This is a genomic window from Nocardioides sp. NPDC057767 (assembly GCF_042798275.1).
Classification (GTDB): Bacteria; Actinomycetota; Actinomycetes; order Propionibacteriales; family Nocardioidaceae; genus Nocardioides.
On the sequence record NZ_JBHVKJ010000018.1, the window covers coordinates 1 to 52,955 of the forward strand.

General features: G+C 68.9%; 62 protein-coding genes (1 of these 62 running past the window's edge). 21 read left to right on the forward strand and 41 right to left on the reverse strand.

All coding sequences use genetic code 11. The features are described 5' to 3' along the window. Nucleotides 1-826 precede the first annotated feature (826 nt). Nucleotides 827-1,195 (reverse strand): VOC family protein, encoded by a 369-nt coding sequence (locus ACFVDI_RS11210; RefSeq protein ID WP_378904369.1) that lies wholly within the window; start codon nucleotides 1,193-1,195, stop codon nucleotides 827-829. An 83-nt stretch (nucleotides 1,196-1,278) separates the two neighbouring features. Here ACFVDI_RS11210 and ACFVDI_RS11215 point away from each other — a divergent pair, with 83 nt between their 5' ends. Beyond that, complete coding sequence (locus tag ACFVDI_RS11215) at nucleotides 1,279-1,812, forward strand: TetR-like C-terminal domain-containing protein (RefSeq protein ID WP_378904372.1); 534 nt, start codon at nucleotides 1,279-1,281, stop codon at nucleotides 1,810-1,812. 19 nt (nucleotides 1,813-1,831) lie between these two features. Here the strand turns inward: ACFVDI_RS11215 and ACFVDI_RS11220 are convergent, their stop codons facing one another. After that, on the reverse strand, nucleotides 1,832-2,209 hold the full coding sequence (locus ACFVDI_RS11220; RefSeq protein WP_378904375.1) for a winged helix-turn-helix transcriptional regulator: 378 nt from the start codon (nucleotides 2,207-2,209) through the stop codon (nucleotides 1,832-1,834). A gap of 89 nt (nucleotides 2,210-2,298) precedes the next feature. Here ACFVDI_RS11220 and ACFVDI_RS11225 point away from each other — a divergent pair, with 89 nt between their 5' ends. Further along, nucleotides 2,299-3,144 (forward strand): NAD(P)H-binding protein, encoded by an 846-nt coding sequence (locus tag ACFVDI_RS11225; RefSeq protein ID WP_378904378.1) that lies wholly within the window; start codon nucleotides 2,299-2,301, stop codon nucleotides 3,142-3,144. A gap of 2 nt (nucleotides 3,145-3,146) precedes the next feature. Here the strand turns inward: ACFVDI_RS11225 and ACFVDI_RS11230 are convergent, their stop codons facing one another. Further along, nucleotides 3,147-3,638, reverse strand: coding sequence for a GNAT family N-acetyltransferase (locus tag ACFVDI_RS11230; protein ID WP_378904381.1), 492 nt, complete (start codon nucleotides 3,636-3,638; stop codon nucleotides 3,147-3,149). A gap of 122 nt (nucleotides 3,639-3,760) precedes the next feature. Here ACFVDI_RS11230 and ACFVDI_RS11235 point away from each other — a divergent pair, with 122 nt between their 5' ends. Both ACFVDI_RS11235 and ACFVDI_RS11240 read left to right on the forward strand, forming a co-directional pair. Continuing rightward, complete coding sequence (locus tag ACFVDI_RS11235) at nucleotides 3,761-5,338, forward strand: flavin monoamine oxidase family protein (protein ID WP_378904384.1); 1,578 nt, start codon at nucleotides 3,761-3,763, stop codon at nucleotides 5,336-5,338. Beyond that, on the forward strand, nucleotides 5,338-5,994 hold the full coding sequence (locus ACFVDI_RS11240) for a Rid family hydrolase (protein ID WP_378904387.1): 657 nt from the start codon (nucleotides 5,338-5,340) through the stop codon (nucleotides 5,992-5,994). Before ACFVDI_RS11235 ends, ACFVDI_RS11240 begins: the two co-directional genes overlap by 1 nt. Nucleotides 5,995-6,066: 72 nt before the next feature. Here ACFVDI_RS11240 and ACFVDI_RS11245 read toward each other — a convergent pair whose 3' ends face one another. Next, nucleotides 6,067-6,285, reverse strand: coding sequence for a hypothetical protein (locus tag ACFVDI_RS11245; protein ID WP_040754833.1), 219 nt, complete (start codon nucleotides 6,283-6,285; stop codon nucleotides 6,067-6,069). 76 nt (nucleotides 6,286-6,361) lie between these two features. Beyond that, complete coding sequence (locus ACFVDI_RS11250; RefSeq protein WP_378904391.1) at nucleotides 6,362-7,774, reverse strand: flavin-containing monooxygenase; 1,413 nt, start codon at nucleotides 7,772-7,774, stop codon at nucleotides 6,362-6,364. A gap of 146 nt (nucleotides 7,775-7,920) precedes the next feature. On the opposite strand from ACFVDI_RS11250, the gene ACFVDI_RS11255 reads away from it, so the two are divergent. Further along, a complete protein-coding gene (locus ACFVDI_RS11255) occupies nucleotides 7,921-8,124 on the forward strand; it encodes a bacterioferritin-associated ferredoxin (protein ID WP_378884407.1) in 204 nt (67 codons plus the stop codon). 84 nt (nucleotides 8,125-8,208) lie between these two features. After that, nucleotides 8,209-8,697, forward strand: a complete 489-nt coding sequence (bfr, locus tag ACFVDI_RS11260) for a bacterioferritin (RefSeq protein ID WP_378904394.1) — start codon at nucleotides 8,209-8,211, stop codon at nucleotides 8,695-8,697. Between the two features lie 35 nt (nucleotides 8,698-8,732). Here bfr and ACFVDI_RS11265 read toward each other — a convergent pair whose 3' ends face one another. The 4 genes from ACFVDI_RS11265 to ACFVDI_RS11280 all read right to left on the reverse strand — a co-directional run bounded on the left by ACFVDI_RS11265 (nucleotide 8,733) and on the right by ACFVDI_RS11280 (nucleotide 12,225). Continuing rightward, nucleotides 8,733-9,119: a VOC family protein gene (locus ACFVDI_RS11265; protein ID WP_378904397.1), complete on the reverse strand. Its 387-nt coding sequence runs from the start codon at nucleotides 9,117-9,119 to the stop codon at nucleotides 8,733-8,735. 10 nt (nucleotides 9,120-9,129) lie between these two features. After that, nucleotides 9,130-9,720, reverse strand: a complete 591-nt coding sequence (locus ACFVDI_RS11270) for a hypothetical protein (RefSeq protein ID WP_378904400.1) — start codon at nucleotides 9,718-9,720, stop codon at nucleotides 9,130-9,132. 121 nt (nucleotides 9,721-9,841) lie between these two features. Next, the gene (glpK, locus tag ACFVDI_RS11275; RefSeq protein ID WP_378904403.1) at nucleotides 9,842-11,359 is read right to left on the reverse strand and encodes a glycerol kinase GlpK; all 1,518 of its coding nucleotides are present in this window, start codon (nucleotides 11,357-11,359) and stop codon (nucleotides 9,842-9,844) included. 50 nt (nucleotides 11,360-11,409) lie between these two features. Next, a complete protein-coding gene (locus ACFVDI_RS11280; RefSeq protein ID WP_378904406.1) occupies nucleotides 11,410-12,225 on the reverse strand; it encodes an MIP/aquaporin family protein in 816 nt (271 codons plus the stop codon). Nucleotides 12,226-12,405: 180 nt separating this feature from the next. On the opposite strand from ACFVDI_RS11280, the gene ACFVDI_RS11285 reads away from it, so the two are divergent. Together ACFVDI_RS11285 and glpK (ACFVDI_RS11290) are read left to right on the forward strand one after the other, a co-directional pair. Then, nucleotides 12,406-13,176 carry an IclR family transcriptional regulator gene (locus ACFVDI_RS11285; RefSeq protein WP_378904409.1) on the forward strand — a complete coding sequence of 257 codons (771 nt, stop codon included), beginning with the start codon at nucleotides 12,406-12,408 and terminating at the stop codon, nucleotides 13,174-13,176. Nucleotides 13,177-13,291: 115 nt separating this feature from the next. Further along, nucleotides 13,292-14,794 carry a glycerol kinase GlpK gene (glpK, locus tag ACFVDI_RS11290; RefSeq protein ID WP_378904412.1) on the forward strand — a complete coding sequence of 501 codons (1,503 nt, stop codon included), beginning with the start codon at nucleotides 13,292-13,294 and terminating at the stop codon, nucleotides 14,792-14,794. Nucleotides 14,795-14,807: 13 nt separating this feature from the next. Here glpK (ACFVDI_RS11290) and ACFVDI_RS11295 read toward each other — a convergent pair whose 3' ends face one another. Genes ACFVDI_RS11295 through ACFVDI_RS11305 form a run of 3 tightly spaced genes read right to left on the reverse strand, consistent with a single transcriptional unit; the run spans nucleotide 14,808 to nucleotide 16,723 of the window. Further along, a complete protein-coding gene (locus ACFVDI_RS11295) occupies nucleotides 14,808-15,134 on the reverse strand; it encodes an ArsR/SmtB family transcription factor (protein WP_378904415.1) in 327 nt (108 codons plus the stop codon). Continuing rightward, nucleotides 15,131-15,610 (reverse strand): ATPase, encoded by a 480-nt coding sequence (locus tag ACFVDI_RS11300; RefSeq protein ID WP_378904418.1) that lies wholly within the window; start codon nucleotides 15,608-15,610, stop codon nucleotides 15,131-15,133. The genes ACFVDI_RS11295 and ACFVDI_RS11300 overlap by 4 nt, the downstream gene beginning before the upstream one ends. A 30-nt stretch (nucleotides 15,611-15,640) precedes the next feature. Then, nucleotides 15,641-16,723, reverse strand: coding sequence for a TDT family transporter (locus ACFVDI_RS11305; RefSeq protein WP_378904421.1), 1,083 nt, complete (start codon nucleotides 16,721-16,723; stop codon nucleotides 15,641-15,643). Nucleotides 16,724-16,799: 76 nt separating this feature from the next. Here ACFVDI_RS11305 and ACFVDI_RS11310 point away from each other — a divergent pair, with 76 nt between their 5' ends. Continuing rightward, the gene (locus ACFVDI_RS11310) at nucleotides 16,800-17,687 is read left to right on the forward strand and encodes a LysR family transcriptional regulator (RefSeq protein ID WP_378904424.1); all 888 of its coding nucleotides are present in this window, start codon (nucleotides 16,800-16,802) and stop codon (nucleotides 17,685-17,687) included. Nucleotides 17,688-17,721: 34 nt separating this feature from the next. On the opposite strand, the gene ACFVDI_RS11315 is transcribed toward ACFVDI_RS11310, so the two are convergent. The 4 genes from ACFVDI_RS11315 to ACFVDI_RS11330 all read right to left on the reverse strand — a co-directional run bounded on the left by ACFVDI_RS11315 (nucleotide 17,722) and on the right by ACFVDI_RS11330 (nucleotide 20,637). Continuing rightward, complete coding sequence (locus tag ACFVDI_RS11315) at nucleotides 17,722-18,495, reverse strand: MerR family transcriptional regulator (RefSeq protein WP_378904427.1); 774 nt, start codon at nucleotides 18,493-18,495, stop codon at nucleotides 17,722-17,724. A 39-nt stretch (nucleotides 18,496-18,534) separates the two neighbouring features. Beyond that, on the reverse strand, nucleotides 18,535-19,299 hold the full coding sequence (locus ACFVDI_RS11320) for an ABC transporter permease (protein WP_378904431.1): 765 nt from the start codon (nucleotides 19,297-19,299) through the stop codon (nucleotides 18,535-18,537). Then, a complete protein-coding gene (locus ACFVDI_RS11325) occupies nucleotides 19,299-20,087 on the reverse strand; it encodes an ABC transporter ATP-binding protein (RefSeq protein ID WP_378904434.1) in 789 nt (262 codons plus the stop codon). Before ACFVDI_RS11325 ends, ACFVDI_RS11320 begins: the two co-directional genes overlap by 1 nt. A gap of 76 nt (nucleotides 20,088-20,163) precedes the next feature. Beyond that, nucleotides 20,164-20,637: an agglutinin cell wall attachment protein gene (locus ACFVDI_RS11330; protein ID WP_378904437.1), complete on the reverse strand. Its 474-nt coding sequence runs from the start codon at nucleotides 20,635-20,637 to the stop codon at nucleotides 20,164-20,166. Between the two features lie 154 nt (nucleotides 20,638-20,791). Between ACFVDI_RS11330 and ACFVDI_RS11335 the strand changes: the two genes are divergently transcribed. Continuing rightward, a complete protein-coding gene (locus tag ACFVDI_RS11335; RefSeq protein WP_378904440.1) occupies nucleotides 20,792-21,247 on the forward strand; it encodes a MerR family transcriptional regulator in 456 nt (151 codons plus the stop codon). A gap of 24 nt (nucleotides 21,248-21,271) precedes the next feature. Then, entirely contained in the window at nucleotides 21,272-22,324 is a 1,053-nt protein-coding gene (locus tag ACFVDI_RS11340) for an NAD(P)-dependent alcohol dehydrogenase (RefSeq protein ID WP_378904623.1), read from the forward strand. A gap of 5 nt (nucleotides 22,325-22,329) precedes the next feature. Here ACFVDI_RS11340 and ACFVDI_RS11345 read toward each other — a convergent pair whose 3' ends face one another. Next, a complete protein-coding gene (locus tag ACFVDI_RS11345) occupies nucleotides 22,330-23,106 on the reverse strand; it encodes a pentapeptide repeat-containing protein (protein ID WP_378904443.1) in 777 nt (258 codons plus the stop codon). Between the two features lie 43 nt (nucleotides 23,107-23,149). Beyond that, entirely contained in the window at nucleotides 23,150-23,635 is a 486-nt protein-coding gene (locus ACFVDI_RS11350; protein ID WP_378904446.1) for an ArsI/CadI family heavy metal resistance metalloenzyme, read from the reverse strand. A 120-nt stretch (nucleotides 23,636-23,755) separates the two neighbouring features. On the opposite strand from ACFVDI_RS11350, the gene ACFVDI_RS11355 reads away from it, so the two are divergent. Further along, entirely contained in the window at nucleotides 23,756-24,124 is a 369-nt protein-coding gene (locus ACFVDI_RS11355) for a pyridoxamine 5'-phosphate oxidase (RefSeq protein WP_378904449.1), read from the forward strand. Between the two features lie 21 nt (nucleotides 24,125-24,145). Beyond that, entirely contained in the window at nucleotides 24,146-25,054 is a 909-nt protein-coding gene (locus tag ACFVDI_RS11360; protein ID WP_378904452.1) for an NAD(P)H-binding protein, read from the forward strand. 13 nt (nucleotides 25,055-25,067) lie between these two features. On the opposite strand, the gene ACFVDI_RS11365 is transcribed toward ACFVDI_RS11360, so the two are convergent. Genes ACFVDI_RS11365 through ACFVDI_RS11410 form a run of 10 tightly spaced genes read right to left on the reverse strand, consistent with a single transcriptional unit; the run spans nucleotide 25,068 to nucleotide 33,453 of the window. Beyond that, nucleotides 25,068-25,772: a CPBP family intramembrane glutamic endopeptidase gene (locus ACFVDI_RS11365; RefSeq protein WP_378904455.1), complete on the reverse strand. Its 705-nt coding sequence runs from the start codon at nucleotides 25,770-25,772 to the stop codon at nucleotides 25,068-25,070. Nucleotides 25,773-25,828: 56 nt separating this feature from the next. Then, nucleotides 25,829-26,806 (reverse strand): cyclase family protein, encoded by a 978-nt coding sequence (locus tag ACFVDI_RS11370; RefSeq protein WP_378904458.1) that lies wholly within the window; start codon nucleotides 26,804-26,806, stop codon nucleotides 25,829-25,831. Next, nucleotides 26,803-27,051 carry a hypothetical protein gene (locus ACFVDI_RS11375; RefSeq protein ID WP_378904461.1) on the reverse strand — a complete coding sequence of 83 codons (249 nt, stop codon included), beginning with the start codon at nucleotides 27,049-27,051 and terminating at the stop codon, nucleotides 26,803-26,805. Before ACFVDI_RS11375 ends, ACFVDI_RS11370 begins: the two co-directional genes overlap by 4 nt. A gap of 16 nt (nucleotides 27,052-27,067) precedes the next feature. Continuing rightward, on the reverse strand, nucleotides 27,068-28,411 hold the full coding sequence (locus tag ACFVDI_RS11380) for a TRAP transporter large permease subunit (RefSeq protein ID WP_378904464.1): 1,344 nt from the start codon (nucleotides 28,409-28,411) through the stop codon (nucleotides 27,068-27,070). Then, the gene (locus tag ACFVDI_RS11385; RefSeq protein ID WP_378904467.1) at nucleotides 28,408-29,229 is read right to left on the reverse strand and encodes an NAD(P)-binding domain-containing protein; all 822 of its coding nucleotides are present in this window, start codon (nucleotides 29,227-29,229) and stop codon (nucleotides 28,408-28,410) included. Before ACFVDI_RS11385 ends, ACFVDI_RS11380 begins: the two co-directional genes overlap by 4 nt. A gap of 42 nt (nucleotides 29,230-29,271) precedes the next feature. Continuing rightward, nucleotides 29,272-29,673 (reverse strand): universal stress protein, encoded by a 402-nt coding sequence (locus ACFVDI_RS11390; RefSeq protein ID WP_378904470.1) that lies wholly within the window; start codon nucleotides 29,671-29,673, stop codon nucleotides 29,272-29,274. Further along, a complete protein-coding gene (locus ACFVDI_RS11395; RefSeq protein WP_378904473.1) occupies nucleotides 29,670-30,353 on the reverse strand; it encodes a methyltransferase in 684 nt (227 codons plus the stop codon). Before ACFVDI_RS11395 ends, ACFVDI_RS11390 begins: the two co-directional genes overlap by 4 nt. Then, nucleotides 30,353-31,348 (reverse strand): Bug family tripartite tricarboxylate transporter substrate binding protein, encoded by a 996-nt coding sequence (locus tag ACFVDI_RS11400; protein WP_378904476.1) that lies wholly within the window; start codon nucleotides 31,346-31,348, stop codon nucleotides 30,353-30,355. Before ACFVDI_RS11400 ends, ACFVDI_RS11395 begins: the two co-directional genes overlap by 1 nt. A 34-nt stretch (nucleotides 31,349-31,382) precedes the next feature. Next, nucleotides 31,383-32,888, reverse strand: coding sequence for a tripartite tricarboxylate transporter permease (locus ACFVDI_RS11405; RefSeq protein ID WP_378904479.1), 1,506 nt, complete (start codon nucleotides 32,886-32,888; stop codon nucleotides 31,383-31,385). Between the two features lie 4 nt (nucleotides 32,889-32,892). Next, on the reverse strand, nucleotides 32,893-33,453 hold the full coding sequence (locus tag ACFVDI_RS11410) for a tripartite tricarboxylate transporter TctB family protein (protein WP_378904482.1): 561 nt from the start codon (nucleotides 33,451-33,453) through the stop codon (nucleotides 32,893-32,895). Nucleotides 33,454-33,578: 125 nt separating this feature from the next. Here ACFVDI_RS11410 and ACFVDI_RS11415 point away from each other — a divergent pair, with 125 nt between their 5' ends. From ACFVDI_RS11415 to ACFVDI_RS11425, 3 genes are read left to right on the forward strand one after another with little or no spacing between them, the layout of a single operon-like run. Then, nucleotides 33,579-34,337 (forward strand): IclR family transcriptional regulator, encoded by a 759-nt coding sequence (locus ACFVDI_RS11415; protein WP_378904485.1) that lies wholly within the window; start codon nucleotides 33,579-33,581, stop codon nucleotides 34,335-34,337. A gap of 15 nt (nucleotides 34,338-34,352) precedes the next feature. After that, entirely contained in the window at nucleotides 34,353-35,018 is a 666-nt protein-coding gene (locus ACFVDI_RS11420; RefSeq protein ID WP_378904488.1) for a class I SAM-dependent methyltransferase, read from the forward strand. An 8-nt stretch (nucleotides 35,019-35,026) separates the two neighbouring features. Beyond that, nucleotides 35,027-35,908 carry a RimK family alpha-L-glutamate ligase gene (locus tag ACFVDI_RS11425; RefSeq protein WP_378904491.1) on the forward strand — a complete coding sequence of 294 codons (882 nt, stop codon included), beginning with the start codon at nucleotides 35,027-35,029 and terminating at the stop codon, nucleotides 35,906-35,908. Here ACFVDI_RS11425 and ACFVDI_RS11430 read toward each other — a convergent pair. The 4 genes from ACFVDI_RS11430 to ACFVDI_RS11445 are packed head-to-tail and all read right to left on the reverse strand — an operon-like array spanning nucleotide 35,905 to nucleotide 40,412. Beyond that, complete coding sequence (locus tag ACFVDI_RS11430; RefSeq protein ID WP_378904494.1) at nucleotides 35,905-37,437, reverse strand: flavin-containing monooxygenase; 1,533 nt, start codon at nucleotides 37,435-37,437, stop codon at nucleotides 35,905-35,907. The genes ACFVDI_RS11425 and ACFVDI_RS11430 overlap by 4 nt on opposite strands. Then, a complete protein-coding gene (locus tag ACFVDI_RS11435) occupies nucleotides 37,434-38,243 on the reverse strand; it encodes an alpha/beta fold hydrolase (protein WP_378904497.1) in 810 nt (269 codons plus the stop codon). Before ACFVDI_RS11435 ends, ACFVDI_RS11430 begins: the two co-directional genes overlap by 4 nt. A gap of 1 nt (nucleotide 38,244) precedes the next feature. After that, the gene (locus ACFVDI_RS11440) at nucleotides 38,245-39,222 is read right to left on the reverse strand and encodes a diiron oxygenase (RefSeq protein ID WP_378904500.1); all 978 of its coding nucleotides are present in this window, start codon (nucleotides 39,220-39,222) and stop codon (nucleotides 38,245-38,247) included. Nucleotides 39,223-39,254: 32 nt separating this feature from the next. Beyond that, nucleotides 39,255-40,412 carry an acyl-CoA dehydrogenase family protein gene (locus tag ACFVDI_RS11445; protein WP_378904503.1) on the reverse strand — a complete coding sequence of 386 codons (1,158 nt, stop codon included), beginning with the start codon at nucleotides 40,410-40,412 and terminating at the stop codon, nucleotides 39,255-39,257. A 103-nt stretch (nucleotides 40,413-40,515) separates the two neighbouring features. On the opposite strand from ACFVDI_RS11445, the gene ACFVDI_RS11450 reads away from it, so the two are divergent. From ACFVDI_RS11450 to ACFVDI_RS11460, 3 genes are all read left to right on the forward strand, one after another. Beyond that, nucleotides 40,516-41,193 (forward strand): TetR/AcrR family transcriptional regulator, encoded by a 678-nt coding sequence (locus ACFVDI_RS11450; protein WP_378904506.1) that lies wholly within the window; start codon nucleotides 40,516-40,518, stop codon nucleotides 41,191-41,193. 74 nt (nucleotides 41,194-41,267) lie between these two features. Next, nucleotides 41,268-41,705, forward strand: a complete 438-nt coding sequence (locus tag ACFVDI_RS11455) for an iron chaperone (protein WP_378904509.1) — start codon at nucleotides 41,268-41,270, stop codon at nucleotides 41,703-41,705. 215 nt (nucleotides 41,706-41,920) lie between these two features. Next, entirely contained in the window at nucleotides 41,921-44,947 is a 3,027-nt protein-coding gene (locus tag ACFVDI_RS11460; RefSeq protein WP_378904512.1) for a family 16 glycoside hydrolase, read from the forward strand. Nucleotides 44,948-44,986: 39 nt separating this feature from the next. Here the strand turns inward: ACFVDI_RS11460 and ACFVDI_RS11465 are convergent, their stop codons facing one another. Then, a complete protein-coding gene (locus tag ACFVDI_RS11465) occupies nucleotides 44,987-45,451 on the reverse strand; it encodes a DUF3592 domain-containing protein (protein WP_378904515.1) in 465 nt (154 codons plus the stop codon). Between the two features lie 45 nt (nucleotides 45,452-45,496). Beyond that, nucleotides 45,497-46,927, reverse strand: coding sequence for a replicative DNA helicase (gene dnaB / locus ACFVDI_RS11470; protein WP_008355432.1), 1,431 nt, complete (start codon nucleotides 46,925-46,927; stop codon nucleotides 45,497-45,499). Nucleotides 46,928-47,398: 471 nt separating this feature from the next. On the opposite strand from dnaB, the gene ACFVDI_RS11475 reads away from it, so the two are divergent. Then, entirely contained in the window at nucleotides 47,399-48,754 is a 1,356-nt protein-coding gene (locus ACFVDI_RS11475; protein WP_378904519.1) for an MATE family efflux transporter, read from the forward strand. Nucleotides 48,755-48,779: 25 nt separating this feature from the next. Here the strand turns inward: ACFVDI_RS11475 and ACFVDI_RS11480 are convergent, their stop codons facing one another. Next, nucleotides 48,780-49,451, reverse strand: coding sequence for a hypothetical protein (locus ACFVDI_RS11480; RefSeq protein WP_378904522.1), 672 nt, complete (start codon nucleotides 49,449-49,451; stop codon nucleotides 48,780-48,782). A 115-nt stretch (nucleotides 49,452-49,566) separates the two neighbouring features. Further along, nucleotides 49,567-49,893, reverse strand: a complete 327-nt coding sequence (locus tag ACFVDI_RS11485) for a helix-turn-helix domain-containing protein (RefSeq protein WP_378904525.1) — start codon at nucleotides 49,891-49,893, stop codon at nucleotides 49,567-49,569. A 148-nt stretch (nucleotides 49,894-50,041) separates the two neighbouring features. On the opposite strand from ACFVDI_RS11485, the gene ACFVDI_RS11490 reads away from it, so the two are divergent. Then, nucleotides 50,042-50,617 carry a DinB family protein gene (locus ACFVDI_RS11490; RefSeq protein ID WP_378904528.1) on the forward strand — a complete coding sequence of 192 codons (576 nt, stop codon included), beginning with the start codon at nucleotides 50,042-50,044 and terminating at the stop codon, nucleotides 50,615-50,617. A 61-nt stretch (nucleotides 50,618-50,678) separates the two neighbouring features. Here the strand turns inward: ACFVDI_RS11490 and rplI are convergent, their stop codons facing one another. The 5 genes from rplI to ACFVDI_RS11515 form a co-directional block, all read right to left on the reverse strand. Then, nucleotides 50,679-51,131: a 50S ribosomal protein L9 gene (gene rplI, locus ACFVDI_RS11495; RefSeq protein WP_378904531.1), complete on the reverse strand. Its 453-nt coding sequence runs from the start codon at nucleotides 51,129-51,131 to the stop codon at nucleotides 50,679-50,681. 11 nt (nucleotides 51,132-51,142) lie between these two features. After that, nucleotides 51,143-51,379, reverse strand: coding sequence for a 30S ribosomal protein S18 (gene rpsR, locus ACFVDI_RS11500; protein ID WP_008355445.1), 237 nt, complete (start codon nucleotides 51,377-51,379; stop codon nucleotides 51,143-51,145). Nucleotides 51,380-51,476: 97 nt separating this feature from the next. Beyond that, a complete protein-coding gene (locus tag ACFVDI_RS11505; protein WP_328528137.1) occupies nucleotides 51,477-52,064 on the reverse strand; it encodes a single-stranded DNA-binding protein in 588 nt (195 codons plus the stop codon). 104 nt (nucleotides 52,065-52,168) lie between these two features. Then, nucleotides 52,169-52,456 (reverse strand): 30S ribosomal protein S6, encoded by a 288-nt coding sequence (rpsF, locus tag ACFVDI_RS11510; protein ID WP_008355448.1) that lies wholly within the window; start codon nucleotides 52,454-52,456, stop codon nucleotides 52,169-52,171. Nucleotides 52,457-52,559: 103 nt separating this feature from the next. Beyond that, on the reverse strand, nucleotides 52,560-52,955 hold the 3' portion of the coding sequence (locus tag ACFVDI_RS11515) for a heavy metal translocating P-type ATPase (RefSeq protein ID WP_378904535.1). The gene runs 2,781 nt beyond the window's last position; only the last 396 of its 3,177 coding nucleotides appear in the window; its start codon lies beyond the right edge, outside the window; the stop codon is at nucleotides 52,560-52,562.

The following is a 52,955-nucleotide window of genomic DNA, read 5'->3' on the forward strand; positions in this document are numbered from 1 at the left end:
CCCCTTGGGATGAAGATCGACGGGGCATAACAAACTAATTCGTCGACTATGACACACTGTTGAGTTCTCAAGAATCACACGCACACCGGTAGATTCCGAAACATCCGTTTCTTGCCAGTCCGGTGACTGCTTTATTCGCTTTATGTTCTGCTTTGTTCTTCGTGCTGAACCCTACCAGGCTCTCTTTCGCTTAAGCAATTCGGCGCTTTCGCGCTTTCCTTACCAGCTCCAGACCCTCTGGCCGGTTCTGCCTCGCAGACTTTATCAGAGCCACTCTCGCTTTTCCAACTCGGCGCTTTCGCGCTTTCCGCCGGATCAGCAGCTGTATCTCTGCTTTGTCTTTCCGGACTTTAGCGGAGTTTTTCTCGCTTTCGCAATTCGGCGCGTTCCGCACCTTTTCGCTGAAAGCTCGAAGCTTTATCCGCTTCAGTCCTGGAGGACTTTAGTGGCTTTCGCTCTAATCACCAATTCGGGAAACCCGGGTGTTTATCGCTTAAACCTGCCCACCCATGACCGCGCCCATCTGGTTGAACCAGATCCGGCTGAGGTTCTGTCGTCGATTCGAAGATCGACATCTAGAACACCCTGGCTCGAGCGATGCTCGAAGAGTGGAGGTGGCCGCTCCGGGGCCGGAAGCCCGCCCGAAGACTCGCGCTTGCTTCCCGCCGCACCCTGGCGACTCGGAGAACACTACACACACCCTGACGCCGTTTCAAATCGCCAGGGCAACTTTTTTCGTGCGATGTTCTGGCACCCACTCTAGACCCCCGGACAAGGCCCCGTGCCCGTTTGCCGCACACGGCCGCGAGGCTCCGTCGCCTCTCGGTCAGGCGGGCGTGAAGAGCTCGACGGCGTTGCCGGCCGGGTCCTCGATCACGGCCTGCGTGCCTCCCCGGCCGTCGATGCGGCTGGTGCGGACCTGAGCGCCCGCCTCGGTCAGACGTCGGAGCTCTTCGTCCACATCGGCCACCTCCAGCTGGATACGGCTCCAGCCACCAGGGCTGGGCACCCTCCCGTCGTCGGCCGCCTGCCCGGCGCCGCCGGCACCTGGGCTGTTCAGCATCAGTCTCAGGCCGTGCCCCTCGAGCATCGCGAACCCGCCGGCTCTGGGCCCGACGTCCTCGAAGCCGAGCTCGCGATAGAAGGCGACCGCCGCAGGGACGTCGTCGACGATGTAGCGGAATCCGGGAGGCATCTCTTTCTCCTTTCTGCAACAGTACTGTTGCATAGTAGGCTCCTGGCATGGCTTCTCGTCAAGGGCGAACGGACCCTCGGGTGGTGCGCAGCCGCGAAAGAGTGCTCGAGGCGGCGCTCGCAGAACTCGCCGAGCGGGGCTACGGCGGATTCAGCATCGATGGCGTGGCGACCCGTGCCGGTGTCGCGCGAAGCACCATCTACCGACTCGGCCACGATCGGCTCAGCCTCATCGCTGCCGCGATGGAGACGCTCAACGTGCAGCCGCGCCCCGAGGCCGGTGGTCAGGACCCGCGGGGCGACGTGGTCGCCATCGTCAGCCACCTCGCCTCCGCCATGCAGTCGTCCCTGATGTCCGACTGCCTTCCCGCGGTGCTCGACGGCGCCGAGCGCGACGCAGGACTACGGGAGCTGCATCACCGTTACAGCGCGCAGCGGCGTACGCGACTGGTCGAAGCGCTCGCCCGGCTGAAGGAGTCGGGACAGGATGTCGGGGACCCGGAGCGGGCGGCGGAGGCGTTGGCCGGGGCGGTGTTCTACCGGCGGCTGATGACGCCGGCGCCGCTGCGTACGGACGAGGTCGAGGGGTTGGTGGCGACCGTCCTCGGAGAACGGTGACCGAAAGGGCGAGTCGGCGTCAGCGGGGTAACGGACCGGTGTAGGCCTGTCGTGCGGTCTCCACGGCGGGCATGTTGGCTTCCGACCAGTTCCCGACGGCGGCGAAGACCGGCTGGAGACTGCGGCCGAGGTCGGTGATGTCGTACTCCACCCGCGGCGGGACCTCGGCGTGGTAGCGGCGCTCGACGAGGCCGTCGCGCTCGAGCTGGCGCAGGCGCTGGGTCAGCACCTTCGACGAGATCGTGCCCAGGCGGCGCTCCAGCTCCACGAAGCGCTGGGTGCCGTACTCGTGCAGGGCCCACAGGATCGGCGTGGTCCACCGGCTGAAGATCAGCTCGACCGCCGGCGCGATCGGGCATGCCTCCACCGGCTCGTCGGTGCTCGGGTGCCAGGTCATGTCGCTCCGATACTTACCTTGGGGAACCCACTGTATCGAGGGATCTAACGTCGGTGCGAACGCAGATCCGCACCTGAATGGAGACCACGATGATCGTCATCACCGGAGCGACCGGAAACGTCGGGCGGCCGCTCGTCGAGCTGCTCACCGAGGCCGGGCACACCGTCACGGCCGTCTCGCGCGGGACGTCGGCGCCGCTGCCGGCACGGGCTGGAGTCACCTCCGCAGTGGCCGACCTCGCCGACGTCTCGACCCTGGCCCCGTCCCTGGCGGGTGCCGATGGGCTCTTCCTGCTGGTCAGCGGCGCCGGCGCTCACGTCGACGGCCCGGCCCTGATGAAGCATGCGGAGGCGGCAGGCGTACGCCGGGTCGTGCTGCAGTCCTCGCAGGCCGTCGGCACGCGGCCGGGAGCGCCGTCGCACGCGCCACTCGTCGAGCTCGAGGAGGCGGTGCGGGGCTCGGCGATGGAGTGGACGATCCTGCGACCGGGCGGCTTCGCGAGCAACGCGCTCGCCTGGGTTCCGATGGTCAAGGAGATGAATGCCGTCCGTGCGCCGTTCGGTGACGTGGCGCTCCCCGTGGTCGACCCGCTCGACATCGCCGAGGTCGCCGCGGCGGCGCTGACCGAGGACGGTCATGCCGGGAGGACGTACGAGATCACCGGGCCGGTCGCGATCACGCCTCGCGATCAGGTCGCGGAGATCGCGGCGGCGACCGGGCGACCGCTCGAGTTCGTCGAGCTGACCCCGGAGGCGGCGTTGCGCCAGATGGCTGCGTTCATGCCGCCGGCGGTCGCCGAGGGGACGCTCGCGATCCTCGGGCACCCGACCGACTCCGAGCGGGCGGTCAGCCCGCGCGTAGAGGAGGTCCTGGGCAGGCCGGCCCGTGGCTTCGGGGAGTGGGCGCGGCGGTTCGCCGCAGCGTACGGGGCCTGAGATCAGCGGCCGGCGGCGCCGAGCTCCTTCAGCTCGGCGCCGTCGATGCGGTGGACCTCCCACTCGTCCTGCGGGACCGAGCCGAGGGAGCGGTAGAAGGCGATCGACGGCTCGTTCCACTTCAGCACCCACCACTCCAGGCGGCGCCAGTCGTTCTCGACGCAGATCTCGGCGAGACGTACGAGCAGGGCCTTGCCGGCGCCGGCGCCGCGGTGCTCCGGGTCGACGAAGAGGTCCTCGAGCCAGATGCCGTTGCGGCCGGTCCAGGTGGAGAAGGTGACGTACCAGACCGCCATGCCGATGACGGTGCCGTCGCTCTCGGCGATCAGGCAGTGGGTGGTCGGGGTGCCCGATCCCGGGAAGAGAGCCGCGGTGAAGTCGGCCTCCGTGGCCTCGACCGCGTCGGGCTCCTTCTCGTAGACGGCCAGGGCGTGGACGAGGCGGAGGATCTCGGGTACGTCGGTGGGCACTGCATCGCGGATGGTGACGGTCACGGTGCCGATCCTAGAGCTACTGACGAGTTGGGGAACACGTGTTCTAGCGAGACACGGATGCAATGGCGGTGCAACAAATCCTCTTTACCTTGCGAGGTGCCCCCAACAGATTGGAACCCCGCATGACTCAGTCACGTCGGAACTTCCTGCGCAACGTCGGCCTCGCCGGCGGAGCAGGCGTCATGTTGCACAGCATGGGTGCCCTCGGGCTCACCTCCGCCCACGCCGCGGAGACGCCCGATTTCACTCCCCCCAAACCCGCGGATCTCGCCCGGGCAGGCAGCAAGTCGGTCGTCGTCCTCGGCGGTGGCATCGCCGGGCTGACCGCTGCGTACGAGCTGCTCAAGGGCGGCTACCGGGTCACCGTGCTCGAGGGACGCGACCGGCCCGGTGGCCGCAACTTCACCGTGCGTGGCGGCACCCGCGTGACCGATCTGAAAGGGGTCACCCAGGTCGCCGGCTTCTCCCAGGGCCAGTACATGAACGCGGGGCCCGGGCGGCTACCGCAGAGCCACATCACGCTCGACTACTGCAAGGAGCTCGGCGTCCCGATCGAGGCGTTCACCAACCAGAACGCCAACGCACTGCTCTACTACCCGGGCGACCACGGCATCGGCGCGGTGCAGATGCGCCAGGCGAAGGCGGACACCTACGGCTATGTCTCCGAGCTGCTCGCCAAGGCGACCGACAAGGGCGCCCTGGACGAGGAGCTGACCGCGGCCGACAAGGACGCGCTGATCGCGTTCCTGAGGAGCTTCGGAGACCTCGGCACCAAGGCGGAGGGGTACGCCTACACCGGCTCCAGCCGCGCGGGCTACACCGTCGAGCCTGGCGCCGGCCAGGAGTCCGGCACCGAGGTGGCGCCCCACGCGATGAGCGCGGTCCTCGCCTCCGGGCTGGGGCAGTACTTCTCCTTCGAGTTCGGCTACGACCAGGCGATGATGATGTATCAGCCGGTCGGCGGCATGGACGCGATCCCGAAGGCCTTCGCCAAGGCCATCGGGGCGCGCAACATCCGCTACGGGGCCGAGATCGTCGAGTGGAACAACACCTCGACCGGTGTCTCCGTCGCCTACAAGGCTCGCGGGCGGATCGAGGTCGTCGAGGCGGACTTCGCGATCAACTGCATGCCGCCGCAGATCGCCGCCAAGATCCCGCACAACCTCGGCGCCGACATCACCGCGAGCCTGAAGTCCTTCGGGCCGTCGAACGCGGGCAAGATCGGGATCGAGTACGACCGGCGGTGGTGGGAGGAGGACTTCCGCATCTACGGCGGGATCACCAACACCCGCCTCGATCTGCGCAACATGTGGCACCCGTCGTACGGGTTCAACGGGGAGAAGGGCACGATGATCGGCTACTACAACACCGGGAGCGCGGCCGACACCTACGGCGCGCTCAGTCCCGCCCAGCGGCTCTCCCGTGCTGTCGACATGGGCAAGCAGATCTTCGGGGACGTCTACGGCAAGGGCATCACCGCCTCCTACAGCCAGGACTGGAAGTCGCAGAAGTTCTCCGAGGGAGCCTGGGCCTACTCGACGACCGCCGACACCGATCCGCTCTACACGCGGCTGCTGGACGCCACCGGCAACACGTACTTCGCCGGCGACCACCTCAGTCATGCGGTCGCCTGGCAGCACGGAGCGATCACGGCCGCCCGGGCAGCCGTCGAGAAGCTGCACGCGCGGGTGACGGCCTGATGTCGCCGCGTACGAAGGTGGTGGCCGTGGTCGGCCTGACCGCGGCTCTGGTCGCTCCGACGGCGGCGGTCGCCGGGAGCAGATGGTCAGACTTCCCGCCGCGTGGTGGGGAGACGATCTCGGTGCTGCCCGCTGGCCAGGACAACCCGTCGATCGCCAACGGGGTCGCGATCGGACCGAAGGCCGCGATCCACAAGACCAGCGGGCTCGGTCCGTCCCGGCTCAACACCGGGGCGAGCGGCGAGGCGGCCTACATCGACACCGCGGTGTTCCCGGGTGGTGAGCTGCCGCCGGGCGTGACCATCACCGAGGCTCAGGGGATCAACGTGCTGCGCCGGATCGGGGAGAACCTCGAGGCGGCCGGGCTCTCCTACCAGGACGTGATCACGATGCGCGTCTTCCTGCAGAACCCGGCGGGCGAGGCGAAGATGGACTTCGCGGGCTGGAACCGGGCCTATCGACAGTTCTTCGCGAACACGTCGGTCTCGACCGGCGAGGTCGTACCGGTGCCGCTGGGAACCGCTGCGCCCGCAGCTCCGATGGTCACCAATCCGGCGCGGCCGTCGCGATTCGCGCTCGAGATCGAGAACCTGCCGGTGGACGGCTGGCTCGTCGAGGTGGAGGTCGACGCGGCCTATCCGGTGAAGAGGAAGTAGGCCTCGAACACAGAGATCGCCCTCCTCGAGCAGTGCTCGGGGAGGGCGATCTCTTGTCAGCTCAGACCGAGGTCAGAGCTTGGCAAGCTTGGGGAAGGGGCTGGGAATGCGAACCAGCTGGGGACCGAAGTCGACAGTGACTGCGGCCGTTTCCTTGTTGACGACCCGACCCAGGCCGAATGAGTCGTGGGAGACCAGGTCTCCGGACTCGAACTGCTCAATGACCGGCTCGGGATCAGTCTTGAACGGACTCGCGGCGAAGTGTCGCCGCCGGGGGGTTGAGGTAGTCATCCCTTCGAGTATGTGGCCTACCACACGCATATGGGAAGCAACAGATTGGGTACAAAGACCCATCAGGACGGTTCCCTCAGGCGGGCGTGTAGTCGGACTTCTGATAGCTGGCGCTGCGTCGGTAGCGGGCCGAGATGCTGGGCCAGTTGGTGGTGATTCGGCCGTTCTTCTCCCGATACCAGGAGGAGCACTTGCTCCAGACGCTGTCGGCCAGCTGGTCCTGGACCCGGGCGTCGTAGGCCTCCTCGACCTCCGCCCGCACCTCGAGCGGACCGGCATCGGAGATGTGGTCGGCGTAGCGGCCGAGGTAGCGGGCCTGGGTCTCCAGGAAGTAGATGATCGAGCCGCCGCCGGTGTTGGTGTTGGGGCCGTACATGATCAGCAGGTTGGGGAACCCGGGGACGGTCATGCCGTGGTAGGCGTGGGCGCCGTCCTTCCAGTGGGTGTGCAGGTCACGGCCCTGGGTGCCGGCGATCGTCATCGGGGCGAGGAAGTCGGTGGCCCTGAACCCGGTGCCCCAGATGATCACGTCGACCTCGTGGTGCCGGCCGTCGGCGGTCGTGACGCCGGCCGGGGTGATCTCGGTGATGTTCTCGGTGATCACGTCGACGTCGGGCTGGGCGAGGGCCGGCAGGTAGTCGTCGGCGAAGAGGACGCGCTTGCAGCCGAACGGGTAGTCGGGCCAGACCTTCTCGAAGAGCCCCGGCTTCGCCGCGGTCTGCGCCTTCATGTGCCGCTTGGACCAGGTGCGCATCACCGCGGAGAGCGGCTTGATGTGGAAGGTCGTGGTCAGCCATTCGGCCTGGGTCCAGATCTTCGCGCGGTCGAGCAGCTGCGGGAGGCGCCGGGCGGGGTCGGTGCGCTCGAAATCCTTGCGCGGGACGATGTAGGGCGCCGAGCGCTGGAAGAGGAGCACCTTCGCCGCGTCCTTCCGCACCTCGGGGACGAACTGGATCGCGCTGGCACCGGTGCCGATCACCGCGACCCGCTTGCCGGCGAGGCTCAGCTCGTGGTTCCACTCGGCGGAGTGGAAGGCCTCGCCGCGGAACGTCTCCGTGCCGGAGATGCTCGGGATCGAGGGCCGCGAGAGCTGGCCGACGGCCGGTACGAACAGGTCGACCGTCTCGGTCTCCCCCGTGCTCAGATCGAGCTGCCAGGTCTTCGCCTCGTCGTCCCAGCGGGCGGCGATCACCTCGGTGTGGAACCGGATGTGGCGGCGTACGTCGTACTTGTCGACGACCTTGTGGATGTAGTCGAGGATCGCCGGCTGCCGGGAGAACTTGTGGGGCCAGTGCGGGTTGGGCTCGAAGGAGAAGGAGTAGAGGCTGGAGGGTACGTCGCAGGCGGCTCCCGGATAGGTGTTCTCGCGCCAGACGCCACCGACGTCGCCGGCCTTCTCGAACACGACGATGTCGTCGTGACCACGCTTCTTGAGCTCGATCGTGGCGGCCAGGCCGCCGAAGCCGGTGCCGATGACTGCGATGCGCAAGAGATCCTCCGAGGAACGGGAGCGTGATGTGACCTGGACCATACCGGGAGAATGTGAATCTGCGCGCGGGCTCGACCGAACCGTAAGAAAGGTAAGAACTGAGACCTCCTCTCGTCACTGGGCTTAGGGTCGGCTAACCTAATCTCATGATCGTCTGCCAGTGCCGAGTCGTCACCGACCGTGACGTCGACGCCGCGCTGGCCGACGGAGCCCGCACGGTCAGCGCGATCTGCCGCTCCACGGGCGCCGCCCAGGACTGCGGCTCGTGCATCTTCTCGGTGAAGAAACTCGTCACCAGGCACCTCGAGCAGGAGTGCTCGCACCTCGCGGCCGACGGCGCCGCCAGCTGACGCAACCGATCGCAAACTGAGTCTGTCCTCACTCCCGGGGTGCCGTGCGAGTATCGGGACAGATCCCGTTACCGGAGGTGCGTCATGCAGCCAGTCGATCCACGCGTCGTCGAGCTCCTCAACGAGGCACTCACGTTCGAGCTCACCGTCACCAACACCTATTTCCTGCATGCCCGGATGCTCGACAACTGGGGCCTGCCCAAGCTCGGCAAGGTGTTCTACGACCTCTCCATCGACGAGATGCGCGACGCGGACGACCTGATCAACCGGATCCTGATGTTCGACGGCCACCCGAACGTGCAGCGGCTCAACGCGATCCAGGTCGGCGAGACGGCGCAGGAGATGCTCACCCTCGCCCTGGAGAGCGAGCGGGCCGCGGTGGCGCAGTTCAATGCCGGCGGCGACGAGTGCCACCGGCTCGGGGACCACGGCACCGCTGCCGTCTTCGAGGAGATGGTCCGCGACGAGGAGAAGCACGCCGACTGGTTCGAGTCCCAGCTCGACGCCATCGACCGCGTGGGCCTCCAGCAGTATCTGGCCCAGCACGTCGCTGCGGGCGAAGGCCCCGGCTGAGCCGGGACCTCACCACACTGTCTCAGGCCTCTGCCTCAGGCGGGCACCATGTCGTCGATGCAGAGGATGTTGTCCTCGCTGTCCTTGAACCAGGCGGCGTGCCCGGCCGTGCCCATCCCGGCGACGTCTCCGTCCCAGGTCACGCCCGGCATGTCGTAGTGCTCGAAGCTGATGCCCTTGGCTCCGAGGTCGTCGACCTCCTTGCGGACGTCGGCGACGTGGAACTGGGCGATCGTGTGCCCGGCCTTGCCTGCCTGATCGGTCTCGTAGAGGTGGAAGGACGTCCCACCGGACGTCGTGTAGATCAGCCCGCCGGGGTCCTCGTCGGCCGGCTCCAGCCCGAGCTTGTCGGCGTAGAAGCGTCGCGCCCGCTCGAGGTCGGCGGCCGGGATGTTCGCCATCACCCTGCTGTCGTTCAACATCACGGCCTCCTCAGGCGCTCTCGAACCAGGGGCGGTGCAGGTCGTAGAAGGTCGCGCCCTTCATCGCGTAGTCGAGCTCGCGGCGTACGTCCTCCGGGGGCTCGACCTTCTCGCGCTCGCGCGCCTCGTCCTCGCTGGTGAAGGCGACGGTCTCGATGAAGCTGCCGTCGGGCTCGATCGCGAGGGTGCCGCCGAGGATGTCGGGGCGCGCCTCGTGCAGCTGGGTGGTGTCGGCCATCATCGCCTTGAGCCGGCTGGGGTCGTCGACGCGGCCACGGATGATCTGCACGAAGCCGGCGTCGTCGGAGCCGCCGTCGAACAGCAGCGTGACGTCGTCGCAGTCGTGGAACTCCATCGGCCCGTCCATGACCTCGGTCATCTTCGCCGCCCACTCCCCCTGCTCGGGGCGGTCGGAGTTGGCCATCGCCGCCTCGCGGGACTCGAACCGGACCACGCCGATGAACTGGTTGTCGTCGGTGAATCCGTAGGTGCCGCCGAGCCAGCCGGTCGCTCCCGGAGCCAGGTCACGGCGCCACTCGTCGAGCAGCTGGTGGGCTTCGTCCTGGCGCGTGCAGGGCGCCTGGATCATCTGGATGAACATTGCTGCCTCCTCGGTCGTCGGTATGCCAACGGACCGGTCGAGGCAGGTCCGGGCCCCGGCCGGGCCCATTCGCAACGTACGTCGGCCGGGGCGCCGCACACATACCCCAAACAGGGCGTTTTCAGTCGACGTCGACCCAGTTCAGCGTGCGGTCCACGGCCTTGCGCCAGCCCGCGTATCCCGCCTCGCGCTGCTCCTCGTTCCAGGCCGGCTTCCAGCGCTTGGACTCGTTCCAGTTCTGGCGCAGCTCGTCGGTGTCCTTCCAGAACCCGACGGCGAGCCCGGCCGCGTAGGCGGCTCCGAGCGCGGTCGTCTCGGCGACCACCGGACGGCTGACCTCGACGCCGAGGACGTCGGCCTGGATCTGCATGCACAGCTCGTTGACGGTGACACCGCCGTCGACCTTGAGGACCTCGAGGCGTACGCCGGAGTCCTTCTCCATCGCGTCGGCGACGTCGCGGCTCTGGTAGCAGATCGACTCCAGGGTCGCCCGGGCGATGTGGCCGCTGGTGTTGAACCGGGACAGGCCGACGATCACGCCGCGGGCGTCCGAGCGCCAGTAGGGGGCGAAGAGACCGGAGAAGGCGGGGACGAAGTAGACCCCGCCGTTGTCCTCGACCTCCTTGGCGAGCGTCTCGGACTGGGAGGCGTTGCTGATCACCCGCAGCTGGTCGCGCAGCCACTGGACCGCGGATCCGGTGACGGCGATCGAGCCCTCCAGGGCGTACGTCGGGGGCTGGTCGCCGAACTGGTAGCAGACCGTGGTGAGGAGGCCGTTCTCGGAGCGGACGAGCTCCTGGCCGGTGTTGAGCAGGAGGAAGTTGCCAGTGCCGTAGGTGTTCTTGGCCTCGCCGGCGTCCAGGCAGACCTGGCCGACCATCGCGGCCTGCTGGTCGCCGAGGATGCCGGTGATCGGGATCTCGCCCTTGAGGGGTCCGTGCGCGAGCGTGGTGCCGTAGGCCTTCGGCTCCGAGGAGGGCCGGATCTCGGGGAGCATCTGGCGCGGGATGTCGAAGAAGCCGAGCAGCTCGTCGTCCCAGTCGAGGGTCTCCAGGTTCATCAGCATGGTGCGGCTGGCGTTGGTGACGTCGGTGACGTGCACGCCGCCGTTGGGTCCGCCGGTCAGGTTCCAGACGACCCAGCTGTCGGTGGTGCCGAAGATGGCGTCACCGCTCTCCGCGGCCTCGCGGACGCCGTCGACGTTCTCCAGGATCCACTGGATCTTGCCGCCGGCGAAGTAGGTCGCCGGCGGGAGGCCGGCCTTGCGGCGGATGATGTCGCCGCGCTCGTCCCGGTCGAGCGCGGAGGCGATCCGGTCGGTGCGGGTGTCCTGCCAGACGATCGCGTTGTAGTAGGGCCGGCCGGTCTTCCTGTTCCACACGACGGTGGTCTCGCGCTGGTTGGTGATGCCGAGCGCGGCGATGTCCTTGTCCGTGAGTCCCTTGCGGCCGAGCGCGGTCTGGATGACCGAGCTGGTGCGCTCCCAGATCTCCACCGGGTTGTGCTCCACCCAGCCCGCCTGCGGCATGATCTGCTCGTGCTCGAGCTGGTGGCGGGCCACCTCGTTGCCGCCGTGGTCGAAGATCATGCAACGGGTGCTGGTGGTGCCTTGGTCGACGGCTGCGACGTAGTCGGGCATGTCGGTCCTTTCGGGTTCTTGCTGTCTAGGGGTGTCGGGGCGATCGGTGGTCAGGCGGCGGCAGGCAGGTCGCTGGTCTCCTCAGCCTCCTCCTCGGCGGGCAAGAAGCGTGCGATCAACACCTTGTACGCTCCGGCACCGATGAGTCCACCGACAAGCGGGGCGAGGATCGGGATCCAGAAGTAGAGGTCGCCGGCAGCGGTCACCCAGGCTCCGTCGTAGCCGGTGACGAAGGACGCCAGGCGCGGTCCGAAGTCACGGGCGGGGTTGATGGCGTAGCCGGCATTGGTGCCCCAGGCCATGCCGATGCCGACGATCACGAACGCGATCGCGACGGGCGCGAACCAGGCGATCGGGGCCGAGTTGCGGGCGTCGGTGATCGCCATGATCAGGAACAGCAGGATCGCGGTGCCGATCACCTGGTCGGCGAACGCGGTGGTGAGGGTGACGCCGAGCGCGGCGTCGCCGTTGCCGGGGAGCGTCGAGAAGATGCCCTGGGTGGCGTGGGTGTGGCCGGGGTCGACGCTGGCGATCGCATCTCCGTACGCCGCGCGAACGATCGTCGCGCCGACGAAGGCGCCCAGGATCTGGGCGATGCTGTACGGCAGCACCTTGCGCCACTCGAAGTCGCTGAACACGGCCATCGCGAGGCTGACGGCCGGGTTGAGATGGGCGCCGCTGATCCTTCCCGCGGTGTAGATGCCCAGCATCACCCCGATCCCCCAGGCCCAGGCGATCGAGTCGTGGTCGCCCAGCCCGCCGTCGCCGGTCACGACCTGCGCGACCACGCCGACGCCGAACAGGATCAGGATCATCGTTCCGGCGAACTCGGCGCTGAGCTCCCCGATGAGCTTTCTGTTTGTCATGCGCTGCTCCTGCCGTGTGGGGTTGGCGGACCTGCGCACCCTAGGAAGACGTGACGCCCGTCACAACGGAGTGCGTTCGACATCGCCGAACGCTGCCGTGTTTCACCGGGTGGCACCCGCTCGGTCCTGGATCTTCGAACCCGGTGCCCGGGATTTGTTCGGCCCCTACGCTTTTACCCGATGTCTCGGACCGTGCAATCCGTCGAGCGGGCGGCTGCGCTGCTACGCGTGCTCTCCGCCGAGAGTGAGCCGATGGCTCTCGGTGAGCTGGCGGCTGCGGTGGGGCTGGCCAAGCCGACGGCGCACGGGTTGCTGCGTACCTTGGCGGGGGCCGGGTTCGTCGACCAGGAGTCGGCCAGCGGGCGCTATCTGCTGGGCTCCGGGCTGCTCCATCTCGGGTCCGTGACCCTCGACCTCAACGAGCTGCGCTCGGAGACGCTCAACTGGGTGGACACGCTGGCGGCACGTACGGGCGAGGAGGCCCGGATCGCGGCCTACCGCGACGGTTCCGCGGTGGTGGCGCACCACGTCTTCCGGGCGGGGCCGGGAGTGCAGGTGATGGACACCGGGCGATCGCTCCCGCTGCATGCCACCGCCCTCGGGAAGGTGCTGGTCGCGTTCGACCCGGGCGCGGCTCGCAGCGTCCTCGGGCAGCGGCTGGACCCGCTGACCTTCCGGACGATCACCGACCGGACGGCGCTGCTGCGGGCCCTGGCGGATGCGCGCGACAGCGGGTGGGCCTCAGCCGTATCGGAGGCACGGCCGGAGCTCGCCGGGATCGCGGCGCCGGTGCGTGACCGCGGAGGCTATGTCGTCGCGGCGGTCGGCATCGCGGGCCCGGTGGTGCGACTGTGCGATGCGCGTGGGTTGCCTCGCTCGGATCTCATCGAGGAGGTCGTCGGGGTCTCCCGGTCGATCTCGCGGGCGCTCGGTCATGGCCGGGCGGCATGAGGTGGGCGGTGAATGCTCACCGAGGTAACTCGGTGAGCTGCCACTTACTTCGTGGAGTTCCGCGAAGTAGGCGCGACCACACCGAGTTACCTCGGTCTGCATCCGAGGCGCCGGCATGAGTCTTCCGCGGTATGTCGCCGCGTTGGACCAGGGCACGACATCGACCCGGTGCATGCTCTTCGACCGCGAGGGCCGGATGGTCTCGCTGGCGCAGCGGGAGCACCATCAGCACTACCCACGCGCGGGCTGGGTCGAGCACGACCCCATGGAGATCTGGGACATCGTCCGCCGGGTCGTACCGGAGGCACTCGCGGATGCCGGGGCGTCGCCGTCCCAGGTCGTCGGGCTCGGGATCACCAACCAGCGCGAGACGACGGTCGTGTGGGACCGACACACCGGTCGGCCGGTCCACAACGCGATCGTGTGGCAGGACACCCGGTCGTCCGCCGTGCTGCCGGCCGTCGCCGCCGACATGGACGAGGCGGAGATCCAGGCTCGGAGCGGGCTGCCGCTGGTGACGTACTTCTCCGGGCCGAAGGTGCGCTGGCTGCTCGACTCGTCTCCGTCGTTGCGGTCGCGCGCCGAGCGCGGCGACCTGATGTTCGGGACGATGGACTCCTGGCTGGTCTGGAACCTGACCGGCGGGGTCTCCGGCGGGGCGCACGTCACCGACGTGACCAACGCCAGCCGTACGATGCTGATGAACCTCGGCACCCTCGACTGGGATCCTGAGCTGCTGGCGGCGATGCGGGTGCCGCGGGCGATGCTGCCCGCGATCCGGCCGACGGTCTCCTCGTTCGGGACCACGGTCGCGCCGATCGAGGGGATCCGGCTGACCGCGGTGATCGGCGACCAGCAGGCGTCGCTGTTCGGGCAGGCCGGGTTCGACCGCGGCGACGCGAAGTGCACCTTCGGCACCGGCGGGTTCCTGCTCCTCAACACCGGCACATCGCCGGTGCGCTCACAGCACGGCCTGATCACCACGGTCGCGCACGCGATGGAGGGTGAGCCCGCTGCCTACGCACTGGAGGGCTCGATCGCCGTCGCAGGCTCGCTCGTGCAGTGGTTCCGCGACAGCCTCGGCCTGATCCGCTCGGCCGCGGAGATCGAGACCCAGGCTCTGACCGTCGCCGACAACGGCGGCTGCTACGTCGTCCCGGCGTTCACCGGCCTGTACGCACCGCACTGGGAGCCCGATGCCCGCGGCGTGATCGTCGGGCTGACCTCGTACGTGACCAAGGCGCACCTGTGTCGCGCCGTCCTCGAGGCCACCGCCTGGCAGACCCGCGAGGTCATCGACGCGATGAACGCCGACGCCGCGGCGCCGCTGACACGACTCGCTGTCGACGGCGGCATGACCGCCGACAACCTCCTCATGCAGACCATCGCCGACTTCCTCGACATCCCCGTCGTCCGTCCGATGGTCGCCGAGACGGTCTCCCGCGGTGCCGCCTACGCGGCCGGGCTCGGGGCCGGCTACTGGCCCGACCGGCAGGTCCTGCGACGGCACTGGCGGCGGGCGGCGGAGTGGCGGCCCGCCATGTCGGCCGCCCGCCGGGAGGCCGAGTTCGCTCGGTGGCGGCGGGCGGTCGAGCTCGCGATCGGGTGGGGCGCCTGAGGCCCCTCTGGCGTCAGTCCTCCGGAGACTCGGCAAGGGACTTGAGGGCGCGGAGCCTGGTGTCCCAGGCGTTGCCGATGCGGTCGAGCTCGTGGGCGAGGGCGTTGAGGCGGGAGCCGAGGGCGGCGTAGACGATCTCGCGACCGCGGCGCTCGGCGGTGACGAGGCCGGCCTCGGAGAGTACGTCGAGGTGCTTGACGATCGCCTGGCGGCTGACCGGGAGCACCCGGGCCAGGGCGGAGGCGGACATCGTCTCCTGCCCCAGCCGGGTGAGGATGTCCCAGCGGGTCTGGTCGCCCAGGGCCGCGCACATCTCGGGGAGCGTGGGTGTGGTGGTCACGCACGCGCCTCGACGTACGTCTTGGCGACCTCGAGCTCCATGGCCCAGCCGTTGTCGTTGCCCTCGCGCTCCTTGAGCCAGACCGCGGGGTCCTCGGACAGGGTGGAGAAGCCGCTCTCCAGGACCTCGAGCGTCACGCCACCCGCGGGGTTGTCCTTGATCCAGAACTCCACCAGGGTGCCCTCGGAGACGTCGCGGTAGGGCGTGCCGAGCCAGCGGAACGCGGCGTAGCGCGGCTCGTCGAGCTCGACCGTGCGGAATCGGAAGTCACCCATCGTCGGGTGGGTGACCACGGCGATCTCGGTGCCGTCGTCGGCGGTCTCGATGCGGGTGTCCGAGCCGTCGAGAACGGTGCCGTCGTTGACGTACCACCCCGGACGGGTGATCAGGGCCCAGACCTTGTCGGCGGTGGCCTCGATGTCGATCTGACGGCTGATGCTGTCGAGCTCGGCGAGCTCTTCGGCGGTGTGAACCATGGGTCCTCCTCGGGTAGTCGAAGTGCAACCTCAGTGTTGCACTTCAACCAGTATCTTGCAACCCTTTGGTTGCAATACCGTTTGATCAGTGAAGAGCCGCAGAGTCCCGTACGCAGCCACGACCCACCCCACCAACAGCCCGACCGTCGCGATCCCGGCCGCGATCTCGAAGAGCGCGAGGCCGGTCGCGGAGGCGAGAGCGCTGCTGCCTGTGGCGACGGTCCCGACCGGGAACGTGAACGACCACCAGGTCGCCGCCACCGGCAGCCCGTCGCGGACCTGGCGCACCGTCAGCGCGAGCGCCAGCGCACTCCACAGCACGGTGAAACCCCACACCGGCACGCCGTAGCAGACCGCGAGCATGCCGAGGGCGTGCCCGTAGTCGGGCACCACCGAGGGCGCGAGCACGCCGAGATGGTGGACCGCCGTGGTCGACTGCCCGAGGAAGCCGAGCACGATCCACACGGTCGGCAGGGTCGCCGGGGTCAGCGCCCCGTGACGGATCAGCCGCTGCCAGAGCTGGTTGAGCACGAGGAAGCCGGCGATCACGGTCAGTCCGAAGAAGGCGTAGCAGATGAGGAGAAGGGTCTCGCGGGGCTGCCCGGCCGGGAGGTGCGGCACGAGGGCGGCGCCGGTCGTCGCCGAGACCATGGGCGGAACGACCGGCATCAGCCACCCGCCGGTGGCGCTGTCGTCGGCGACCACGTGGCGGGTGATCGCCCGGTAGGGCACGGCGATCGCGGTCCACAGGCCGAGGAGCGTGCCCGCCGCCCACAGGACCGCGCCCAACCCGACCGCCGCACGGGCACCGAGCACGTCCTGTCCGACCCCGACCGCGCCGGCCCCGACGGTCATCAGCGCCATCGCCGGAGCCCCGTAGAAGTGGGACATCACCGGGTCGTCGTAGTGACGACGCAGCAGCGAGCCGTCCTGCCGGACGCCGCGCATCATCGCCGTCACCGTGGCCACCAGCAGGAGGCACGCCGCCAGCCAGAACGCCAGCGCGACCGGTGCCGCCCCCGGCACCCGGAAGGGAAGACCGGGCAGGACGATGGCAACGATGCCGGTGCCCATCGTGGCTGCGTACCAGTTCGGACCGTAGGGGAGCCTCATGTCTCCATGCTCGGCGTGGGCGCCGCCCGCCGGTAGAACCCAGATGACTGTGGGCTCACAGGGATACCCTGTGACCATGTTGCCCGATCTCCCGTCCCTCCGGCTGCTCGCCGACGTCGCCCGGCTGGGCAGCATCGGCGCCGCCGGCCGGGCGGCGGGGATATCGCAGCAGTCCGCCTCGGAGCGGCTGCGGGCGATGGAGACCCAGGTCGGACTGGTGCTGGTGCAGCGGGCGCATCGCGGATCGGAGCTGACCCAGGCGGGAAAGCTGTTGGTCGAGTGGAGCGTCGACCTGCTCGAACGCGCCGACGAGATCGAGACCGCTCTGCAGACACTGCGAAGCACCCGCTCCGACGAGCTGCACGTGCATGCCTCGATGACGACGGCGGAGTATCTGCTCCCCCGCTGGCTCGTACGTCTGCGGCAGCAGCGCCGGGTGGCGGTGAGTCTTCGGGCCGCGAACTCCGAGGACGTCGTCACCGCCGTGCGTCAGGGCGAGGCGGACCTGGGCTTCGTCGAAGGCCCGGTCGACACCGCGGGACTCTCCACCACGAAGGTCGGCGTGGACGACCTCGTGCTGGTCGCCGCCCCCGATGACCGCTGGGCTCGTCGCCGCGCCGGGATCAGCGCGCGCGAGCTCGCGACCCGCCCGCTGACCTGCCGCGAGCTCGGCTCCGGCACGCGGGCGGTCGTCGAGTCCGCGCTCGCGGCCGCCGGCGAGCGGCTGGCGGATCCCGAGGTGGAGTTCGCGACGAACGCGGCGATCCTCGCCGCCGTCCGCGCCGGCGGTTCGCCGGCGTTCGTGTCGAGCCGGGCGACCCACGCCGATGTCGACCTCGGCACCCTGGTCCGGGTGCCGGTGGCCGAGCTCGACCTGTCCCGGGAGTTCCGGGCCGTGTGGGTGGGCGGCGCCCGCCCGCCCGCGGGACCGGTCCGCGATCTCCTCGGGATCGCCGGCGCCTGAATCGCCGTCCGAGCACCCCGGGGCGTACGTCCTGCTAGTCCTGGATCCGCTCGAGCTTGGTCCAGCCGGTGTAGCCGCGCTTCTCGACCAGGCGCATGAGGTCGCGGGCGACGGGGACCTGCTCGACGAACATGGCGTCGAGCAGGGCGGCGAGCTCGTCGGGCATGGCCTGGTCGCCGTCGACGTAGGCGGCCCAGTCCTCGTCGGAGACAGCGTTCATCTGGGCGACGATCTGGTCTGCGATGGTCTCCAGACGAGGGTCGCCGGGCTGCCAGTCGAGCATGGCCTCCAGCTCGCGGTAGGTCTCCACGACCGAGGGGTCGTCGAGCTGGCCGACCTTGTTGCGGATGAAGGCTTCCATGCTCTGCGGCTGCTGGGCGGCGACGAGGATCCAGGCGTCGCGCTCGCCCTGGATCATCCGCTCCGGGATGCCGAGCTCCCGCATCCGCTCCAGATAGGCGACCGCCTCGGGCGGGAGGGCGAGGCCGTCACCATGGACGAGGCGGGCGATCCGCTCGCGATGGCCTTGGCGCTCACGGATCTCCTGCCGGAGGCGCTTGTCGATCTCGGCGACCGCCTTCTTGAAATCCTCGTCGCCGGCGGCCAGCAGCTCCTTGACACGGGAGAGCGGGACGCCGGCGTCGGCGAGGATGCGGATCTTGATCAGGTCGACCACGGCAGCGGCGTCGTAGCGTCGGTATCCCGAGTGGTCGCGCTCCGGCTCCACCAGCAGCCCTTTGGCGTGGTAGTGGCGCACGGCCCTGACGGTGACACCGGCGTACGACGCCAGCTGGCTGATCGTGAGCATTCCCGAATAGTGACGGGAACACGGTCTGTTGTCTCGCGGTTAGGCGAACTTGCGGCGGTAGGCGCTGGTCGCCAGGACGTACGCGACGACCAGGAGGCCGACGCACCAGGCCAGTGCGATCCACAGCTCGTTGCCGAGATCCTGACCGGCGAAGATCGCCCGGATGGAGTCGACGATCGAGGTGACCGGCTGGTGCTCGGCGAAGGCTCGCACCGGGCCGGGCATCGTGTCGGTCGGCACGAACGCCGAGCTGAGGAAGGGCAGGAAGATCAGCGGGTAGGAGAACGCGCTGGCTCCCTCGACCGTGCCGGCCGTCAGTCCCGGGACCACCGCGAGCCAGGTCAGCGCGAGGGTGAACAGGGCCAGGATGCCGACCACCGCGAGCCAGTCGAGCACGCTCGCACCGGTACGGAAGCCCATCAGCAGGGCGACGAGCACCACCACGACCAGCGAGATCATGTTCGCGACCACCGAGGTCAGCACGTGACCCCACAGCACCGCCGACCGAGCGATCGGCATCGACTGGAACCGGTCGAACATGCCGCCGTTCTTGTCCTGGAAGAGACGGTAGGCGGTGTAGGCGATGCCGGAGGCGATGGTGATCAACAGGATGCCGGGTAGCTGATAGCTGACGTAGCTCTCGTGGGAGCCGGTGTCGATCGCGCCGCCGAAGACGTACACGAACATGAGCATCATCGCGATCGGCGTGATCGCGGTGGTGACGATGGTGTCGGGGCTGCGGGCGATGTGTCGCAGGGAGCGGCCGAGCAGGACGGCGGTGTCGCCGAAGAATCGGGTGGTCATCATGACTCCTTCACGGGGGCGGCGGACGCGCCGTTGGACTTGCTGGTGATGGCGAGGAAGATCTCCTCGAGAGACGGCTGCTTCTCGACGTACTCCTGCTTGGCCGGCGGGAACATCGCCTTGAGCTCGCCGAGCGTGCCGTTGGCGATGATGCGGCCCTCGTGGAGGATCGCGATCCGGTCGGCGAGCTGCTCGGCCTCCTCGAGGTACTGGGTGGTGAGCAGGACGGTCGTGCCGTTGTCAGCGAGCTCCTTGACCGTCTGCCAGACCTCGATCCGCGCCTCGGGGTCGAGGCCGGTGGTCGGCTCGTCGAGGAAGATCACCGGCGGGTTGCCGATGAGGCTCATCGCGATGTCGATCCGGCGGCGCATACCGCCGGAGTACGTCGCGACCTTGCGGTTGCCGGCCTCGGTGAGCGAGAACCGGGCGAGGAGCTCGTCGGCGACCGCGCCCGGGTTCTTCTGACGGAGCAGCTTGGCGATCAGGACGAGGTTCTCGCGGCCGGTCAGGATCTCGTCGACGGCGGCGAACTGGCCGGTGAGGCTGATGGACGTGCGTACGTCCTGCGCCTGCGTCGCGACGTCGAAGCCGTTGACCGTCGCCTGGCCGCCGTCCGCCTTGAGGAGCGTCGTCAGGATCTTCACGGTCGTGGTCTTGCCGGCGCCGTTGGAGCCGAGGAGGGCGAAGATGCTGCCCTTCTCGACGCTCAGGTCGACGCCCTGGAGGACGTGTACGTCGCCGTAGGACTTGGTCAGTCCGGCGGTCTCGATTGCTGGTGTCGGGTTCATGTCGAACAGCGTCGAGGGTTGACGCTGGGTCAAGGTCAAGCGGACGTTCTGACCTCTTTTCGACGGCCCTGCCGTGCTAGGACACTCTGCGTGCCTCAGCGACCTTCTGACGCAGCCATGCAGGGGTGCTCTCCTCGTCACGCGGAAAGGCTTCGAGGTCGAGGGCGTACATCTCGGGGTGCACGGCGCGGCGCCACAGCGGCTCGTCGTCGCGGTTGAACGAGGCGTTGGCCGCGATCTTCTCTCCGAGGCCGTCGCTGTTGGTGATGGACCAGTGCCCGGAGAACCAGGCGCCCCTTCCGGGTCGGTACATCACCCGCCTGAGCTCGTCGATCAACGGGATGACCACCTCCGGCGGCAAGGAGTAGTCGATGTAGCCACCTGGTCGATGGATGTCGATGCGGCCGTCGGAGATACCGGAGAGGTTGCGGTGATTGAAGTCGAGCGCCGTCCAATCGCCGTCGACCTCGTCAGGGAGACGGATGGCGATCTGCTCGAAGAGCTGTTCTTGCCGAACCACCTCAGGAGCGGTCACATCGATCACTGACATTGCCGAGCCTTTCGTCATCGTGGCGTAGCAGTGTCTCGCACGACACCGGCACAGCGCGTCATCTCCCGGTCGACGTCACACACCAAAACGTCGGCGTGACCGTGGACAAATCGACAAATCTGCCCTTTGACTTGAAGTTCTTAGCGTCATGGACGTGACTGCATCGACGACTCGGACCTACACGATCCGGGAGGTGGCGACGCTGACCGGGCTGCCGGCCAGCACGCTGCGCTACTACGAGACGATCGGATTGATCGAGCCGGTGAGCCGTGGCGCGAGCAGCGGCCACCGGGTCTACGACGAGTCCGATCTGGACCGCCTCACCGGGGTCGCCTGCCTCGCCGCGATCGGTCTCTCGATCGACGACATGAGGACGTACGTCACCAACGTCCGCCTCGGCCGCGAGGGTGCCCGCGAGCAGATCGACCTGCTCGCCGAGCACGCCGAGCGCCTCGCCCGGGAGGCCGAGACGCTCGAGATGCGGCGAACGTACGTCGGGATCAAGGCCGACTACTGGCGTGCCGTCTCGGCGGGCGACCAGGAGCGTGCCGAGGTGCTCTCGACGCAGTCACTCGCGCTGGCGGACAAGATCCGCGACCGCCTCAAGTAACACACCTTCCTCAGATCCAAGGAGATCGCCTTGCGCGTCAACGCGTACGCAGCCCCTTCCGCCGGCGAGCCGCTGGCCCCCACCACCATCGAGCGCCGCTCGGTCGGTGAGAACGACGTCCTCATCGCGATCGAGTACGCCGGCATCTGCCACTCCGACATCCACACCGTCAACGGCGACTGGGGCCCGCAGCCGTTCCCGGTGGTCCCGGGCCACGAGATCGTCGGCCGCGTGACCGAGGTCGGCTCGGCCGTCGCCGACCACAAGGTCGGCGACCGCGTCGGTGTCGGCTGCTTCGTCAACTCGTGCCGCGAGTGCGACAACTGCCTCAACGGCGACGAGCAGCACTGCTCGACCCCCGGCGGCGGTGTCGGGACGTACGCGGCGAAGGACCGGGACGGCTCGTTCACCCAGGGTGGCTACTCGACCCATGTCGTGGTCGACGCGCACTTCGCGCTCAAGGTGCCCGAGAGCATGGACGCCGCGGCTGCGACCCCGCTGCTGTGCGCCGGCATCACGACGTACGCCCCGCTGAAGCGGTGGGGCGCCGGCCCCGGCAAGAAGGTGGCCATCGTCGGGCTCGGCGGCCTCGGCCACATGGGCGTCAAGATCGCCCATGCGATGGGTGCCGAGGTCACCGTGCTCTCGCAGTCGCTGAAGAAGCAGGAGGATGGCCTGCGTCTCGGCGCCGACCACTACTACGCCACCTCTGACCCGGCGACCTTCTCGACGCTGAAGAACAGCTTCGACCTGATCGTGAACACGGTCAGCGCCTCGATCCCCGTCGACGACTACCTCGGGCTGCTCGCCGTCGACGGCACCCTGGTCAACGTCGGCGCCCCTGCCGAGCCGCTGAGCGTCAACGTGTTCTCTCTGCTCGCCGGGCGCCGCAACTTCGCCGGCTCGATGATCGGCGGCATCGCGCTCACCCAGGAGATGCTCGACTTCTGCGCCGAGCACGGCATCGGCGCCGACGTCGAGGTGATCTCGGCGGACCAGGTCAACGAGGCGTACGCCCGGGTCCTGGCCTCCGACGTGCGCTACCGCTTCGTGATCGACACGGCCACGTTGGGCTGATCCCCCTAGCCCCAGTGGGCGGGTCGGTCGTGCCCTGCGGGTAGGCGGGTGCTCCCGTCTCCTCGCAGGGCGTTGACCTGTGCCTGGGTGAGGAAGAGTGCCCGGGAGAGGTCCGCGTCCGCGACGGCCGCGTCCCGCAGGTCCGCGCCGAGCAGGTCGGCGTCGGCGAGATCGACGCCGCGCAGGTCGGCGGCCACCAGGAGTGCGCCCCTGAGATCCGCACGACGCAGGTCTCTCCGGCGCAGATCACGACCGAGCAGGTCGGCACCCGCCAGCGCCTGGCCTGCGGGGCGGCGTACCTCCGCGCTCACCCGGCGGAGCGCGCCGCCGACCGCCGAGCGGAGAGCGCCGACGTCGGTGCCGAGCACCTGGTCGGCGGAGCCGCCGGCCGCGGTGGAGACCTGGTCGACCAGCTCGGCGAGCTCGGATGACGCGCTTCGCCCCGCGGCCTCCTCGAGCAGCGCCAGCATCTCGTGCAGCTGCCGCATCACGGCGAAGACGTCGAACATCTCCTGCCGCGACGCCGGCTCGGCGCGCCAGTCGGTACCGCCGAAGGTCAACTGGGTGACCTGCTGACCTGCTCCGAAGCACTCGAACACCGTGCAACCGGCATACCCGCGCTGCCGCAGCTGGTCATGGATCCCACACCCGAAATCGGCTCCGAGGTGGCGGCACGGATCGCCCCCGGCCTTGTCCTCCGGGAAGTCCGCCGAGCGCGCGAAGGGCAGCGCCACGCAGCACAGGCCCGCGCAGCGGGAGCAGTCGGACCGGTAGGTGCTCATCGGAGGCAGATTAACCCTCCGCCCCGGGGGACCCGCGCGCCGGTCAGCAGCAGCCCGCGACGTCGGGCTCACGAGCGGCATCCGAGATGCGCGTGGCCTCGGAAGCGGGACCGCAGCACGTTGCCGTCTCGCCCGCGCCGTCATCCGCCGACCTGAAGGTGTCGCTGTCGGAGAGCACGGTGTAGATCTCCCACCGCTCACCGTTGGGGGCGTTGTCGACCCAGAACTTGTCCTGCTTGGCGTAGCAACAGGTGGTGGCCCGCTCGTCGACCGAGGCGAACCCGGCGGCGTTCAGCCGAGCCTGCTCGGCGTCGACCCTGTCGGTGTCGGCGACCTCGACACCGAGATGGTTGATGCTGCCACCCTCGCCAGGGTTCTCGACGAGTACCAGCTTGAGCGGCGGCTCGGCAACCGCGAAGTTGGCGTACCCGGGCTTGGTCTTGGCCGGTTCGACACCGAACAGGATCGAGTAGAACGCGATCGACTCCTCCAGGTTGTCGACGTTGAGCGCGAGCTGGATGCGTGACATGTTTCCTCCTCATATCGAAGTTTATCGATATGTCACTCTCCGCCTCATATAGACAGATGTCAATACTTATTTCCGGCGAGAACGGCACCTTCTGACACACGTCGCCCTAGGGTGAACGGCATGAGCATCCCGGTCGCGCTTCCCGATCTCGCCTCGACCCTCGAGCGCTTCGGCAGCGGGTTCCTGCTGACCACCGCTGGTGAGCGGATCAAGGTCGTGGTCGTGGACCCGGTCGTCGACGGCTCGTCGCTGCGGATCTCCGATCCCGGCGGCGGCACGCGTGCGAACCTCGCCACCAACCCGGTGCTCACGCTGACGTACGCCCCGCTCACGCCGCGCGACCACGCGCTGATCGTCGACGGCACCGGTCGCGTCGAGGGATCCGACGTCCTCGTCACCCCGACCGGCGCCGTGCTGCATCGGCCGGCGTCGCACGCATCCGGACCGGTCACCGAGGAGGGCTGCGGCCAGGACTGCCGCCCGGTCTGACGACGGCCGTAGGCTCGACCCATGGAGACCTCGACCACCGTGCTCGTCACCGGCGCAACCGGGTTCATCGGCCGACGACTGGTCGCTGAGCTGACCGAACGCGGCACCAAGGTACGGGCGATGACCCGGCGGCCGGACGACTACGACGGCCCCGGCGAACCGGTGGGCGCCGACGTGAACGACCCCGCCTCCCTGCCGGCCGCGCTCGAAGGCACCGATGTCGCGGTCTATCTGGTGCACTCGCTCGACCACGAGGACTTCGAGGAACGCGACGCCCGGGCTGCTCGCTCCTTCGGTGCCGCCGCGGCGCGGGCCGGGGTGCGCCAGATCATCTATCTCGGCGGGCTCGGCGACGACGGCGATCTGTCGCCCCACCTGCGCTCACGACGCGAGGTCGAGTCCCTGCTCGGCGAGGCCGGCGTGCCGGTCACGACGCTGCGAGCCGCGATCGTCGTCGGCCACGGCGGCGTCTCCTGGGAACTGACCCGGCAGCTGGTCAAGAACCTCCCCGCGATGGTGGTGCCGAAGTGGACCGCCACCCGCACCCAGCCCATCGCAGTCGACGACGTCATCCGCTACCTCGCGGGTGTCATCGACAACGAGGACGCGATCGGCGAGGTCTTCGAGATCGGTGGCCCCGAGGCGATGACCTACCTCGACATGCTGACCGTCGCCTCCGAGGTGGCCAACGGCCGAACGATCCCGGTCATCCCCGTGCCGGTGCTGACGCCCCGGCTGTCGTCGTACTGGCTGGCGCTGGTGACCGACATCGACGTGACCACCGGGCGCAACCTGATCGACTCCATGACCACCGAGGTCGTGGTGCACGACCGGCGCATCCTCGATGTGGTGCCCGGCGAACCGCTGCCCTACCGGGAGGCCGTACGTCGCGCCCTGGCCGAGCGGCTGGCCGAGCGGAACGCGCTCTGAGGCGCCGCCGGCCTCAGCCGAAGAGCAGCGGCAGCGCGATCAGCATCGACAGCGACCACGCACAGTGGGTGAGGATCGGCGCCAGGACGCCACCGGACGCGCGCCGCTCGAGCCCGACCAGGGCACCGAGCAGGATCGCCGCGAAGGCCAGCATCACGTTGCCGGTCGCCAGCGTCGCGATCACGTAGGCCACCGACGACCAGGCGACGGCATGGCGGGGCAGAGCGGCATAGACGGCACCGCGGAAGAACAACTCCTCCGCCACGCCGTTGACGGCCGTCACCACGACCAGGATCGGAAGCGAGCCCTGGTCGGCGAAGTCGATCACCGAGCGCACCTGCCGGTCCAGCCAGTCGATCTCGCGCACGATCAGGCCGCCGATCACGAAGACCCCAGCCAGGCCCAGGCCGAGCAGGATCGGTGACAGCACCGGGCGTACGAAGCGATGCTGTCCCTCCTGTCGGCTCCAGGCACCGATCCGTCCCAGGTGCAGAGGTCCGGACGCGAACGCACCGATGGCCCACACCCCGGCCAGGGCGAGGGCCGCCGGGTAGAACCAGACACTGCCCGGCTCGATACGCAGCGAGACGCCGAGCACCACCGCGCCGAGCACACCGAACCCGACCGTCACCAGCCGGCGGCGGCGCAGAGCGGCGTCGCTCTGACGGTCGTCGCGTGGGACCACGTCCCACAATGACCGGCGCACCCAGCGGCGCACGACACCACTCCCCTCGCTCCGGTGACGGCTGCGTTCGCCTCCAACCTACGGGGCGGTCAGATGATCGCGACCGCGTTCGCCGGCGAGCCGGTGGCACCGGTGACGTTGAGCGGCTTGACGGTGAGGAGGGCGTCCCACCGCTGCAGCTGCTCCATCCGGCGCGCCAGCGGCCCGAGCCGCCACAGCTCACCGAGCGGCATACCGAGCTTGGCCAGGAACTCCTGGTGCATCATGCCGCGGTCGTTCGGCGCCGACTGCGCGAACGGCGAGTCGGCCACCGGTGGCAGACACTCGACGGCGAAGGTGTCGGCGGCGAGCAGGGCCAGGCCGCTGTCCCAGGCCCAGTCGAGAACCTCCTCGCTCTGCGCGATGCCGGTGGCACGGCGGACGGCCTGCTGGGCCAGCTTCTGCTCGGCGGTCAGCTCGAGGAACCACTCGCACCATCCGGTGTGGAGCATGACGACGTCACCGGCACGCAGCTCGACCGCCTGGGCGGTGAGCGCCTGGTCGATGTAGTCGTACGGGATCGGCTGGCCGGCCTCGTGGTCGAGCGTCTCATCGCGACGGGCGAGGAGACCGGCGATGTCCACGAGGACGCCTCGGCTGACGATGGGGCGGTCGGCCCAGACCTGGATCCCGATCTCCTCGGTCCCCGGGACGATCAGCTCGTCGGCGACCCCGGCGTAGAACCCTGCGTCGTCGGCCCTCCGGTGGCGCAGCCCATCGATCTGGGTCGAGGACTGGAGGTAGTAGCCGTCGAGATAGTCGTCCCGATGGGCCGGGTGGTTGGCATAGATGACATGCTCGGCCGGCTTCCTGGCCTGAGACATCCCGGGCATGAACGCGTTGACCGGATAGTCCAACCCGAAGGCCTCCCCCAGCTGGACCAGACCCGCAGCCGCCACCACCGCCTGCGCGTCCGCGAACGACGGGGTGCCACGCCAGGGATCCTCGAAGAGCTCCCAGGAGGTGCCCCGCAACGGGCCGGGCCGGTCGTGCAGCTCTGCCCTGCTCGGGCGGTCGTGCGTGGTCACCGGGTCGCTCCGGCGTCGTCCCGCGCCGTCGTCTGGGCACCCACGTGGGTGAGGAGATAGGCGGTGACCGCCGAGATCGAGGCGGCGACGCACAGGACCGTCTTGAACACGCCGTTCGGGCTCACGACGAGAGCCTCGCTGCCGACGGCCAGGCCGACGCCCTGCAGGCCGATGAGCGCGACGCCGCCGAGCAGTGCGACGACCAGCGACGCGACGAAGAGAGTGTGGAGGATCGATCGGATCATGGGTGTGCGTCCTTTCTCAGACCGGCAGGACGCCGGAGGCCACGAGCACGCCGATGCCGAGCAGCGGCAGTGCGTAGTAGGCCAGCATCCTGCGGAACGTGTGTAGCGGATCGACGCCGGCGATGCCACAGGCGACGTACAGCGGCGCTCCGCCTGGCGGCACGGCGGCCTCGCAGGAGGAGAAGATGAGGACCGCGACCGCCGCGGTGGTGGCGGGTACGCCCGCGGCGGCGAGCGCGGCGACGCCTACGACACCGACTGCTGCCATGGTCGCGGTGCTCGAGAGCGGTGCCGCGACGGCCACGACGATGATCCCGATGACCAGGGCCAGCAGCCAGACCGGCAGGTCGAGGTCGCCGAGGAGCCCGGCGAGCTGCTCGGGCAGGCCGGTCGTCGCCAGTGCGTTCGCACCCGCGAAGGCGAACAGGACGGTCAGACCCACGACCCCGAACCGCGGCGCCGAGCTGCCGATCAGCTCGACCCATCCCCGGCCGTCGCGCGGCAGCCGGTCCCGGCCGAGGAGCAGGCCGATCAGGATGAGGATGACCGGCATCCAGAAGATCGGGCTCAGTGCCTCGGTCACGTCGGTGCCGATCCGGTCGGTGAGCGCCTCGGCCACGGCGCCGGTGGTGAGCACGATCGGGACCGCGATCCCGGCGAACAGCAGCAGGGTCGGCCAGCCGTGGGAGAAAGCGGCCCGTACGTCCCGGCCACTGCGCGACACCGCCGGTCCGCTCTCGTGGGTGGAGCGGCGTACGAGCAGGTAGGTGACGATCAGGCGGTGGAGCACGCACCACAGGCCACCGATGAGCAGCGGCACGATCAGCGAGTCGATGTCGACGAGGGCACCGCCGACCGAGGAGCCGACCAGGACGAACATCGAGGCGCTGAACGGGAAGGTGATGCCCATGCCCGCGTTGCCGGCCACGATCGTGGCGGCCGTCGTGCGGTCGACGCGGGTGCGCTCCATCCACGGGATCGTCACCGACCCGACGGTGGCGGCGATCGCCGCCTGGTTGTGGACGATGCTGCCGAGACCCGCGGAGGCGACGGTCGAGACGTACGCCGGACCGCCGCGGCGGTGACCGATCAGCGCGTCGAGCAGGTCGATCATCCGGTGGGTGACACCCGCCTTCTCCAGGACGTAGCCCATGAAGACGAAGATGACCGTGGCGTAGACGATCTCGTCGACGAGCGCGGCATAGAGGGCGTCCCAGCCCGCGCTGAGGAACTGGCCGCCGTTGAACACCGCGGCCACGACGAACCCGACCACCATCGCCTCACCGACGTTGCGGCGCAGCAGGGTCGTCCAGGCCAGGATCACGGCCAGGTAGACGCCCAGCGCCCAGACGCCGATCACGACGGGTGCCCATCGTCGGCCATCCGCTCCAACGCTGTCATCGAGGCCTCCGTCATCTCGGCGGGAACCCCCAGGTCGGCGAGGTAGGCACGGGTCGAGCGCATCTCGACCGCCCGGCGCGCGGCATGCTTCGCTGTTCCGGTGAGGAAGCGGTCGATGACCGCCTGTCCGTCCCCGGCGAGAACGCCCGCGATCTGGCCACGGACCCACTCTTCCATCCCGGCGCCGCGTCCGGCACCGACCGCCTCGACCACCACCGACGCGAGCCCCTTCATGAAGACGCTGCGCAGCAGCTTGTGCGCCATGGCGTCGCCGAGGTCGCCGCCCACCACCACCTCGACCGGCGTGCCCAGCGGTCGCATCAACGCAGCCGCCGCCTCTCCGGCAGGGCCGGCCGTCATCAGCGGAGTGGCCGTGCCCAGCTGGATGACCGGTCCCAGGATGGCGACATCGACCAGGCGTACGTCCGTCCGCTCCTGGAACACGTCGGCGAGCGTCCGCTTCTCCAACGGCCCGGACGAGGTGAAGTCGGCATAGACGGCGCCCGGAGCGAGCGCTGCGGCGGCCGACTCGGCGACCGATCGGCTCGCCGAGGCCGCGGTCAGGACGACCACGATCCGGGCATCCTCGACCGCCTTCTCCAGCGTGTCCGCCACCTCGACGCCTGCCGGCGACTCGTGGAGATAGGGGTCGAAGCCGGTCACGCGGTGGCCGGCGTCGGCGAGGGCGGCACCGTAGATGCGGCCCACTTCGCCGAGACCGAGGATCGCCACGTGGGTGGTCTGGAGCGGACTGTCGGAGGTCGTGCTGTGTGACATCGTCGAACTTTCGGTGCGTGGAAGGTCGGGGAGGGTCGGGGGTCAGTCGTCGGTGGGGATCCGGATGGCCAGGACGTCGCAGTGAGCGCGCAGCAGCACGGTCTGGGCCGTGCTGCCGAGGAGGAACTTCCCCGTGCGCGAGCGGCGGCGGAGACCGACGACCACCAGGTCGGCACTCACGCGCTCCGCCTCGTCGACGAGGGTCTCGGCGACGGAGATGGCCTCGGCGTACTGGCGTACCTCGACCTCGAGGCCCTGGTCGGCAAGTCGACGCCGCAGCGCGTCGAGCTCGGTGTCCGGGACGAGGCCGCGGTCGGCGTAGGCGCCTCCGGTCGAGGAGTTCACCACCAGGAGGGAGCTGTCGCGGGTCCGGGCCTCCCGGACGGCGCCGGCGAGGACCCGCTCGCCGGCGTCGCCGGGCATGTAGCCCACGATGATCGTCATCGCTGCTCACCCGCGGCGGTGGCGACGCCGAGCGTGGCATCGATGTCGCGGCGGGTCGCCTCCTCGGCGGCGTGCTTGGCCTCGGCCCGGTCGGCGATCACGGCCGCGGACTCGAGCGGCACCACGACGACGCCGTCCGAGTCGCCGACGATGATGTCGCCGGGGCGTACGACCACGCCGGCGACGGCGACGTCGACGGAGAGTGCGTAGGGACCGTCCTTGTAGGGGCCGGCCGGCGTCCGGGACCGGGCGAAGACAGGCATGTCGTACTCGGCGAGACCTTCGGTGTCGCGGACGGCGCCATCGAGGAGGAACCCGGCCACGCCACGGGCCTTGGCCTTCCCACCGATGAGCTCGCCGATGAGGGCGCGCGACTCGTCGGCGCCGCCGCTCACGACGATCACCTCACCCGGCTCGACCTGGGCGAGCGCCTGGTGGATGCCGAGGTTGTCGCCGGGACGGGTCCACACGGTGAAGGCGGTACCGACCATGCTGGCGCCGGGCCAGGCGGGGGCGATGACGGAGTCGACCGAGCCCAGCCGGTCCATGGCGTCGCCGATGTTGGCCGTGGGGAGCCGGCGGAACCGGTCGAGGAGGGCCTCGTCGGGTCGCTCGGGCCGGGCGGTGGTGACGCGGCCGCCGGGGTTGAACTGCTGGTCGGCGAGGATGCTGTCTGTCATCAGTCGTCCGCCTTCACCAGCGGGAAGAGGTCGCCGAAGGTCTTTTCGGTCTCGTCCCAGTAGGCGGAGTACTCGTCGGCGTCCAGGTAGGACGGGGCGAGGCCCGCGTCACTCATCTTCTTCTGGAAAGCCGGGTCCTCCATGATCTCGCCGATGGCGGTGGACATCTCCTCGACGACCTCGTCGGGCGTGCCCGCGGGGAAGGAGTAGCCGCGCGAGGAGGAGATCTCGACGTCGTAGCCGGACTCCTCGAACGTCGGTACGTCGGGCAGCGACTCGGCGCGCTCGGCGTCCATCACGCCGACGATGCGGACCTTGCCGGACTCCGCCAGCGGCTGCAGGTCGCTCACGTTGGTGAGGAGGACCTCGGTGTTGCCGCCCAGGAACGCGGTGGTGGCGGCGGTGCTGCCGTCCGCGAAGTGCACCGGGGCGAGATCCGCGCCGGTGGCCTCCTTCAGGCTGGCGAGGGCGAAGTGCTCGTTGCTCGCGACCCCGGTCGTGGTCGCCCGCAGCTTGCCGGGATCTGCTTTGGCCGCCTCGACCAGGTCCTTCGGGGTCTTGATGTCGCTGTCGGGGGCGACCGCCACCGCGGTCGGGTCGACGACCTGGAGGGCCACCGGCGCGAAGCTGTCGCGCTCGTAGGAGGCCTTCCGGCTCTCGTCGAGCACGGTCATGATCGCCGAGGGGAACGTGGTGGCGGCCATCGTGTAGCCGTCGGGCTTCGCCTGCGTCAACGTGGTGTAGGCGACCTGGGAGTTGGCGGCAGGCTTGTTGACGACCGTGATCGTGGCGTCGAGCTTGTCCTCGAGCTCCTTGGCGAGCATGCGGGCGCCGATGTCGGTCGGGCCGCCCGCGTCGTACCCGACGACGAGCTCGATGGGCTTGGTCGGGTAGTCGCCGGCTGCGGCGGTCGTGCCGGACTGGGAGCAGGCGGCCAGCGAGAGGCACGCGAGTCCGATGCCGGCGAGGGTGAGTACGCGAGGTGCGCGGTTCATGGTGATGACCTTTCGTCGTGGAGGAGTGGGTGGGTCAGACTTCGGCGTCGGTGGGAAGACCTGCCTTTCTCTTCAGGCCGGCGCTGAACACCGACGCGGCGAGGACCGCGAAGGCGACCAGGAGGAAGACCAGCGACAGCGGACGGTCGACGAAGATCCCGAAGTCGCCCTGCGAGATCTGCAGGGACTCCCGCAGCGCGCTCTCGATGAAGGGACCGAGGATGAGCGTCAGGACCAGCGGCGCGAGCGGCAGGTGGACCTGTCGGAAGACGAAGCCGACGATGCCGAAGAAGACCATCACGTAGATGTCGATGACGCTGTTGTTGACGGCGTACGAGCCGATCACGATGAAGGCGAAGATCACCGCGCGCAGGACCGAGTAGGGGATCGCCAGGATCCTGGTCCACAGCCCGACCATCGGGACGTTGAGCACCAGCAGGAACAGGTTGCCGACGAACAGGCTCGCGATGACGGTCCAGACCAGGTCCGGCGCCTCGGTGAAGAGCTGCGGTCCGGGGGTGAGCCCGTTCTGCAGGAAGGCGCCCATGAGCACCGCGATCGCCGGCGAGGCCGGGATGCCGAGCGTGAAGAGCGGGATGAAGGCGGCGTTGCTGTGCGAGTTGTTGGCGGTCTCGGGGGCGGCCACGCCCTCGATCGCGCCGGTGCCGAGCTCGTCGCGGTGCCGGGAGACCTTCTTCTCCGTGCTGTACGCCAGCAGCGACGAGATCGCCGAGCTCACTCCGGGAATGAGACCGATGACGGTGCCGATCGACGCGCCACGCCCGATGGACGGGGCCGCCCGGCGGAGGTCAGTTCTCGTCGGCAGCAGCTGGCGAAGCGTCGGGGCCGTGGGCTTGGGGGCCGCGCCGCCGCTGGTGGCAAGCAGCTCGCCGAGCCCGAAGATGCCGACCAGGACCGGTACGTAGCTGATGCCGTCGAAGAAGTGCGGCTGGTCGAAGGTGAACCGCGGCAGACCCATCACCGGGTCGATGCCGACCATCGCGATCAGCAGGCCGAGGCAGGCCGAGATGAGCCCCTTGAGGACCGATCGCCCCACCAGGCCGACGAGCAGGGCCAGGCCGATGAGCACCAGGGAGAAGAACTCCGGTGGCCCGATCCGCAGCCCCAGCTCCGAGAGCGGCTTCGCCGCCACGACGAGCGCGAGGGTGGCGACGGTGCCGCCGATGAACGAGCCGACCCCGGCCGTCGCCAGTGCTGCACCGGCCCGGCCGCGCAACGTCATCTGATAGCCGTCGATGCAGGTGATCGCCGACTCTCCCTCGCCCGGGATGTTCAGCAGGACGCTCGTGATCGTCCCGCCGTACGCACCGCCGTAGAAGATCGCCGCCAGCATGATGATCGCGCTCGCCGGGTCCATCGTCAGGGTGAGCGGGATCAGGATCGCCATGCCGGCGGTCGAGCCGATGCCCGGCAGGATGCCCAGGATCGTGCCCAACAGGCAGCCGATCAGGGCGAAGAGCAGGTTCTGCGGCGTCAGCGCGGAGGCGAAGCCGTCGAGGAGTGCGGTGAAGGAGTCCATGACCTCACAGCCCCAGGTCGCGCAGGAACGGGATGCCGGAAACCGGCAGCGGAACCGTCAGCAGGCGGGTGAAGGCGTAGAAAACGCCGAAGCTCCCGATCACCGCGATCACCAGCGACTGCAGCGGCCCACGGCGCCCGACCACCAACAGGTGGAAGAGCAGGAAGACCAACATGCTGACCTGGTAGCCGACCAGCTCGAGGCAGGCCGCGAGCACGCACAGACTCACCAGGATGGCCAGCACGGTCGGGAGGGAGTAGTCGGGCGTCTCCTCCTCAGCGGCCGGCCGGCCCTGGCCCTCGGGACGGAGACGTGCGCGCAGCTCCTGGCCGAACCAGATGAGCCCCAGCACGACCAGGAGCACGCCCAGCCAGAGCGGGAAGAACCCGGGCCCCGGCCCGAGGTCGTCCCAGTAGCCGAGAGAGCGCGAGCCGATGAATGCGGCCGCTCCGATCGCGACGACGAGCGCCGCGACGAGCAACGGCAGGACGGACCTGCGTCGCTCGTCGGCGGTCGCCGGACCGCCTGCCGCCGTGGAGGCGGGGATGTTGGTGTTGTCGCTCATGTTTCTCATTCTGTGATAAGGTGTATCACGGCATGAGGAACTATCCGTGACGGTCGTCACCCTGTCAAGCCCCCGTGGCCGGGGGTGCAAGGATTCGATGCGTCGCGACGAAACGGAGGAGGCACGTGAGCGAGGAGAAACCGACGAGCACGATGCGGTCTCTGGAGAGAGCCATCGACGTCCTCGAGGTCCTCGAGGCGACGCGTACGCCGCTGCGACTGAGCGAGGTCGCACGCCGAGCCGGCCTGCACGTCGCCACGACCCAGCGCATCCTCAACGCGCTCGAGGCACGCGGTCGTGTCGAACAGGACGGCACCGGCTATCGAACGGGTGTCGCGATGCTTTTCGGGGCGCACGCCTACCTGGCCACCAATCGGCTGGCCGCCACCGCGCCGATGATCCTGCAGCAGCTCGCCGCCGCCACCGGACTCACCGCGTCCGTATTCGTCCGCGCCGGTTCGTCCCGGGCCGTGATCGCCCGCGTCGAGGGCAACGACCCGCTCCGCTACGTCCTCCCGATCGGCGAGCGGCTGCCGCTCCACCTCGGCGCGGGCAAGGTCATCGCCGCCTACATGGATCCCGAGGATCTCGAGTCAGTGCTCGGCGGGATCGACGAGTTCACCCGGGCCGACGGGACCCGGGTCTCGCTCCAGGACTTCCGCCGTGAGCTCGAGGAGATCCGACAGCGCGGCTGGGTCGCGTCCCACGACGAACGCGTGGTGGGCGCATCCTCGGTCGGGGCACCCCTGATCAGCGCCGACGGCGAGTTCCTCGCGGCGATCCAGGTCGCCGGCCAGACCACCAACCCCGCCTTCGCCGACCCCACTCCCCTCGGCCACGAGGTGCGCCAGGCGGCCAGCGCCCTCGCCTCGCGCGTGGGCTGACCAGGAGCCGCCGCGATGCCCGACGACTGGCTGAACCAGACCCGCGAGTCCTACGACACCGACGCCGTCGGCTACGCCGAGAAGGTTCGTGACCTGCTGGACGGTCGCCCCTACCTGCGTGCGGGGCTGGCCGTCTTCGCCGAGACCGTGCGGGACGGCGGCGGTGGGCCGGTGGCCGACGTCGGCTGCGGCCCCGGGTACGTCACCCGACACCTGCACGACCTCGGGGTCGACGCCTGCGGGATCGACCTCTCCCCCGAGATGATCGCGATCGCGCGGCACGACCACCCGGATCTCGGGTTCGAGGTCGGGTCGATGACGGATCTGCCGCTGGCGGACGGGTCCGTGGGCGGCGTACTCGCCTTCTGGTCCGTCATCCACATCCCCGACGCGGCGGTGCCGGGGGTGTTCGCGGAGTTCCGGCGGGTGGTGCGACCGGGCGGCTCGGTGCTGGTCGGGTTCCACGTCGGCGACGAGACCCGACGGTCGACGACCGGCTACACCGGGCGACCGATCAGCGTCGACAGCCATCGCCGTCGGCCCGAGCAGATCTCGGGGTGGCTGCGCGGGGCCGGGTTCAGCATCGAGGCCGAGCTCCTGATGCGGCCCGACGACGAGGTTCCGGGCGCGATCGTCTTCGCGCGAGCCCCGGTTTGCTCGCGCGCGAACCAGCCTTCATAGTGCGCAGCATGGTGAACGAGATCGACCGGTTGGCATGGGTGACGGCGCGCGAGGCACGCGGGCGTGACGACGACGAGCCGCTCGCCCTGGCTGCGCTGGCCCGCACCGGGGTCGCGGTCGATGTGGTCGACTGGGACGACCGGACCGTCGACTGGGCGGCGTACGACCGGGTCGTGCTCAGGTCGGCCTGGGACTACCCGCAGCGGCTGGCCGAGTTCCTGTCCTGGCTCGACGAGGTCTCTCAGGTCACCGAGCTGGTCAATCCACCTCGGCTCGTGCGGTGGAGCCTGGACAAGCGGTATCTCGCCGAGCTCGAGGCCGCCGGGGTGCCGATCACACCGACCGTCTTCGTCGCCCCCGGCGATCGGGCGGTCTTCCCGGACGGCGACTTCGTGGTCAAGCCCGCGGTCGGGGCCGGGAGCAGGGACGCGGCCTCCTACGGAACCGAGGACCATGCGGCCGCGGCGGCTCACGTCGCCCGCCTCCACGCGGCCGGCCAGGTCGTGCTGGTCCAGCCGTTCCTGAAGTCGGTGCCCATCGACGGCGAGTGGCCGCTGGTCTTCTTCGACGGCCGCTTCAGCCACGCCGCCAGCAAGCGGGTCGACCTGCCGCGGGCGGGCGCGGTCGACGACCTCTTCGCGGTGGAGACCAACGCGGCACACACCGCCGCCCAGGACCAGATCGAGGTCGCGGAGGCCGCCGTGGACCTGGTCACCAGCCGGTTCGGGACACCGACGTACGCCCGGATCGACCTGGTCCGGGACAACGACGGCCGCTACTGCGTCCTCGAGGTCGAGCTGGTCGAGCCCTCGCTCTTCCTGCCCCAGGCCGACCCGACCGCGGCCAACAGGCTTGCCGCGGTCCTCACGTCACCGCACGACGGGCGCTAGGCAGGCACCCGTTCGGAGACCTGCTCGGCGACCTGCTCAGCGACCTGCTCAGCGACCGGCGCGGTCCTCGTCGTGAACCGGAGGTTCGGGTCCTCGACGGAGCGGAGCCGCAGCTCGCGGGTGTCGTAGAGGTAGTCCTGCCGGATCTGCCACGGGGCCCGCTTGCCCTGGCGGGGCATCACCGCGTCGCCCCGCTGGATGTAACCCGACCGCATCGAGGCACCCATCACGGAGACCTCGTCACGATCATCGTCCGCCGCCTCGGCCACCACCTGGCCGTAGCCGTTGCGGGCCATGTGCTTGAGCAGGCGGCACAGGTACGCACCGGCGAGATCGGCCTTCAGCGTCCAGGACGCGTTGGTGTAGCCCATCACGATCATCGCGTTGGGCATGCCCTCGACCAGCGTGCCCTTGTAGAGCATCCGGTCGCGGGTGTCGACCGGCTCGCCGTCGACCTCGACCCGCATGCCGCCGAGCAGCTGGATCGTGAGCCCGGTGGCGGTGACGACGATGTCGGCCGGGATCTCCTCACCGGACGCCAGCCGGATGCCGGTCTCGGTGAAGGTGTCGATCGTGTCGGTGACGATCGAGGCCTCCCCGCGCCGCAGGACGGAGAACAGGTCGCCGTTCGGGACCACGCACAGCCGCTCGTCCCAGGGGTTGTAGCTCGGCTCGAAGTGCTTCATGTCCACCTCGCTGCCGACCTGGGCGCGGATCGCGGCCAGGATCGCCTTCCGGGCGGCCTGGGGAGCGGTGCGACAGAAGCGGTACATGCCCTGCTGCAGCAGGATGTTGCGTACGCGGCCGGTGCCGTAGACCGCCGCGCTCGGCACCTTGAGCAGGTTGAACGCGGCGGAGACCGGGTCATCGGCCGGGACCGGCATGACGTACGTCGGCGAGCGCTGCAGCATCGTGACGTGCTCGGCCTTCTCGGCCATGTTCGGGACCAGGGTGATCGCGGTGGCGCCGCTGCCGATGACGACCACGCGCTTGCCGGTGTGGTCGAGGTCCTCGGGCCAGTGCTGCGGGTGGACGAGCTCGCCCTGGAACCGTTCCTCACCAGGGAAAACGGGTCGATGGCCCTGGTCGTAGTCGTAGTAGCCGGTCGCGCCGACGAGGAAGTGACTCGTCCACTCCTCCGTCTCCCCGGTGCTCTCGTCGAGCGCCGTGGTGGTCCACAGGCCACGCTCGCTCGACCAGGAGGCGGAGACGACCTTGCGGCCGAAGTGGGTGTGCCGGGTGACGCCGTACTCGTCCGCCGTCTCCTCGATGTAGCGCTTGATGCTCGGGCCGTCGGCCAGCACCTTGGTGCCGTGCCACGGCCGGAACCCGTAGCCGAAGGTGAACATGTCGGAGTCCGAGCGGATCCCGGGGTAGCGGAACAGGTCCCAGGTGCCGCCCATCGCGGTGCGGCGCTCGAGGATGGCGTACGTCCGCCCGGTCCGTTCCCGGGTCAGCTGGCTCGCGACGCCCACGCCGGAGAGACCGGCTCCGACGATGAGCACGTCGACGTGTCGCTGGGTGGTCATGCGGTCCTCCGAAGGTGGTCCGTGCTCGTGCCCTGGGTGGTCGCCAGGATCGTGTCGGCGATCAGGTCGGGGTCGTCCGCCATCGGCACGTGCCCGCAGCCGGGCAGCTCGACGTGGCGGGCTCCGGGCAGGCGCACCCGCGCCTGGCCGGCCTGGTAGGGACGCAGGACCCGGTCCTTGCTGCCCCACGCGATCGTGATCGGCACATCCGCCGGCACGGCGCCGTCGAAGAGGTAGCCGCCGCGGATGATGTCGCGGAGCGCCTGCTTGGAGTCCAGCATGTTGCACAGGTCGGCGTAGGCGACCTCCGGCGGGATCGCGGTCGGCCGGGCGGTCAGCCAGCTGAGACCGAGCGTCCGACCCCAGGGCTGACGCATCAGCCACGGCGCGACCGGTCTCAGCACCCCTGAGGTCGCGATGACCGAGGCGAACAGCGCCCGCACGTAGGCGAACTCGACGTCGTTGCGCCAGAAGCCGGCCGGGGAGATCGCGGTGACGCTACGCGCCAGCCCGTGCTTGCTCATCTCCAGCGAGATCAGCGCACCCAGGCTGTTGCCCACCACGTGCGGGCGCTCCAGGCCGGCCGCCGCCATGAACTCCTCCAGCGGCTCGATCAACGCCTGCCGCGGCGATCGACCGTCGGTCACATGGGCCGGGGACTCACCGTGCCCTGGCAGGTCCACCAGGAACACCTCGTGGTGCTCGGCGAGCCGGTCGACGACCGGGTGCCAGGCCTGACGGCGATGACCGATGCCATGGATCAGCAGCACCGGCTCGCCCGAGCCGCTGCTCTCGTACGCCAGCACGTCAGACCGCCGCGTTGGAGGGTTCCGCGCGGAAGCGCGCCGCCCGTCCGTCGATGCCGAGGGCCCGCCACACCAGCTTGGCCGGTCCCTTGCGGATGCCCAGGTTGTCGGCCAGGAGGCGTACGTCCGAGAAGAGGTCGCGCAGGAGCTTCTCGGAATCCTCGGACTTCCACCAGATCTCCTTGGCGACGTCCTTCGGGATGCCCATGTCCTCGCGCGCCTGCTTGCTCGGCACCATGATCACGTCGCACAGCAGTCGCATGACGACCGGGAAGAGGTAGGTCAGCGCGCGCCGCTTGAGCGGGTTCATCTGCGCCCAGTGGTGCTCGAGGTACTGGTGCGCGAAGCCGATGTGGCGCGCCTCCTCGGCGATGTGGATCTGCATGACGCGGTCGATCAGCGGGTGGCTGCCGCCGGCCCGCATGATGCTCTTCTGCAGGTGGTCGATCGGCTCCTCGCCGCCGAGGATGCCGACGAAGAAGATCTCCGGGAACCAGGTCCCGGCCGAGGTCACCAGCGGAGCCAGCCAGGCGAACCACCCCGGTGCACCGGCGACGCCGTCGACACCCGAGTTCTCCACGAACCGGTTGACCGACTCCTGGAACATCTGGATGTGATGGGTCTCCTCGGTGACCTCGTGCATCGCGTAGCGGAACTCGGGATTGCCGTCCTTCGCCAGGATCAGGTGGTGCATCACCCCGGCGATGAGCACCTGCTCGAACTGGCGCCCGACCTTCGCGATCTGCGCGTAGCGGTAGACGCCGACCTGGATCTGCCGCTCCTTCGAGAGCGACTTGTACCACTCGTGGCGGCCGATCTCGTCGGCGTCGGTGAGGATGAAGCGCTCGTCGTTCGGGTCGAGGTGGAACTCGGGGTCGTCCCAGGCGATGTCCTTGAACGCCTGGAAGTGCTGGTCCACCGACGCCTCCGAGAGCGTCCGCAGCGTGTCGTAGTAGGACTGCTTCGTCGTCGTGTTCATGACGACCTCCTTCGTGGTTCTCATCGGAGTTCTCATCGGGTGGGGACCGGAAGGGATCGGCTGATGATCTCCTTCATGATCTCGGTGGTGCCGGCGTAGATGCGCTGGACGCGGAGGTCCGTGAAGGCGCGGGCGATCGGGTACTCCTCCATGAACCCGTAGCCGCCGAAGAGCTGGACGCACTTGTCGACGACGAGGCCGGCCCGCTCGGAGCTCCAGTACTTGGCCATCGCGGCTGTCGGGATGTCGAGCTCGCCCTTGACGTGCAGCTCGACGCACTCGTCGATGAACGAGCGCGCGACCCGGGCCTCGGTCGCGATCTCGGCCATCTCGAACTTGGTGTTCTGGAAGCCGAAGACCGGCCGGCCGAAAGCGGTGCGCTCGTTGACGTACCGAAGGGTCTCCTCGAAGCAGAACTCCATCGCCGCGACGCTGCCGACCGCCACGATGAGCCGCTCCTGCGGCAGCTGCATCATCAGCTGGACGAAGCCGTCGCCCTCCTTGTCGCCGAGCAGGTTCGACGCGGGAATGCGTACGTCGTCGAAGAAGAGCTCGCAGGTGTCCTGCCCCTTCATGCCGATCTTGTCGAGCACGCGGCCGCGCCGGAAGCCCTCGGTGTCGGTCGGGACGATGACCAGGGAGATCCCGGCAGCGGCCTCCTCGGGGTTGGTCTTGACCGCGACCAGCACCATGTCGGCCAGGAAGCCGTTGGTGATGAACGTCTTGGCGCCGTTGACGACGTACTCGTCGCCGTCCTTGATCGCCTTGGTGCGGATGCCCTGCAGGTCGGAGCCGGTGCCGGGCTCGGTCATCGCGATCGCCGAGACCACCTCGCCGGAGGCGAGCTTCGGCAGCCACTCGTTCTTCTGGTCCTCCGTGCCGTACGCCAGCAGGTAGTGGGCCACGATCCCGCTGTGCAGCGAGGCACCGAAGGACGTGTCGCCGACCCGGGCCTGCTCCTCGATCAGCACGGCCTCGTGGGCGAAGGTGCCGCCGCCACCGCCGTACGCCTCGGGGATCGAGAGGCACAGCAGACCCAGCTCACCCGCCTTGCGCCACAGATCGCGGTCGACGTGCTTGTCGGCGATGTAGGTGTCGATGTTGGGCTTGACCTCCTTCTCGAAGAAGGTCCGGGCAAGGTCGCGAAGGTCGTCGAGGTCCTGGTCCATCCAGGGCGAGCGGCGGGACATGCGTGGCCTTTCGGTGGTGGGTACATGCTGTATCAAGGATATGGTGTCCCACTTATCCGCTGGATACAAGGTGTAGCCGGTGACGTCTCGCTAGGCTGACCGCGTGGTTGACGTGGTGAAGTGGGTGGATTCCACGGTCCGGCGCCGCTCCGCGAAGGAGGCGCTCGACAACGACGCGCGCCGCGCCCAGGTGGTCGAGGCGGCCGTCGAGGCGATCGAGGAACGCGGGCCCGGGGTCGGCATGGCCCAGGTCGCCGAGCGCGCAGGCCTCCCCCGCCCGAACGTCTACCGGCACTTCGCCAGCAAGGAGCAGCTCGACGCCGAGGTCGTCAGGTTCGCGTCGACAGAGCTGATCCGCCGCGTACGCCCTCATCTCGCCCGCGCCGGGACGCCGCGTGAGGTCGTCGGCGGCATCATCGAGTCCTGCGTCGCCTGGGCCGACGAGCACCCCAACCTCTACCGGTTCGTCGCCGCACAGCACCAGACCAGGGCCCTGCACCGTGCCCGGATGGGACGCAACCGCTTCCTCGACGAGCTCATCGACGCCATGAGCTCCTACCTTCGCGCCTCCGACATCAGCGACACGCCCTCGGACGGCATCCTCGCCGGCCTGATGGGCATGGTCGACGCCAGCATCATCTGGTGGCTCGACCACCACGACGAGACCCGGGACCAGCTCATCGGCCGACTCACCCGGCAGGTGGTCGTGGTGCTCATCGACATGCTCGACGACCTCGGGCTCGAGGTCCGCGAGGACATGGTCTACACGCCCCTCGACTGATCAGGAACGAAGAAGCGCACGCGCCTTTTCCTTTCTAGGCTCATCTCAACAGACCAGCCAGGAAGGAAAGATCGATGGCCAACAGCACATTCACCGAGGAAGAGAAGGCCGCCATGAAGGAGGCGGCCGCCGAGCGGAGGTCCGCCGCCAAGCGTGGCAGCGGCAGCAAGAAGGCCGAGGCCGACCTCGCCGACTGCCTCGCGAAGATCGAGGCGATGGACGACAACGATCGCGCCATCGGCGAGACGCTCCACCGGGTCGTCACCACGCACGCCCCCGACCTGGCACCGAAGACCTGGTACGGCATGCCCGCCTACGCGAACGCCGACGGCAAGGTCGTGGTCTTCTACAAGTGCGCCGGGAAGTTCAAGATGCGCTACGCCGAGGTCGGCTTCCAGGAGTGGGCGAACCTCGACGACGGCGACATCTGGCCGACCGTCTTCGCCGTGACGACCATGACCCCGGCCGTCGAGGAGAAGCTCACCGAGCTGGTGAAGCGGGCCGTCGGCTGACCGACGCTCAGCCGCGACGGAAGAACCGGAACCGACGACATGGCCGCTCGCCGCTGCGGGCCGCCTCGCGGACCTGGGCGACACGAGCCGTACGCCGGCCGCCCCACGGCCGCGCATTTCCAACTTACTTGCGAAAGTTCCAAAACTTCTTGACGAAGTCTCACGGGATCCCTACCTTCTGATGTGACTCACGCCACATCTCAAGCGGAGGCCCCATGATCCATGTCCCCCCGTCCAGGGCTGTGCTCGGCCCACTAGCCGGCCTGTCGGTCGCGGCCGCGCTGATCGGCAGCGGCCCCGCGGCCGCCGCTGAGGCGGAGCTACCTCCACAGGAGCCCGGCGTCACGCTGCGCACCTATGACATGAGCCGCCCGATCGAGCAGTTGTGCACGCTGCGCGCGGGCCAGACGCCCAACGTCGACAAGCTCACCTCCGTCATCGACTACGACTCCCCCGAGGACTTCGGCCTGGCCGAGCGGTTCATCTCGCACGCCCTGGCCAACCTGCGTATCGATGCTGCCGGGACGTACGACTTCCGGTTGATCAGCGACGACGGCTCCCGGCTGGTCATCGACGGCTCGGAGGTCATCAACCACGACGGTCTGCACGGTGAGACCGCCAAGGACGGTTCGGTCAGCCTGAGCGCGGGCTACCACGACCTGCGCGTGGAGCACTTCGAGAACGGCGGCGGCGAGGTGCTGCGCCTGCAGTGGCGTCCCCCTGGTGCCGGTGACTTCTCGCTGGTGCCGACCGACGTTCTGAGCACCGAGGCCGGGGTGGTGCGGGTGACCGCGCCGGGCACGAAGTACTGCGAGGGCCAGAACGACACCGCCGGCGACGGGATGCAGCTGGACAGCGTGCACCCGGGGTACGACCTGACCGACCTGCGGCCGGAGGGCTTCGAGCCGATGGTCTCCGCGCTGGACTGGGCACCGGACGGCCGGCTGGCCGTGGTGACCTCCGGGTCGGTGAGCCCGTCAGGCTGGGTGGAGAACCCCGAGCCGGGTGAGATCTTCTTCCTCAGCAACGCCCGGACCGCCGACGGACCCGAGGACGTCGAGGTGGAGAAGGTCGCGACCGACCTGTTCAACCCGATGGGCGTGGCCGTCATCGGCGAGTCGATCTTCGTCTCCGAGCGCGACCAGCTCACCGAGCTGACCGACCCCGACGGCGACGGCTTCTACGACAGCCAACGGAAGGTGGCGGAGTGGCCCTTCGGCGAGAACTTCCACGAGTTCGCCTTCGGCCTCCTCCACGACGAGGAGAACTTCTACGTCAACCTCTCCGTCGCCATCAACTTCGGCGGCGCGACCACCGACCCGCAGCCGGCACGCAACCGCGGCACGACGCTGAAGATCTCCCGCCAAACCGGCGAGATCACCTACATCGCGGGCGGGCTGCGTACGCCCAACGGGATGATGCGCGGACCCGACGGCGACCTGTTCGTGATGGACAACCAGGGCGCCTGGCTGCCCAGCTCCAAGCTGGTGCACGTCAAGCCCGGCAGGTTCTTCAACCACTACACCAACCCGGCCGGCCCGTTCGACGAGAAGCCGGTCACCGGCCCGGCCCTGTGGGTGCCGCAGAACGAGATCGGCAACTCCCCGAGCAGCCCGATGATGCTGGAGAAGGGCGCGTACGCCGGTCAGATGATCTTCGGCGACGTCACCTACGGCGGCCTGCAGCGCGGCTTCCTGGAGAAGGTCGAGGGCGAGTACCAGGGCGCGGTCTTCCGCTGGTCCGCCGGTCTCGAGGCGGGCGTGAACCGCACCCTGCTCGGTCCCGACGGATCGATCTACGTCGGCGGCATCGGTGAGGCCGGCAACTGGAGCGAGCCGGGCAAGCTCCGCTACGGCCTGCAGCGGATGAGCCCGGCCGACGGCTCGGCGTTCGACATGCACCAGATGCGCGCCACCAGGAACGGCTTCGAGATCCGGTACACGAAGCCGCTGTCGCAGGAGACGGTCGAGAAGATCGCCGCGGACCCGAACGCCGCGTTCCGGATGACCCACTGGCGCTACGCGCCGCGGCCGACGTACGGCGGCCCGAAGGTCGACGAGCGTCCGCTGTTCGTCTCGGGCGCGGAGGTGTCCGCCGATCGCACGTCGGTGAAGCTCAGCGTCGACGGTCTGGAGGAGGGCCGGGTCGTGCACCTGCGCTCGCCGCGGCCGTTCACCAGCGAGGGCGGGAAGGAGCTGTGGAACACCGAGGCCTGGTACACGCTCAACTCGATTCCCGGCTACGAGTCGCCGGCCGACCGGGGTTATCTCGAGGCGGAGCAGGCGACCCTGAAGGGCAGCGCCAACGTCGCGGTCGAGCACAACGGTTACTCCGGCTCCGGGTTCGTGGACGGCTTCGGCAACGTCGGCGCCTCGGTCACCTTCGACGCGAAGATCGATCGCGCCGGGACGTACCCGGTCCGGCTGCGCTACGCCAACGGCCCCGACCCCGCACCCGGCACGAAGCGCGTCTCGGTCTACCTCAACGGCACCGAGGTCGAGCCGTGGGCGCTGGAGTCCACCGGCGACTGGCAGACCTGGGGCACCGCGACACGGTCGATGAAGCTGAAGGCCGGCGTCAACCGGATCACCCTCCGCTACGACCAGGGTGACGAGGGGAACGTCAACTTCGACGCCCTCAAGGTCGGCGGCGGCGAGGACATCTGTACGCCGCAGCGACCTGCCCCGGGCTACACGTCGCTCTTCGACGGAACCCTGTCCTCCCTGGCCTCGTGGCGGATGGCCGGGCCGGGCTCGTTCGGCCGGCAGGACGACTGCTCGCTGCGTACGACCAACGGCCTGGGCCTGCTGTGGTACGCCGAGCAGGAGTTCAGCGAGTACAGCCTCAGGCTCGACTGGAAGCTGCTCCGCGACGACAACGGCGGCGTCTTCATCGGCTTCCCCAACCCGGGCAACGACCCGTGGGTCGCGGTCAACCAGGGCTACGAGGTCCAGATCGACGCCAGCGACGCCCCGGATCGCACCACCGGTGCCATCTACACCTTCCAGGGAGCCGACCCGGAGGCCGTCGCAACCGCCCTCGAGCCGGTCGGGTCGTGGAACTCGTACGACATCCGGGTCAAGGGGTCGACCGTCAAGGTGTTCCTCAACGGGACCCTGGTGAACGACTTCACCAGCACCGACCCCGCCCGCGACCTCGCCGGCTTCGTCTGCATGCAGAACCACGGCGGAGGTGAGACCGTCTACTACCGCAACGTCCAGGTGAAGGACCTCACCGACTGACGTCGGTCGACGTTCGCGCCGGCTGGGCTCCCTCTCGACTCACGAGAGAGTGTGCTCACGCCGGCGCGTACGTCGTCTGCTCACCAGGACACCGGCTCCGACTGCGAGCAGGCCGAGCGAGATGGCCGTGAGGATGACGCCCATCCCCAGCAGTGAGGATCCCGAGGCCTGGTAACCGACCACGGCGTTGTCCTCGGGGTCGTCGAGGTCGTAGGCAACGGTCGCGGTCGTGCCGACCTCCGGATGTTGCTCGCTGTCGGCAAGTGCGAACGCGGAGTGGATCCGGGCGTCCTCGGCCACGAACTCGACTTCCACTTCTCGCCGGGACGCACGATTCGCGTCGGCGAACTCCACGATCGTGCCTTCCGCCCGTACACCCTCGTCGACAAGCGTCTCGTGATGGCGGACGTCGACAGCGCCCCAGCCGAGCAGCACCGGCCCCACGATCGTGAAGGTCGCGAACACCCCGACCTGGATCACGCGAGCGACTCGAGATCCCGTCAACGCCACCCTTGCTCCTTCTCGACGTTCTCCACCGACTCGAGTGCGTCAGTGGGCCATGTCGACGAAGCGGCTGTAGTGGCCCTGGAAGGCTACGACGAGGTCGCGGGTGGGGCCGTTACGGTGCTTGGCGATGATCACGTCGGCCTCGCCGGGGCGGGTCGACTCCTTCTCGTAGACGTCGTCGCGGTGGAGGAGGACGACCATGTCGGCGTCCTGTTCCAGGCTGCCGGATTCGCGAAGGTCCGAGACGGCCGGGCGCTTGTCGGCGCGCTGCTCGGAACCACGGTTGAGCTGGGAGAGCGCGATGATCGGGACCTCGAGCTCCTTGGCCAGCAGCTTGATCTGGCGGGAGAACTCGGAGACCTCGAGCTGACGGGACTCGACCTTCTTGCCGGAGCTCATCAGCTGGAGGTAGTCGATGACGATGAGGCGGAGGTCGTGGCGCTGCTTGAGCCTTCGGGCCTTGCTGCGGATCTCCATCATCGTCATGTTGGGGCTGTCGTCGATGAACATCGGCGCACTGGAGACCTCGCCCATCTTGCGGGCCAGCTTGTTCCAGTCGTCATCGGACATGTTGCCGTTGCGGATGTGGTTGAGCGGCACCTTCGCCTCCGCGGACAGGAGGCGCATGGTGATCTCGGAGCGGCTCATCTCCAGGCTGAAGAAGACGCTGGTCAGGTTGTTGTGGATCGAGGCCGCGCGGCAGAAGTCCAAGGCGAGGGTTGATTTGCCCATAGCAGGGCGCGCCGCCACGATGATCATCTGGCCGGAGTGGAAGCCGTTGGTGAGCTCGTCGAAGTCGGCGAAGCCGGTCGGGACGCCGTAGAGGCCGGCCTCGCGGTTGGAGATCGCCTCGATCTCGTCGAGGACGCCGTCCATGATGTCGGCGAGCGGGGAGTAGTCCTCACCGGAGCGCTTGTCGGTGAGCTTGAAGACCTCGGCCTGGGCCTCGTCGACGATGTTGTCGACCTCGCCCTCGCCGGCGTAGCCGATCTGCACGATCTTGGTGCCGGCCTCGACCAGGCGGCGCAGGACCGACTTGTCGCGGACGATCTCGCCGTAGTAGGCCGCGTTGGCGGCGATCGGGACGTTGGAGGCGAGCGTGTGCAGGTAGGGCGCACCGCCGATGCGCTCCAGCTCGCCCTTGCGGCGCAGGTCGTCGGCGACGGTGACCATGTCGGCCGGCTCGCCGCGGCTGTAGAGATCGAGGATCGAGTCGTAGATCGACTCGTGGGTCGGGCGGTAGAAGTCGGTGCCGCGCAGCGTCTCGGAGACGTCGGCGATGGCATCCTTCGAGATCAGCATCGAGCCCAGGACGGCCTGCTCGGCGGCCATGTCCTGCGGTGGGGTGCGGTCGTTGACCGCGCGCGGGGCGTTGCCCGGTTCGTACGCAGCGGGGCCGTCGCCCCACTCCTCGAAGGGCGGCTCCGGGAAGTCGCCCGGACCGTCCATCGAGCCGGTCTCAGTGACGCTCATTCCCTTGCCCCTCCGTGGTCTGCGGATCGTCGCGGCGTGATCTCGGTCGGTCCGATTCCCACGCTACGGGTGAGCACCGACAGTTCTGCTCGCGCAGTCCTGGGCCGACCCTCGACGACACCTCAAGTCTCCGCGACCCTACGTCGGAGACCGCATCGGCGACAGGGGGTTATCCACAGCCCCTGGGGATAACCGGGGGATAGCGGTGGACGACACCCTGGTCAATGTGAACAGCCTGGGGAACTGGCTGTGCATAACTAGTGCAACACAATCGGCAAAGGCGCTCTGGCCTGCGCTTTCGTAGTTCACGCGCTGTGGACGAAAGAAAGTACGCAGCGCATCGGGATTTACCCCCAGGATCGTCGTTCCACCTCAGGCGTTTTGTCGACATAGCGCCGCAACGACGTTTTCCACAGGTTTTCCACCTGCCCTGAACAACGCTTCGCGCCGACGGTGTTTAACCTTGAGACCGTGACGACCCCGGCGGATGCGACGAGCTACTCGAAGACCGACCGCCGCGGCCTCGACAAGGAGATCTGGCGGCTCGCGATCCCGGCCTTCCTGGCACTCGTCGCCGAGCCGCTCTTCCTGCTGGCGGACTCCGCGATCGTCGGCCACCTCGGCACCCGCGAGCTCGCCGGCCTCGGTGTCGCCGGCGTGGTGCTCCAGACGATCGTCGGTCTCTGCGTCTTCCTCGCGTACGGCACCACAGCATCCGTCGCCCGCCGGATCGGCGCCGGCGACACCGCCGGTGCCCTCCGGCAGGGGATCGACGGGATCTGGCTCGCCGTCATCATCGGGACCGTCGTGACCGTCCCGGTGATGGTGCTGGCCGAGCCGCTCAGCCGCGCGATCGGCGCGGGCGACGCCGTGGTCGGTCCGGCCACGACCTACCTCCGGATCGCCGTCCTCGGCGTGACGCCGCTGCTGATGATGCTCGCCGCGACCGGCGTGCTCCGCGGCCTCCAGGACACCCGCACACCGCTGGTCGCGGCGGTCGTCGCCAACGTACTCAACATCGTGCTCAACGTCGCGCTCGTCTACGGGGCCGGTCTCGGGATCGCGGGTTCGGCGATCGGCTCGGTGATCGCGCAGGTGCTGGCGGCCGGCATGCTGACCTACGTCGTGGTGCGCGCCGCCCGCGGCGAGTCGGTGCCGCTGCGACCGGACGCGCCGGGGATCCGCGCCGCCGCGCGGGCCGGTGTGGCCCTCGTCGTGCGCACGCTGACGTTGCGCGTCGCGCTCCTGGTGACGACGTACGCGGTCACCCATCTCACCGTCGGTGACCAGGCCGTCGGGCTGGCGACCCACCAGATCGCCTTCACCCTGTGGACGTTCCTGGCGTTCGTGCTCGATGCGATCGCGATCGCCGCACAGGCGCTGACCGGGCGATCGCTGGGGGCGGGAGACACCCGGGAGACCCGGGCCATCACGGCCCGGATGGTGTGGTGGGGCGTCGTGATCGGGGTCGCTGTCGGCGTACTTCTGGCTGCTCTCTCGCCCTTCCTCGGCGCCCTCTTCACCGAGGACCGGGCGGTGCGCGACCTGCTGGTGCCGGTGTTGATCGTGGCGGCCGTCGCTCAACCCGTCGCGGGTGTGGTCTTCGTGCTCGACGGGGTGCTGATCGGCGCCGGCGACGGGCGCTACCTGGCCTGGGGCGGGATCTGGACCCTGGTCGCCTATGTCCCGCTGGTCGCACTGGCGGTCGCACTGGGCGGTGGGCTGGTGTGGGTGTGGATCACCTTCGCGATCGGCTTCATGGGCGCCCGCTTCGTCGTGCTGACGCTTCGCGCGCGCAGCGACCGCTGGCTGGTCACCGGCGTCTGAGCCCGGTGACCAGCCAGTCCTGGCATCAGGGGTTGCTGGTGACCTGGATCGGGTTGTTGGCCGCGTCGGTCGCGTTCACGGCATAGGTCGCCGCGAAGGAGACCTGGTCTCCGTTGGCGATGCCGGCGAGCCCGCACATGAAGCCGGACACGTTGGACAGCGTCAGGGTGGGCTCGCTGCCGCTGAGGGTGAGCGTGCCGGACGAGGCGCCGTTCGTGTAGGCGCCGGCCACCGAGCCGGACGCGTCGAACGAGCAGCCGGAGCCGCTGACCCTGGCCACGATCCCGCTGATGCTGCCGGCGGTGGAGCCGTTCGCGTCGGTGTCACCGGTGGCGTCCAGCGACCAGGTGCCCGACCCGGTGACCGTGAAGTCGATCCCGGCGGGGCCGGTGCAATCGGTGAAGGAGACGCTGGATCCGTCGAGCGCGGCGATCCCGGTGCCACTGATGGCATCGCCCGGGGTCGTGGTGCCCGAGATCGAACTGCCGCTGCAGGTGACCGTGGCACCGGCGGTGACGTCGGTGAAGGTGATGCCGCTCCCCTGTGCCCCGAAGGCAACGCTCGATCCGGCGGCCGCGGAGCCGGCACTGAGGTTGTAGCTCGAGGCGGCGAACGCTGCCGGGGAGGCGAGGCCGATCGCGGCGACGGCTGCGACCGGTACGACGGTGAATCTGGCCAGCTTGGACATGTTCGACATGACACGCTCCTCTGGTGGTGGGGTCGGCCGAGTGGTCTCGGCCGACGATCACGCTAGGAGCGGCTCGGCGCGCACGGGCTGGTCCGGACCAGGGACCCGCACTATTTCGTTCATATCAACAACATGTGTCCCGGTTACCTTTCGTCCGGCGCCGCTTCGCGTACGCCGCCTCCGCCCGCCACCGCGGCAGCGCCGACCGCAACGCCCGCATCATCGCCAGCCTCGCGGCCGGATCGTGCAGGTCCGTCCCGAGGAGCTCGCGGAGGAGACGTACTCGGTAGGCGGCCGTCGACGGCGGCAGCTGCATCCGCGCCGCCACATCGGCCGGCCGGTCGACGCCGTTGTGCAACATGACCTCGAGCGTCTCTCCGAGAATCCACCTGGAGTGCGGCTTGACCTCCTCGAGCTTTCCGAGCACGGCGCGGTTGTCATCGGTCAACATGGGGGACCTCCCGAATGGCCGCCAGCGGATCCCCGGCGATCCGCAAGAGAACAGGTTATAGATCCGCCCGGTGTTTCGATGAGGTTTCGAGACAACCGGTCCCACATACTCGGTTGCGCCGGATCCCGCTCGGCGCGAAGGTCAGCACATGCCCGCTGATCCGAAGAGCACCTTGAAGACGTACATCGACGCGCGCCGCGAGGCGCTGATCTCCAAGGTCGAGGACCTGTCGGAGCGAGAGGCCCGGATGCCGCGTACGCCGACCGGCACCAACCTGATCGGCATCATCAAGCACGTCACCGGCGTCGAGGCCGTCTACCTGGGGTCGACGTTCGATCGCCCGTATCCGCATCCCGAGGAGCTGATCTCGGACGAGGTCTTCGAGGTCGACCCGCAGGCGGACTGGTACGCCACCGAGGACGAGACGGTCGCAGGGATCATCGCTCGCTACCGCCGCGTCATCGCTCACGGGAACGAGACGATCGACGCGCTGCCGATCGACGCGATCGGGCACGTGCCGCACTGGGGCGGCGAGGAAGTCACCCTGCACCAGATGCTGGTGCACCTCTTCGCCGATCTCGCCGGCCACTGCGGCCAGGCCGACATCCTCCGCGAGGAGGTCGACGGCGCCGTCGGTTGGCGCAAGCCGGGTGACAACATCCCCTCGGAGTACGACTGGCCGGGGTACGTCGCCAAGCTGACCGATCTCGCGAACAAGTTCTGAGCCGAGGCGAAAACGAACAGGCCCGCCTCCCGGAGGAGGCGGGCCTGTGTGAATCCCTAGATCAAGCGGGGACCACGTTGAGGGCCAGCTTGGCGGACACCTCGTCGTGGAGCTTGACGGAGACCTCGTGGGAACCGAGCGACTTGATCGGGTTGCCCAGCGCGATGGTGCGCTTGTCGATCGACTCGCCGGTGGTCTCGGTGACCGCAGCGGCGATGTCGGCGGCGGTGATGGCGCCGTAGAGGCGGCCGTCCTTGCCGGCGCGGACCTTCACGTTGACCGTGCTGGCCTCGAGCTTGCCCTTGATCTCGGCGGCGTGAGCCTCGTCGCGCACGGAGCGAGCCGAGCGCGCAGCCTTGATCGACTCGACCTGCGACTCGGCCCCGCGGGTCCAGCGGATGGCGTCGCCACGCGGGATCAGGTAGTTGCGGGCGTAGCCGTCCTTGACCTCGACGACGTCACCGGCGGAACCGAGCCCGGTGACCTCCTGCTGAAGGATGATCTTGGTAGCCATGTCGATCCTCCTCAGCGACCGGTGGAGGTGTAGGGCAGCAGAGCGACCTCGCGCGCGTTCTTGACGGCGATGGCCACGTCGCGCTGGTGCTGGACGCAGTTGCCGGTCACGCGGCGGGCGCGGATCTTGCCGCGGTCGGAGATGAACTTACGGAGGAGGGTGGCGTCCTTGTAGTCGACACCGGTCGCCTTCTCCTTGCAGAACTGGCAAACCTTCTTCTTAGGCTTGCGAATCACTGCCTTGGCCATTGTGGTGCTTCCTTTCTAGAAGCCCGGCCCCGCCGCGGAGCGGCTTGTGGGTTGAGTGCCGGAATGGTTGAGGGATTCGAATATATGGATCTGTTGATCAGAAGGGAGGCTCGTCGTTGCCCACGCCCGGGGTCGCCCACGGGTCGTTGGCCGGCGCGCCGCCGCCCGCATTGGCGGGCTGCTGCGGAGCCGGCGAGGCCCACGGGTCGTTGCCGGCCGGGGCCTGCTGGCCACCACCCTGGGGGCCGCCGTAGCCGCCGCCCTGGTTGTAGCCACCGCCCTGGTTGTAACCGCCGCCGCCACCCTGGCCGCCGGACTGCCGGCTGGCCTTGGTGACCTTGGCGGTCGCGTAGCGGAGCGAGGGGCCGATCTCGTCGCACTCGAGCTCGAAGACAGTGCGCTTCTCGCCCTCACGCGTCTCGTAGGACCTCGACTTCAGGCGACCCTGAGCGACGACACGCATGCCGCGCTGCAGGGACTCGGCGACGTTCTCAGCAGCCTGGCGCCAGATCGAGCAGCGCAGGAAGAGGGTCTCCCCGTCCTCCCACGAGTTGGTCTGCCGGTTGAAGCTGCTGGGCGTCGAAGCGATCGTGAAGTTGGCAACGGCCGCACCCGACGGAGTGAAGCGAAGCTCCGGGTCGTCGGTGAGGTTGCCGATCACGGTGATGACGGTGTCGCCTGCCATGAGATCTCCCTTGAGTCTGATCTGGGTGTCGGTGTCGGTCAGGAGTTGTACCTAGAGCCCAAACATAGGGCCCAGCACCGACATTTCCGACGGTGACATCCGCGTCACTTGGACGGGCGGATGACCTTCGTACGCAGGATCTGCTCGTTGAGGCCAAGCTGGCGGTCGAGCTCCAGAACGGTCTTGGGCTCGGCGGTCAGGTTGACGACGGCGTAGATGCCCTCGGCGTTCTTGTTGACCTCGTAGGCCAGACGACGACGTCCCCAGACGTCAACGTTCTCGACGGTGCCACCATCGTTGGTGACGACCTTCAGGAACTTGTCAAGGGTCGGGGCGACGGTGCGCTCATCGAGGCTGGGCTCGAGGATCACCATTACTTCATAGGCGCGCATAGCGTTCTCCACCTCCTACGGACTCGGCGGCCATGGTCTCTCCATGGCAGGAGGGCTGATGCGATGTCCCATCTCCGTCTGTGGAGAGGGACGCGTCAGCGTATCAACCAGCGGAACCCTCGGCCGAATCCACGGCCTCGACCGTGAACGGCACCGTGATCACCTCGCCGTCGCCGAGCCGGAACTGGGCCCACAGCCGGTAGAGACCGGTTTTCGGTACGTCCAGGTGCAGCCCGAGCTCGGGGCCGAAGGTGGCCCCGGGGACCGCCAGCTCGGCGCCCTCGGCGTGACCGTGCACGAACGTCTCGCCGTCCGCGCTCATGACCACGACGTGGCCGGCCGCACCGAGATAGGGCTGTAGATCGTCGACAATCTTCCCGTTGCTGTCTTCGAACCGGAAGTGCAGGTCGCTCTGCTGGTCGGCGACCAGCGTGCCTTCGAGCGTGACGGTGAGATTGTCGACAGTCGACGATCTCGGGCTCGCCTCGAGCGGGACGGC

Excerpts from the sequence above, each read along its gene's own strand:
- ACFVDI_RS11210 (WP_378904369.1), bottom strand. The coding sequence starts at position 1,195 with ATGCCTCCCGGATTCCGCTACATCGTCGACGACGTCCCTGCGGCGGTC.
- ACFVDI_RS11220 (WP_378904375.1), bottom strand. The coding sequence starts at position 2,209 with ATGACCTGGCACCCGAGCACCGACGAGCCGGTGGAGGCATGCCCGATC.
- ACFVDI_RS11225 (WP_378904378.1), top strand. The coding sequence starts at position 2,299 with ATGATCGTCATCACCGGAGCGACCGGAAACGTCGGGCGGCCGCTCGTC.
- ACFVDI_RS11235 (WP_378904384.1), top strand. The coding sequence starts at position 3,761 with ATGACTCAGTCACGTCGGAACTTCCTGCGCAACGTCGGCCTCGCCGGC.
- ACFVDI_RS11240 (WP_378904387.1), top strand. The coding sequence starts at position 5,338 with ATGTCGCCGCGTACGAAGGTGGTGGCCGTGGTCGGCCTGACCGCGGCT.
- ACFVDI_RS11245 (WP_040754833.1), bottom strand. The coding sequence starts at position 6,285 with ATGACTACCTCAACCCCCCGGCGGCGACACTTCGCCGCGAGTCCGTTC.
- ACFVDI_RS11255 (WP_378884407.1), top strand. The coding sequence starts at position 7,921 with ATGATCGTCTGCCAGTGCCGAGTCGTCACCGACCGTGACGTCGACGCC.
- bfr (WP_378904394.1), top strand. The coding sequence starts at position 8,209 with ATGCAGCCAGTCGATCCACGCGTCGTCGAGCTCCTCAACGAGGCACTC.
- ACFVDI_RS11265 (WP_378904397.1), bottom strand. The coding sequence starts at position 9,119 with ATGTTGAACGACAGCAGGGTGATGGCGAACATCCCGGCCGCCGACCTC.
- ACFVDI_RS11270 (WP_378904400.1), bottom strand. The coding sequence starts at position 9,720 with ATGTTCATCCAGATGATCCAGGCGCCCTGCACGCGCCAGGACGAAGCC.
- glpK (WP_378904403.1), bottom strand. The coding sequence starts at position 11,359 with ATGCCCGACTACGTCGCAGCCGTCGACCAAGGCACCACCAGCACCCGT.
- ACFVDI_RS11280 (WP_378904406.1), bottom strand. The coding sequence starts at position 12,225 with ATGACAAACAGAAAGCTCATCGGGGAGCTCAGCGCCGAGTTCGCCGGA.
- ACFVDI_RS11285 (WP_378904409.1), top strand. The coding sequence starts at position 12,406 with ATGTCTCGGACCGTGCAATCCGTCGAGCGGGCGGCTGCGCTGCTACGC.
- glpK (WP_378904412.1), top strand. The coding sequence starts at position 13,292 with ATGAGTCTTCCGCGGTATGTCGCCGCGTTGGACCAGGGCACGACATCG.
- ACFVDI_RS11300 (WP_378904418.1), bottom strand. The coding sequence starts at position 15,610 with ATGGTTCACACCGCCGAAGAGCTCGCCGAGCTCGACAGCATCAGCCGT.
- ACFVDI_RS11305 (WP_378904421.1), bottom strand. The coding sequence starts at position 16,723 with ATGAGGCTCCCCTACGGTCCGAACTGGTACGCAGCCACGATGGGCACC.
- ACFVDI_RS11310 (WP_378904424.1), top strand. The coding sequence starts at position 16,800 with ATGTTGCCCGATCTCCCGTCCCTCCGGCTGCTCGCCGACGTCGCCCGG.
- ACFVDI_RS11315 (WP_378904427.1), bottom strand. The coding sequence starts at position 18,495 with ATGCTCACGATCAGCCAGCTGGCGTCGTACGCCGGTGTCACCGTCAGG.
- ACFVDI_RS11320 (WP_378904431.1), bottom strand. The coding sequence starts at position 19,299 with ATGACCACCCGATTCTTCGGCGACACCGCCGTCCTGCTCGGCCGCTCC.
- ACFVDI_RS11325 (WP_378904434.1), bottom strand. The coding sequence starts at position 20,087 with ATGAACCCGACACCAGCAATCGAGACCGCCGGACTGACCAAGTCCTAC.
- ACFVDI_RS11330 (WP_378904437.1), bottom strand. The coding sequence starts at position 20,637 with ATGTCAGTGATCGATGTGACCGCTCCTGAGGTGGTTCGGCAAGAACAG.
- ACFVDI_RS11345 (WP_378904443.1), bottom strand. The coding sequence starts at position 23,106 with ATGAGCACCTACCGGTCCGACTGCTCCCGCTGCGCGGGCCTGTGCTGC.
- ACFVDI_RS11350 (WP_378904446.1), bottom strand. The coding sequence starts at position 23,635 with ATGTCACGCATCCAGCTCGCGCTCAACGTCGACAACCTGGAGGAGTCG.
- ACFVDI_RS11355 (WP_378904449.1), top strand. The coding sequence starts at position 23,756 with ATGAGCATCCCGGTCGCGCTTCCCGATCTCGCCTCGACCCTCGAGCGC.
- ACFVDI_RS11360 (WP_378904452.1), top strand. The coding sequence starts at position 24,146 with ATGGAGACCTCGACCACCGTGCTCGTCACCGGCGCAACCGGGTTCATC.
- ACFVDI_RS11375 (WP_378904461.1), bottom strand. The coding sequence starts at position 27,051 with ATGATCCGATCGATCCTCCACACTCTCTTCGTCGCGTCGCTGGTCGTC.
- ACFVDI_RS11385 (WP_378904467.1), bottom strand. The coding sequence starts at position 29,229 with ATGTCACACAGCACGACCTCCGACAGTCCGCTCCAGACCACCCACGTG.
- ACFVDI_RS11390 (WP_378904470.1), bottom strand. The coding sequence starts at position 29,673 with ATGACGATCATCGTGGGCTACATGCCCGGCGACGCCGGCGAGCGGGTC.
- ACFVDI_RS11395 (WP_378904473.1), bottom strand. The coding sequence starts at position 30,353 with ATGACAGACAGCATCCTCGCCGACCAGCAGTTCAACCCCGGCGGCCGC.
- ACFVDI_RS11400 (WP_378904476.1), bottom strand. The coding sequence starts at position 31,348 with ATGAACCGCGCACCTCGCGTACTCACCCTCGCCGGCATCGGACTCGCG.
- ACFVDI_RS11405 (WP_378904479.1), bottom strand. The coding sequence starts at position 32,888 with ATGGACTCCTTCACCGCACTCCTCGACGGCTTCGCCTCCGCGCTGACG.
- ACFVDI_RS11410 (WP_378904482.1), bottom strand. The coding sequence starts at position 33,453 with ATGAGCGACAACACCAACATCCCCGCCTCCACGGCGGCAGGCGGTCCG.
- ACFVDI_RS11420 (WP_378904488.1), top strand. The coding sequence starts at position 34,353 with ATGCCCGACGACTGGCTGAACCAGACCCGCGAGTCCTACGACACCGAC.
- ACFVDI_RS11425 (WP_378904491.1), top strand. The coding sequence starts at position 35,027 with ATGGTGAACGAGATCGACCGGTTGGCATGGGTGACGGCGCGCGAGGCA.
- ACFVDI_RS11430 (WP_378904494.1), bottom strand. The coding sequence starts at position 37,437 with ATGACCACCCAGCGACACGTCGACGTGCTCATCGTCGGAGCCGGTCTC.
- ACFVDI_RS11440 (WP_378904500.1), bottom strand. The coding sequence starts at position 39,222 with ATGAACACGACGACGAAGCAGTCCTACTACGACACGCTGCGGACGCTC.
- ACFVDI_RS11445 (WP_378904503.1), bottom strand. The coding sequence starts at position 40,412 with ATGTCCCGCCGCTCGCCCTGGATGGACCAGGACCTCGACGACCTTCGC.
- ACFVDI_RS11455 (WP_378904509.1), top strand. The coding sequence starts at position 41,268 with ATGGCCAACAGCACATTCACCGAGGAAGAGAAGGCCGCCATGAAGGAG.
- ACFVDI_RS11460 (WP_378904512.1), top strand. The coding sequence starts at position 41,921 with ATGATCCATGTCCCCCCGTCCAGGGCTGTGCTCGGCCCACTAGCCGGC.
- dnaB (WP_008355432.1), bottom strand. The coding sequence starts at position 46,927 with ATGAGCGTCACTGAGACCGGCTCGATGGACGGTCCGGGCGACTTCCCG.
- ACFVDI_RS11480 (WP_378904522.1), bottom strand. The coding sequence starts at position 49,451 with ATGTCGAACATGTCCAAGCTGGCCAGATTCACCGTCGTACCGGTCGCA.
- ACFVDI_RS11485 (WP_378904525.1), bottom strand. The coding sequence starts at position 49,893 with ATGTTGACCGATGACAACCGCGCCGTGCTCGGAAAGCTCGAGGAGGTC.
- ACFVDI_RS11490 (WP_378904528.1), top strand. The coding sequence starts at position 50,042 with ATGCCCGCTGATCCGAAGAGCACCTTGAAGACGTACATCGACGCGCGC.
- rplI (WP_378904531.1), bottom strand. The coding sequence starts at position 51,131 with ATGGCTACCAAGATCATCCTTCAGCAGGAGGTCACCGGGCTCGGTTCC.
- rpsR (WP_008355445.1), bottom strand. The coding sequence starts at position 51,379 with ATGGCCAAGGCAGTGATTCGCAAGCCTAAGAAGAAGGTTTGCCAGTTC.
- ACFVDI_RS11505 (WP_328528137.1), bottom strand. The coding sequence starts at position 52,064 with ATGGCAGGCGACACCGTCATCACCGTGATCGGCAACCTCACCGACGAC.
- rpsF (WP_008355448.1), bottom strand. The coding sequence starts at position 52,456 with ATGCGCGCCTATGAAGTAATGGTGATCCTCGAGCCCAGCCTCGATGAG.